Below are 50,595 nucleotides of genomic sequence, written 5' to 3' on the forward strand. Positions count from 1 at the left end.
TTTGATTTTTATTCCATTTTTTCATCCTTGACTTTTTCATAGATTTTTTGTGCAACGCTAGTGGTCATGGGCCGAGGGACAACCATTAGTGATTCCGGGAGTCGAAATCACATCTACAAAAGGTCATTGGAACGCTTTAGGAGTAAAAAAATGGGTTGATTATCGCCCAAACAGGAAAGATGGCGGATTAGAAACCGAGCAAGGGATAACTAACATTTTGAAAGAAGCAAACCAATCAGGTGCTCTTTGCTCAATGAATCACCCTTTTCTTGTTCCATGGCAGTGGCAAATGGAGCATACACCGCTTTCAGTGATTGATAGCATAGAAATATGGAATGATCCCACTTTCCGGGCGAATGTCCAGGCAACAGAAAAAGCTCTTCTATTCTGGTCTCATATCTGGAACGAAGGGTATACGATTACAGGAATTGGTGGTTCAGATTCTCACTTGCTGCCAGATGATAGCTATGAGCAGGACGGAGAGCCTTCCTTAATAGGAGATCCTGGAACATATGTATGGGCAGGATGTTTATCCGCTTCTGTGATTTTGGAAAATGTTAAAAAAGGACATGTCTATGTATCCCGTGGCCCTGTTATTGATTTCTCGGCTCAAGTGGGAGAGACCTATTATAAAATCGGTGAAGAATTAACAGCTGCGATGGACCAAAACGGAAATAAAGCGTTTTGTAAGATCACTTTACAATACGATACAGAAGATATGATGGTCCACTGGATTGAAGACGGGAAAAAGGTTCACGAAGAAAGAGGCCTTTCATCCAGCTATGAAGTAAACTGGGAAGATAAATCTTACCATTGGCTGCGGATAGAAATCCGCTCAATTGATGGGAATCTGTTGGCTTTTACGAATCCTGTTTATTACGGAAGAAAAGAGCCGGCCGTTCAGACATGGGGAGAGCTCATGCAACACTCAGGGGGATCTGATTTTGAAGATTAAAGGTATTTTATTTGACAAAGATGGTACTTTATTAAAATTCGGATCCATTTGGAATAAAGTAATTGATGACGTAATCGATCATTTACTTGAGATGATTGGTGAAACATGCAATTTAAATCTAAGGAAACAGTTATCTATTTCGATAGGTTTAAGAGACGGACAAGTTGATGAGAAGGGGCATTTAGCAAGCGGGACTTCTTTGGATATTGCCAATGCTTTTCAAGCAGTGCTCCCTAAGGATATACCATTCTTGCATCAGTGGCTCTCAAAGCATCTATTAGAAAAGACGAAAAAATCTATCGAGTATGTACAGCCTGTATGTGATCTATCTCTCACATTTTCAGCACTAAAGGAAAAAGGAATCGTAATAGGAATTGCTACAGCAGATGACTATGAAACTACTACTCTTTGTTTAGAACATTTAGGCATTAGAAACGAAGTGCAATTTCTGGGCACAGCTGATTTATATGAGAAAAAGCCAGGTTCTCAAGTGGTGGAAAAATTTTGCGAAAAGTTTGGGTTTAAGACAGAAGAAGTCGCTGTCGTCGGAGATACAGTGATTGATTTGCAAACAGCCAAAAACAGCAACGCAGGCTATGGAATAGCCGTACTTTCAGGTGTTGGTTCTGAAGGAGAACTGCAAAAACTCGCTGATTTTGTCATCCCGAATGTTGAGCACCTTATTAATAAAAATGATAAGTTCATTTGGGATTAAAGGGAAATGTTAGAGTAGACGATAGCTCTTTCACTGTGTAATATTCAGAAGAATTATGAGAAATTTGAATCAGGTTGCTTTTACTGATTCTCTTTTTTCGTTAATTAATTATAAAAACTCTTGAAATGATTTGTTTAGATATGTTGAACCTCTTGCTTTTAAAAAATAAGACTCCGCTTTGAGGTTTTTTTCCACTTAAACGGAGTCTACAATTAGTTAATCCAGCATTAACTGAACCCTTTTTCTGTACTTCCCTTCCGGAGGCCACACACACAGGTCAAATGGGAAATCAGAACCCGGCACGACGCGGTCCGCGCCGACTGTTTTCACTAAAAAGTCAAGGCTGTCCTGATTCCACAGTACGGTATCATACCAGAAACGACTCAAGTATTCGGATGGAGGCGCTTTCAATTTGTTGGAAACGAGTGGCCATTGTTCGTATCCTTTGTTGAGTCTGCCGATTTGATAGGGAAGAAAGCCTCCGCCGTGGGCAAACAGGATTTTTACATTCGGGTACTGATCGATTAGTCCGCTTAGCAAAATATCTGTCGCACACACAGTTGTTTCCCATGGTACTCCGATCAGATTGGGCATCATTCGTCTTTTTAAGCGGGGGTCATCACATAGCAACGGATGGATGAACAGGATCGCGTTCAATCGATTTGCTTCCTCAAAAAGCGGTGTGAAAAAGTCATCCGACAGCATATGACCGGCATGACCAGGCCCGATGATCGCCCCTTTCAGTCCGAGATTCATCGCTTGATGCAGTATTTGCGCTGCTTTCCCGGGCTCATTAAGCGGAACTGTTCCGAGTGCGGATATTCTTTCAGGTTCTGATTGTGACGACCAGCGAGCTAAAGCGTGATTATATACAATTGCAATATCAGTTGTGATTTCCACAGGGAAATCATACATAAACAGCTGGGGGACCGGCGAGACAAGTGAATGAACGACGCCTGCTTTTTCTTGCTCTGCCAGGAAAAGTTGATCGTCTATAAATAATTTCTTTAATTCGAACCCCCATTTTTCATTAACGACTAAAAACTCCTCTTTATTTCCAGCTTCCTTTACCCATTTTGCATTAACAATTTGCTGATTGTCCTTAAGCCAGGTTAGAACTTCTGCCGGGATAAAATGTGTGTGGAAATCATGCATGGCAACCCCGCCTCCTTTTCTGCAAATCTAACATCAATTAATTACTTCCAATATCCCATTCTCGTTGAAATTTCCCTGCCTGCACTGACGACCTTTTTGGCAATCCCCTGCACTTTATGCTGCTGGATTCTTTGCTTCGGCCCAACGACAGATATGGCGGCAATCACCCTGCCTTTATAATCGTAAACCGGTGCGGCAATTGAATTCACCCCTTCGAGAAACTCTTCGATGCTGTAAGCAAAACCGTTCTCCTTTATGTTTTTTAAGTGGGTGCGTAATTTTTGCGGATCTGTAATCGTGTTTTTCGTGAATGATTGCAAACCTTTTTTGATAACGGTTTCAATCGTATTCTCGTTTGAGTACGCAAGCAGCACTTTGCCTGAACTTGTGCAATATAGCGGATTTCTTCTGCCGACATGGGTTAAAAATCTTACCGGATGGTTGCATTCTACTTTTTGCAAGTAAATCACTTCTAAATTATCCATAACGGAAATGTGGGCAGTTTCGCCTATGCTTTCAACAAGTTTGTTCAAAATCGGCTGTGACTCGCGGTATACGTCCATGTTACTATTGACGATACCGCTTAACGAAAGAATTGACAGTCCCAAGCGATACTTTTTTGTTTCCGGGTCTTTATAAACAAAGCCTTCACTGGCGAGGGTTGCCATCGTCCTGCTGACCGTGCTTTTATTTAGGCCAAGGGCTGTTGATAGGTCACTTATTTTCTTTTCAGGCTCATCCATTGTGAAGCTCCGTAAAATACGGAGGGCATTTTTCACGGATGAAAGGTGGCTTTCCTCTTCTTTTTTCAGCGCCAACATAATTCCTCCTTCTAATCCAGTTTCATTATCCACAACAATTTTATTTCAGTTGCTATGTAGTCGAAAATATAACAAAAAAATTTCAGTTTGAAAAGAGAATATTTTAAAAATTTAAAAAACAATCTGCTGAAAAGCTTGAATTCATGCGGTGTTACGCTGGAAAAATTAAATTCAATAAAAATATCTCCTGTTTCATATAGAGCAACGATCGCATTGTAGGCGAAAAAAGGAAGCGTTATCATAATATTGTGAAAATAATCAAAATTATGGAGGCCTGACATCATGCAAGTAGAAACAAGAGTACGAGCTATTAATTGTTTGCATTTTATTAACGGAAGATTTGTAGAATCACAGAATCAAAAATCATTTGAAAATATTAATCCTGCTACAGAAGAAGTATTGGGAACGGTTGCCGAAGGCGGCAAAGCAGAAGTGGATTATGCAGTCGCAGCTGCGAGGAGAGCATTGAACGGTCCGTGGAAAAATACAACTCTAGTAGAGCGCTCAAAAATTCTTCGTCGCATTGGTGATCTGATCCTTGAAAGGCAGGAAGAACTCGCTCATTTGGAGTCGTTGGATACTGGCAAACCATTTTCGCTCGCAAATAAGATTGATGTTCCCCGAGCGGCTTTTAATTTTCATTTCTTCGCCGATTATATTACGTCGATTGGCACGGATGCGTACCAGCAGGACGACCAGGCAATCCACTATGCATACCGCCGTCCTGTTGGTGTCGTTGGAATCATCAAGCCGTGGAACCTGCCTTTATTGCTGCTTACCTGGAAATTAGCTCCGTGCTTAGGAATGGGGAACACTGCAGTCATTAAGCCAGCGGAATGGACACCGATGACCGCAACTGTACTCATGGAAATCTGTAAAGAGGCAGGCGTACCGGATGGAGTCGTCAATCTTGTCCACGGATTCGGGCCAAATTCTGCAGGCGGGGCGATTTCCGAACATCCTGATATTGACGCGATTTCATTCATCGGCGAACCGGGAACAGGTTCTGCGATCATGAAATCGGCGGCAGATTCTTTGAAAAAACTATCATATGAATTGGGTGGGAAAAATCCGAACATTATTTTTGCCGATTCCGATTTGGATGAAGTGATTGAAACAACGATCAAATCGAGTTTCATCAATCAAGGCGAAGTTTGCCTGTGCGGTTCCCGCATTTACGTAGAACGTCCTGCCTATGAAGACTTTCTTGAAAAGTTCACGGCCAAAGTAAAAGAGTTAAAAGTAGGCCAACCGCTTGATGATGATACAAATGTAGGTGCATTAATCAGCAAAGAACATTATGATCGTGTCAATAGTTATATCGATATCGCCCGCAATGACGGTGCGACCATCCTGACTGGTGGAAAGCGGCCGGAAGGATTCACAAAAGGGTATTTTCTTGAGCCGACAATTATTACCGGATTGGATCGGAATTCACGCTGTGTCCGTGAAGAGATTTTTGGGCCGGTTGTTACCGTAACGCCGTTTGATATGGAGGAAGAAGTAATCATGCAGGCGAATGATACACACTTCGGCCTCAGTGCGACAATCTGGACAAATGACTTGAAGCGTGCCCACCGCGTTGCGCACCAAATTGAAGCGGGGATTATTTGGGTCAATACATGGTTCTTGCGTGACTTGAGAACACCTTTTGGAGGTATGAAACATAGCGGCATTGGCAGGACCGGTGGTATGCACAGTATCGATTTTTACTCTGAACTATCCAACATCACCATTAAATTATAGGAGAGGGGAGTCAGATCATTGGCCAGTAAAACAAATCAATTTGCCGGTCAGCTGGCAGAAGCAGAAATAAACAAAACGGGAATCACTCCGCTCACTTCGCAGGATCCTGAGCTCACCATTACAGAAGCCTATCATATCCAACTTGAAAACATTCAAAAAAAAGTTGCACAAGGCAATCGGATTGTCGGTAAAAAAATTGGACTGACGTCCGTAGCGATGCAGAAGCTGCTTGGCGTTGATGAACCCGATTATGGACATTTATTGGACAGTATGGCGGTGGAACATCAAGGCACCATTTCGATTGAACAGGTGCTGCAGCCTAAAGTGGAGGCGGAAATCGCCTTTATTTTAAAAAAAGAACTAACAGGACCCAATGTCACAACCCTTGATGTCCTCCAGGCAACAGACTATATCGTTCCGGCTCTGGAAATTGTCGACAGCCGGATTAAAGATTGGAAGATTAAGCTTCCGGACACGATTGCTGATAATGCTTCATCCGGTTTCTATGTGCTTGGTGGCAAGCCAACCAAGATAGAAGCAATGGATCTTGAATTGATTGGCATGGTGTTGACGAAAAATGGTGATATCGTCAATACCGGTGTCGGAGCAGCTGCACTTGGGAACCCGGCCACTTGTGTAGCTTGGTTAGCAAATCGTTTAGCCGATTTTGACATTCCGCTTCGTGCGGGCGAAGTGATTTTATCAGGTGCGCTGTCCGCGGCAGTCGAAGCCAGGGCAGGAGATCGGTTTACAGCAAGGTTTGCCCATATTGGTGAAGTTACAGTGAATTTTTAAACAAAAGGAAAGGGGTGCCCTTATGAGCAGAGTAAAAGTGGCAGTGCTTGGATCGGGAAATATTGGAACCGATTTAATGTTAAAGCTCGGGAGGTCAGAGCTGCTTGAACTGACAACCGTTATCGGAATTGACCCTGATTCGGATGGATTGAAAAAGGCAAGGGAATTAGGATACGAAACAGTCGATACTGGGATTAAAGGATTTTTGGAAAGGCCGGATCTTGCCGAGATCGTTTTTGATGCGACCTCGGCGAAGGCGCATATCAGGCATGCGAAATTACTGAGGGAAGCGGGCAAGCAGGTACTTGATTTAACGCCTGCGGCAGTTGGTCCTTTTGTCGTGCCGTCCGTCAATATCAATGAACATTTGAACGCGGATAATATCAACTTGATTACCTGCGGGGGGCAGGCGACGATTCCGATCGTCCATGCCATAGATCGGGTCCAAGCGGTCGAATATGCCGAAATTGTTGCAACGATTTCGAGCAAAAGTGCCGGGCCCGGTACGAGGGCCAATATCGACGAATTCACGCAAACTACGGCCCGTGGCATTGAAAAAATTGGCGGCGCTAAAAAAGGCAAGGCGATCATCATTCTGAACCCGGCGGAGCCACCGATTATCATGAGAGACACCGTTCACGTGCTGGTCGAAGGTGTTGACGTGAATGAAGCGGCTATCAGCGCATCGATAAGGGAAATGGAAAAACAAGTACAGTCATATGTTCCTGGATACAGATTAAGGCAAGAGCCGATTTTTGATGGCAACCGAGTTACTGTTTTTATTGAAGTGGAAGGTGCCGGGGATTACCTTCCGAAGTATTCAGGCAACCTCGATATCATGACAGCTGCATCAGTAAAGGTTGCAGAGGAATGGGCGAAGCACAGGATTTCACAGGCAGTTCTTCAAGGAAGGGGATGAGCGGAAATATGGACTCAACGAGAGACGTAATCATTACCGAAGTTGCGTTAAGGGATGGCAGCCATGCGGTCGGCCACCAATTCACAGTCGATCAAGTTACAAAAGTGGCGAAAGCTCTGGATGAGGCAAATGTGCCTTATATCGAAGTCACCCATGGAGATGGTTTGGGCGGTTCTTCTTTACAATACGGCCTATCTTTGACCAACGAAATGGAGTTAATCGAAGCCGCAGCATCATCAGTTAAGAGGGCAAAAATTTCTGTATTGCTTTTGCCGGGAATCGGCACAATGCCTGAGTTAAAGGAAGCGGCCCGATTGGGGGCTAAAATGGCGCGGGTCGCCACGCATGTGACCGAAGCCGATGTCGCCCCGCAGCATATTGCGTTAGCTAAGGACCTCGGGCTTGAGACGGTCGGATTTTTAATGATGTCACATATGGCGCCAACAGCAAAGCTTGTTGAACAAGCGAAATTAATGGAGAGCTATGGAGCGGATACAGTCTATGTTGTGGACTCGGCCGGAGCCCTTTTGCCTCATGAAGTGAAGGAACGAATCAGGGCACTTAAAAATAGTTTATCGGTTCAGATCGGATTCCACGGACACAACAATCTGTCTTTAGCTATGGCAAACTCCCTGGCGGCGATCGAAGAAGGGGCAACGAGAATCGACGGCAGCATTCGCTGCCTGGGAGCCGGAGCCGGCAACACACAAACGGAAGTGTTGGTGACCGTTCTCGAAAAGCTGGGAATTAACACAGGAATTGATATTTACAAGATGATGGATATTGCCGAAGATTTAGTGGCACCAATTTTAGAAAAACCGCAGGAAATCACAAAAGACAGTCTCGTTCTTGGCTATGCAGGAGTCTATTCAAGCTTTTTATTGCATGCGCAACGGGCGGCGAAAAGGTTTGGCATTGACTCTCGTGATGTTTTAATCGAGCTCGGTAAACAAAATGTCGTCGGCGGCCAGGAAGACATGATCGTCGATGTTGCGGCAGAGATCTCGAGAAAAAAGCTTGGCGTTCGTGTGTAAAGAGGAGGAAAAAGTATGATCAATGCGGAATACAAGGATATAGCCAAATATTTAGAGGCAGCCGAAACAGACAAACGGGAAGTTGAAAAAGTTACCGCAAGACTGAAGCCCGATCTGACGGTGGAGGAAGGCTATCTCGTTCAAGAGGAAATCGTTAACATAAAATTAGAACAGGGAAAACGAATCATCGGTCCGAAAATGGGCTTAACAAGCGAAGCAAAAATGAAGCAAATGAATGTCAACGAACCGATCTATGGTTATGTATTTGATTACATGCTGATCGATAACGGCGGAAAGGTTCGTTTGAATGAGTTAATACATCCCAAAGTGGAAGCGGAAATTGCTTTTATGATTGGTGAAGATATTGAAGGGCCTGGTGTAACAGGAGCCGATGTCCTTGCTAAAACGGATTACGTCATACCAGCACTTGAAATTATCGACAGCCGCTATGAAAATTTTAATTTCACTTTGCCTGATGTCATCGCCGACAATGCGTCCACTTCAAGGGTCGTATTCGGAACATCGCCGAAGAAACCAGGGCAGTTTGAATTGGATTTAGTCGGAGCGGTCCTTTCAATCAATGGCGAATTAAAGGAGTTGGGAGCCGGCGCGGCCGTCCTCGGCCATCCTGCTGAATCGATTGCAATGCTTGCAAACATGCTGTCCCGAAAAGGAGAAAAAGTGCGCAAAGGCGATGTGATTTTATCAGGAGCGATAACAGGCGCTGTGATGCTGCAAAACGGTGACGTTGTCAGCGGAAAATTTGATGGACTAGGGGAAGTTTCTTTCACCGTCATCGAATAGATAAAGAAGGGGGAAGGATTGGATGCCGATTATTAATATTCAGATCCAGGAAGGGCGACCAAGAGAGAAAATCTCCGAAATCATTGAGAATGTGACAAACACTGTTTCCGAAACATTGGATGCGCCAAAAGAAAATATCAGGGTATTAGTAACCGAAATTCCCAAAACACACTGGGGAAAAGCTGGAAAGCCAATGTCAGAGCAATAGCTGACAACCTTCAAGGCTTCAATACAATATCAAAATGGCTGATTATGCCAACTGTGAAAAAATTAGCTTCATCTTTTTTTGTTGATTATTGTAAGCGTTTGCTTCTATCGATATTTATTTAAACGGGAGGTTATTATGACGATTGAGTTAAGCATGCTGGTGCCCCATGTTCCTAGTATTTGTCACGAAGACCAGGTTCCTGAGTTTCAAAAGGATATGGTTTCAGCCATGAAAGATGTTTCTAAAGAAATTTACAGGTTGAAGCCGGATGCGATTGTGCTTGTTTCTTGCCACTGGCCATCGACTTTCTTCCATTACGTTGACTGCACACCGGAGCATAATGGTATTTTAACAGCTATCGAAGCCCCCGACCTGATCAAGGATGTTCCTTATCATTACCCGGGCGATCCAGACCTTGCAGACGAATTGGTCAAAGCCGGGCAGGATGCCGGCCTTCAAGTCCAGGGAGTGAATGATCCTTATTATGTTTGGGATTACGGCAGTGTCGTACCATTGCGCTATCTTGTGCCACAGGAGGATATTCCCGTTATCAATTTATCGGTGACATTAGCTGCGAGTCTTGAGGAAACGTATAAATGGGGGCAAGTGATTGCCAAGGTTTTACGGAAAAGTGACAAAAAGATCGTTTTCGTTTCAAGCGGAGCCTTATCACATAATTTAGTTCGCGGGAGACATAACAAGCCGACCGTAGCCGAACATGCCCTCGATAAGCAGTTCGTTGAATTCGTGATGAACAAGGATTATCAAGCTGCGTATAACATGCTTCCAGAATATGCAAGGATGGCGAAAGTGGAATCAGGAGGGCGCCATCTTGCCATGTTATTCAGCATGGTTGAGGAAGGCTCCGAACCGGCTTATTTAGCGGATGGACAGTCGTCGGGAAGCTGGAATGCTCTCATTACTTTTGGAAATAAACAAGTCGCCCATAAGGAAGCGAATGTTGAGAGAGAGTATGTTAAGTAAAACGAAGGCATTAGCTGACAAAGTTATCCTAAAGCCTTTGGGTATGTATTGTTTTTTGAAAAAAGCTAAAAAAATCTCTTTTTGTTGCACATAGAGAAACAGAGACATTGTATAAGAATTTATCGTGTCATAACATGAATTAAAAATATAGAAGTTTACGATCGAACAGGGGTAAGAGGGAAGTACAAAACAATTTATAGTTTGAAAGCGCCAACAATAAACTGGAGGTGGAAAAAAATTTTTTCGGGGTGATGTAAAGTAGCAGACTGGGAACAAAGAAACACTCCCTGCAAGCTAAAGAAAAGGAGAGGATAGGTAATGTTAAGCAAAGAACAAAATGAAAGGTTGACTCAAGTTGGTCCTGGGAAGCCAACGGGAGAGCTGTTAAGAAGATATTGGCATCCGATTGCAGCAAGCTCGGACATCGAAAAAATTGGGACAATAAAGAAACTGAAGATTCTAGGAGAAGAGCTCGTATTGTTTCGTGATAAATCCAATACATTGGGACTGGTAGGCGACAAATGTGCCCACAGGGGAGTATCTCTTGAGTATGGTATTCCGGAAAAATGCGGGATTCGCTGTCAATATCACGGCTGGTTATATGATCGGGATGGACAGTGCACCGAACAACCGAATGAACCGGAAAACAGTACGTTTAAAAGCCGCATTAAAATTTCTGGATATAAAGTGGAAGAAATGGGCGGACTCGTATTTGCATATATGGGACCTGCCCCCGCTCCTGAACTACCAAAATGGGACCTGTTTGTTCAAGATAATGTCCTACGCACAATCGGTTACGCGGAGATTCCTTGCAACTGGCTGCAAATAATGGAGAATTCCATGGATCCTACTCACTTGGAATGGCTGCACGGCCATTACTTCCAGCATGTTTTTGAACAGCAGGGCCGGCCGCAGGATGAATGGAAAATAACGAAACACCATCTAAAAATAGGATTCAATGAATTTGAGTACGGAATTATTAAAAGACGTGTGTTAGAAGGACAAACCGAAGAAAATGAAGACTGGGCGGTTGGTCATCCGATTGTATTTCCAAATATGCTGCGTGTTGGCGATAGTGGGGCCCACTCCTTCCAAATCCGTGTTCCGATCGATGATGAACACACACTGCATTTTTGGTATACATGTTTTGTTCCAATGGAAGGGGTCAAAGTTCCGGACAATTACCCAATTTCGCTATACGAATGCCCTATCTTCGATGCGAACGGAAAATTTGTTAATGACTATATCGACGGACAGGACATGATGGCATGGGTTACTCAGGGCGCGATTGCGGACCGAACTACAGAGCGGCTCGGAACTTCCGATAAAGGTATTATTATGTTTCGGCAGATGCTGCAACGGGAATTGAAACAAATTGAAAATGGAGAAGATCCTAAATGTGTTATTCGTGATCCCCGGCAAAATGAAAATATTAAGCTACCACAAGAGGAAGATAAATTTAGTGAGGGCGGTTTATTGTCAGGAGTGGCCAAAGACTGGAATACACGATATGCCCCGAACCTTGATGAAATTATTGAACTTTGTAAAGGTGGAAAGGTTTCTTCTGGTCTTTAAGCAACGGGAAGTTCCTTCGTAGCTGGGGGGAACTTCTTCTCATTCTATTTGAAGGGGGATTCATAGATGGCTGAAAATAAAAACTATGAAATTAAGTTAAAGTACTGTCCGAATTGTGGGGAGTCACTTTTAAAATCAAAGAGCCTCTTAAATGAATACTGGATTTCCAGTGATATAGCTTATTTTTGTTGGTGCAGCGATTGTTCATGGAGAGGCGAAATTATCGAGATGGAGCGTGTCACTGCACCCGAGTTAGCCAGTCAATAAGGAAAGCAGGTGAGATAGATGTCTGATCCGCTATACGAACTTAGAGAAAAAGTAGCGCTCTCCTGTAGGATTTTAGCGATGGAAGGTCTGGTAGATGAAACACTGGGCCATGTTAGTGCGCGAATTCCAGATACAAATGAAATGTTTATCCGCTGCCGGGGAGAGCAGGAGGATGGGGTTAGATATACGACGGTCGAGGCAATAAGGCGAGTCAACTTTGACGGTCAGGGCGATGACCTTCAAGGGAAATATCAAATTCCAAAAGAACTGCCAATCCATGGCGAAATTATGAAGTCCCGGCCGGAAGTCGGGTGTGTGATCCACGCCCATCCACCTGCCGCTTTGATTTGCGGAATTTCGGATTTACCGCTGCGACCGATTTTTGGAGCCTTCAATATTCCTGCGATGCGGATGGCATTAGAGGGAATTCCGATTTTTCCGAGATCATATCTGGTAACACGGTCTGAACTAGCAACGCCGCTGATTGAAGAAATGGGAGAAAAAAATATTTGTTTAATGAAGGGCCATGGCATTACAGCAACAGGAGCAACAGTTGAAGAAGCTACTATCAATGCCTTGAACTTCAATACATTAGCAAAAGTAACGCTAGAAGTAAGCAAAACAGGCCGGGAAGCATCTGTGATCTCCGATGAGGATGTTGCCGAGCTGCCTGATTTAGGAACAAAGTTTAATGCGAAATGGGTTTGGCGATATTATGTGAGAAAATTAAGAGAGACTGAGAGAATAAAAGGTTGAAAGGAGATGTCAAATTGTCCTTGGAAAATGGAATTATTAATATTGGAATAGTAGGATTGGGCATTGCCGGGGCATCGATGGTCCCCGATATTTTAAGGCATCCAAAGGTCAGATTGACTGCTGCTGCAACGAGAAACAAAGAAAGACTTGAAAAAATCGCCTACGAATATAATGTGGAAACCTATTATACCATTGAGGATTTATGTAAAAGCACAAATGTTGATGCAGTTTACATTGCCACTCCTACCGAATTACATACCGAACATGTGCGCATTGCTGCGGAAGCGAAAAAGCATATCATCGTCGAAAAACCTTTATCGGTATCTTTAACCGATGCAGATAATATGATCGAAAATGCAGAAAGAAACGGTGTCCAGCTGATAGTAGGGCATTCCCACAGCTTTGAACCGCCCATTCAGAAAATGCGGGAGATTATAACCAGTGGTGAACTTGGAAGAGTCGTCATGATTCACAATTGGTATTTTAATGATTGGTTATATCGTCCAAGGACGCCTGAAGAATTAAAGACCGAACTTGGGGGCGGGGTCACCTACCGCCAGGGCTCGCACCAATTTGATATCATCCGCTTTTTAGGCGGGGGAATGATCAGGAGCATCCGAGCAGTAACTGGGATCTGGGACGATTCGCGGCCAACGGAAGGCAATCACTCCATTTTCCTTGAGTTTGAAAATGGTACTGCCGCAACTGCTGTCTATAATGGCTATGATCATTTTCATACAACGGAGCTAACCTTTGATATTGGAGAAGGAGGCCCGTTAACAAAATCAAATATCTACGCACAATCGCGCCGCCTCATAACAGAAACAAATTCGCCTGCTGATGAAGTGTCATTAAAAATAGCCTCTGGATATGGCGGAAGCCGCTCGAAAAACTATCAAGTCGCCGAAAAAAATCATCCGTTTTTTGGATTGACGATTGTCAGCTGTGAAAAGGGCGACATCCGGCAACACCCTGACGGCCTGCTTGTTTATGGAGAAAACGAAAAGTATGTCGTTCCTATTTCAAAAGAAGAGACAGGGCGCTTCAATGTCATCGACGAGCTCTGTACCGCTGTGATAGAAGGACAAAGGCCGGTACATGATGGATATTGGGCAAAAGCAAACTTGGAAGTGTGCATAAAAGCGATTCAATCATCAAAAGAACGCAAAGAATTGTATTTAGACTTTCAGGTGCCGGTAAAAGATAAAGTGAAAAATATTATTGGATAGATAATGAATCCGTTCTTGCTGATGACATTGATTTATTCATGAAAATCAAATCGATATATGATTTTATACCTTTTTGAAAGCAGACTTTCTTTTGTATAGTCTGATTTTTTTTAGCCAATTAATGTGTGTAAATTTTTTTTGCTTGTTGCACATAGCACAACAGGAAGGTTGTAGGTTCTATTTTTTTATATTATTTTGAATATATAAATATTTTGAATAATTAATTCGTAAAAAGAAAGCGAGGGAGGATTTTTGAAAAAGATATTAGGAAATTTATTTAGTACTGGAATGATTAGAGAGCCTGAAGGGTGGATCAGGAAACTTACCCTGTTATTGGTTTGCGCGATCACAATATTTCAATTTTATGTAGTCTTATTTTCAACCATGGATCCATTTCTGCACAATTCTATCTTCATCACATTTATGTTAGCGGTTACATTCATTGTTTTTTCCTTTAGTTCAGGCAAGTCGAGAAATAAAATTCCGCTCTATGACATCCTTATCTCTTTTACGTTAATGGGAATCGGCGTGTTTATGATCGTATATTCTGAACGCTTTCTCACCCGTTGGCCAATGGCGGACCCGTTAACTGTAATGGAAATGATTGTGGGTTCGATCATGCTGTTGATTGTCATTGAGGTAACAAGAAGAACTCTGGGAACCGGGATGCTCGTCATTGTAAGCGCTTTAATTATTTATGCTTTCTTTGGCCATCTCATCCCGGGTGTTTTTGGCCACCAGCAGTACACGTTGATGCAATTCGTCGACCAAATGGTGTTCACGGTAAACGGTGTTTATGGCTCAATTGCAACTGTAGCGGCAACGTATGTGTTTTTCTTTGTACTGTTCGGTAACTTGTTCAATGCTTCTGGTGGCGGGAATTTCTTTTATGCACTATCAAAAGCCGTGACCGGCCGGGTAGCGGGAGGCCCCGCCAAGGTAGCGGTGATTTCGAGCGGTTTGTACGGCTCCATTTCCGGAAGCCCGACAGCAGATGTCGCCACGACAGGATCGTTTACGATTCCTTCTATGAAAAAGGTTGGATATTCGGGAGTTTACGCTGGTGCGATTGAAGCAACTGCGGCGACTGGTGGAAGTATTCTTCCGCCAGTCATGGGGTCAGCAGCGTTTCTGATGGCAGAAATGACAGGCATTTCTTATGCATCAATAGCATGGGCTGCGCTGATACCGGGGCTCTTATACTATTTAGCGATTTTCGCACAAGTCCATTTCCAGGCGAAGAAGACAAAGATGGCCGGATACGATGATGAGACTTTACCAACCGTAAAAGGCGTCATGAAGTCGATGGGACAATTCATCATTCCGATTATCGTCCTCGTTGTTTTCCTTGAACAAGGATTCACACCGGTACTTGGAGCAATTGCTGCCTCCGTAGCAACGATCATTGTGAGTTATTTTAAAAAGGAAACCAGGTTAACCCCGAAGAAACTTTTTAACACGATGATAGAAACGACTACCCGAATATCTCCGTTGGTGGCCGTCTGTGCAGCTGCTGGAATCGTGGCAGGGGTAATTCAGGTGACGGGGCTTGGAGGGAAATTCTCAAGTCTGATCCATGCGGCTTCAGGCGGAAGTATATTTATGACGTTACTGGTAACCATGGTTGTTTGCGTCATCTTTGGAATGGGGATGCCTACTCCCGCTGCATATATTCTTACTGCGGTATTAGCGGCACCAATCATGATTGAAGTTGGGATTGATTTGCTGGAAGCCCATTTATTCATTTTATATTTTGCTTGCTTATCAGCCATTACACCGCCGGTCGCCGTTGCCGCATATGCGGCCGCCGCAATAGCCGATGCCAATCCAATAAAAATCGGCTTGCTGGCCTGCCGGTTGGGAGCTGTTGCGTTTATCATTCCATTTATGTTTATTTATGACCCGGCTCTCTTGTTGATTGGTTCCCCGGTTGAAATCATAATCGCTGTGATCAGCGCAATTATTGGGGTTCTTGCATTGGCGGCCGGATTTGAAGGATGGTTTGGTATACCGCTCAAAAAATATGAACAATTCATTGTGATTATCAGCGGTCTGCTTCTCATCTATCCACATTATGTCAGTAGCATCATTGGCTTGGCTGGCGTATGTTTCATGCTTGTGCCGAAATTCCCTGAGGTAGCGAAAGATTTTAAAAATAGCGGTCGAGTGAAAATTGACGGGGAAATAAGCCTCGATAAAAAACCAATTTCAAATTATTAAAAACGTTTCTTAAAAGCAGAAAGACAAGAATATGAAACATTGGGGGAAAAGGAATGAAAATAAGAACCTATCAGTCTATTTTTATTCTTCTATTTTTCGTGTTGTTTTTGGTAGGCTGTGGCGCTACACAAGATCCAGAAGCTAATTCTTCAAAGGCGAATGCTAGCGGCGGTGAGATGAAGGTAACTATTGCAGGAGGAGCCGCAGGGGGAGCCTGGAGCACTATTGGTGAAGGGATTGGAGAAACCTTTAAGCGGTCATATCCTGATTCATCGTTTACGTATCAGCCCGGACAGGATGGCGCCAATGTGATTACGGTAAATACCGGTCAGGCCGATTTTGGTATAGTCAGCTCTCCTTCTGTGAAATGGGCATATGAAGGAAAGCCTCCGTATCCATCGAAAATAGAAAATTTACGTACCGTAGCCTTTCTTCATAAGATGCCTTATCACTTTGTGGTAACTGAAAGTTCAAACATTCAATCAATCGATCAGATTGTTAAAGAAAAAATTCCTTTTGTAGTGGCTGTGGCTACCAAAGATTCGACGATGGAAATGACGAACCGTGTTGTCTTTGAAAGCTATGGAACCAGCTATAAAGAAATTGAAAAGAATGGAGGTAAGATTCAGTATATAGCAATACCCTATGACCAAATTAAAGATAACAAGATGGATGGAACTTTGACTCCCTTTCCCTTACCGACAGGGAGCCTGGTGGAATTGAATACTAACAAACCAATCAAGTTACTGCCTCTTTCTGATACAGCTATTAAATTGTTGGCAGAAAAAGTAGGGGCAAAACCTTTTACGATTATGGCTGGTGCCTATCCATTTGTCAAAGAAGATATCGCTACTGCGTCGGTTGATACTGTTTTAATTGCGAGCGCAGATGTACCTGAAGACGTTGTATATAAAATGACCAAAGCCATGTATGAACAATTGGATTACCTTTATACCGTTCATCAATCCTTTGAGGCTATAACAAAAGAAACGATAGCAGATGTTGCAGGAGCTCCATTACATCCGGGTGCTGAAAAATTCTATAAAGAAATCGGTATTCTGAAATAGAGTAAAACAATAGCGATTATAAGACCTTAAGACCAATTGATCGCTATCTATAGATCTACAAAGATGAGACCGAACTACCAATCGAAATTCATCCACACACATAATATAACATGGTAATTTTTGGAATGAAAAATTGGAAGATGGGGGATATTTTATGTCAGACATCTGGCAAGAAACAAATAAATTTTTTGTTGAACGTGGATTTGCTAGAAAAATAGGATTTGGAAAACGACCTGCTGTAATAGTAATTGATATTATTGGAGCATTTACAAATCCCGATTTACCGCTTGGCACAAATTTAGAGCAAGTTATTAATGAAACTAAGAAAGTATTGAATGTGTCTCGACAAGCAGATATTCCCATCTTCTTTAGTACCCTAAGCTATGACGATAAGGACCTGAAAGATGCGGGTGTATGGGCGCTTAAACAGGGGGGGTTAGTGACTTTACGGTCAGGTACACCTGAAGCAGAAGTAGAGCCACGTTTAGAACGAAGGTTAAGCGAGCCTTTAATTGTGAAAAAATATGCTTCAGTCTTTTTTGGAACAGATTTATTTACAAGGTTAAATACGTTAGGAATTGATACATTGATTTTAACAGGATGTACGACGAGTGGGTGTGTTCGAGCTACAGCTGTTGATGGACTCCAGTATGGCTTTCGGGTGATAGTAGCCGAAGAAGCTGTTGGGGATCGGGCTGATATGGCACATAAACAAAGTCTTTTTGACTTAAATGCAAAGTATGCTGATGTTGTTTCTGTAACAGAAGTGCTACATTTCCTTTCTAGTTTAAAAATACCAATAAATGAGGAGAAAAAGGTATGAAAAAGAGAATCTATCAAATTTTCACCATTATTTTGTCTATCACATTTTTGTTAGCAGGTTGTGGAGGAAGCTCCGAACAGACAAAATCATCTAAAGCAAATGCTTCGTCCGGAGGTGAGCTGAAAGTAACGATTGCCGGAGGCGCTGCGGGTGGCTTATGGAGTACAATCGGTGAAGGTCTCGGGGAAGCCTTGAAGCGAACACATAAGAGTGCGTCGTTCACATATCAGCCTGGGCAGGACGGTGCCAACATCATTACAGTAACCACCGGTCAGGCCGACTTCGGAATAGTCAGTTCTTCAGCAGCAAAATGGGCCTACAAAGGGGAAGGCCCATATCCATCCAAAGTGGATAAAGTGCGGACCGTCGCTTTTCTACATCAAATGCCATACCACTTTACGGTTAGTGAGGATTCGGGAATAAATTCAATTGAACAAATCGCGGAGGAAAAATTCCCGTTGATAGTGGCTGTTAATACGAAAGACTCGCCGATGGAGATTTCAAACCAGATTGTTTTTGAAAGCTATGGTATCAGCTATGAACAAATTGAAAAGAATGGTGGCAGTATCCAATACCTGGCGATCAGTAAAGCGAATGACCAGATTAAAGATAACAAAATGCATGGATCAATATCACCCCTGCCAACCCCTGCGGGGAATTTGATGGAGTTAAATTCTAGCAAGCCAATTAAATTACTTCCTCTTTCTGATGCGGCAATCAAAGCAATGGAAGAAAAAGTTGAGGCAAGACCATATACGATTAAGGCAGGCACGTATCCATTTGTAAAACAAGATATCCCTACTGCAGCCGTTGATACGATTTTAATTACAAGTGCGGATATTCCGGAAGACGTAGTATATAAAATGACGAAAGCGATGTATGAACAAATGGATTATTTGTATACCGTCCATCAATCCTTTGAGGCTGTAACTAAAGAGACGATAGCGGAAGTAACCGGGGCTCCATTGCATCCTGGTGCTGAAAAGTTCTATAAAGAAATCGGAATCTTGAAATAGAGTGAGAGGGATAGCAATAATAAGCTTCTATTATCGCTATCCTTTTTCTCTTTTGAATTAAAGGGGAGGAGCGAAGAAATGAATGGAGCTCAAGCTGTAATTGAAACACTAAAGCGTGAAGGGGTCAAATATGTTTTCGGTTTACCGGGAACAACGATCATGCATTTGATAGATGCTCTGTACGATGAAAAGGAAATTCGCTATATAACCGTCCGCCATGAACAGGTCGCCGCGTTTATGGCGGATGGCTATGCAAGAGCAACAGGAGAAATTGGTGTCTGCATGGCGTCAAGGGGTCCTGGTGCTGCCAATCTAACGATCGGAATCCATAATGCATATGCTGAGTCGGTACCTGTGCTGGCCTTGCTTGGCCAGGTATCGGATCAAATCTACTATCAGGATGCATTTGAAGAAATGGACCTTGTAAAATTTTTTGAACCAATCACGAAATGGGCGCTGGAAATTCACCAGACAGAGAGGATACCAGAATTGCTGCAGCGAGGGATCACAACAGCCTTATCAGGAAGGCCGAGGCCAGTTGCGGTTTCACTCCCGCTTGATGCGCAGATAAAGGAAGGGGAGTTTTCCTTTCGCACAGTGTTTCGCAGTAAACATCGTGTTGTTGACTTGCAAGGAGTCAAGCAGGCAGCTGAACTGTTAAAGAATGCGAAAAACCCGGTCATTATTGCGGGAGGCGGTGTAGTTCTGTCCGGCGGAACCAGAGATTTGGTTCAGCTGGCAGAACAGCTCGCGATTCCAGTGATTACTACCTGGAGAAAGCCAAATGTGTTTCCAAATGACCATCATCTTTATTTTGGGAATGTTGGGCCAGGGTGTCCTTCGGTTTGCTGGAAGCTGATTGATGAGGCAGATGTAGTGTTGGCTGTCGGAATGCATTTCTCTGAATTCTCAACGAATAGATGGACGGCGCTCAATGAACAGACACGACTGATTCATATTGATATTGATGAAGCAGAGCTGGGCAAGATTTATATACCGGAAGTGGCGCTATTGGGCGATGCAAGAGAAACTGTTCAAGAGATCATAAAGGAGTTAGCTGGTTATGATGAAATAGCAGAACATCGAGAATCATTTCAAAAAAATTTGCCTCAATATAAAGAAGAAACTAAGCTGCCAGAGCAAGTGCGTGATCGGCCAGTCCTTTCTACAGCTGTCATGGGATCAATAAACCGCATGCTAGAAAACTACGATGCAATTGTCGTTGAAGATGCTGCTACGTTTGGGCCGTGGCTGACAAGATACGGCCGTTTCAAGCCGGGTAATTTTTATGCAGCGGCCGGTGGATCGATGGGCTGGGGGTTCCCGGCATCAATGGGAATCAAGCTCGCAAATCCTGATAAAGTTGTCACCAATGTAACCGGGGACGGGGCATTTTGGATGGTCGCCCAGGATCTGGAGACGGCGGTGCGCGAAAATATCCCTGTCATTAATATTGTATTAAATAACTTTTGCTACGGGAATACGCGTGACCGGCAAAAAACAGCCCATCAAGGAAGGTACATTGGAATACGCTACAACAACATTGATTTTGCGCAGTTTGCCCGCCTATTAGGTGCTTATGGTGAAAGGGTGGAGTCAGCGGACGACTTGGACGGAGCGATCGAAAGAGCAATAGCATCAGGTAAACCAGCAATCATCGATATCATTCAGGACCAGTGGGAAGGACTGCCACCCGGAGCAATACCAGCCATTTCGAAGTAGGAGGGGAAACAGATGAACAAAGTGAAAGATCGGACAGTTAACAAGGACTGGATAGCGATAAAAGACCGGCTGCTACAACAACAATATCGCATGCTTATCGGCGGCGAATTAGTTTACTCAAAAGGTGGGGAAACATATGAAACGTTCAGCCCTTCTACTGGAGAACGGCTTGCATCGGCGCCATTTGCCCAAAAGGAAGATGTTTATTTAGCGGTTGAGTCAGCGAAAATAGCTTTTCAATCATGGAGAAAAATTTCTCCTTTACAACGTGCGAAAATATTGAAGCAACTGGTTGAAGAATTTAAGAAACGCGCAGATGAATATGCTGTGCTTGATGCAGTCGATGGTGGAAATCCGGTTTCTGCGATGGTTTCGGATGTTTTCCTTGCAGCAGATATGATGGAGTACGCAATCAACATGGCAACTGAATTGAAGGGTGAGACGATTCCCTCGTCCGGAGTCAACTGGCATTTAACGAGACGGGAACCTTACGGGGTGATTGGACGAATCATCCCGTATAATCATCCGATCATGTTTACGGCAGCGAAAATTGCCGCACCACTGATTGCCGGAAATACGGTCGTGTTAAAAGCACCAGATCAATGCCCGCTTTCGTCGCTTTTGTTTGGGGAACTTTGTCAAGAAATGCTTCCGCCCGGAGTAGTCAATATTGTAAGCGGTGACGGCGCAACAACAGGGGATGCACTGGTGCGCCATCCCGATGTAAAGCGGATTGCTTTAATCGGGAGTATAGAAACCGGAAAGGCAATTTTAAAATCTTCGGCGGATGTGGCAATCAAACACCTATCTTTGGAGCTGGGTGGAAAAAATGCAATGATTGTTTATCCTGATGCAGATGTGGACAAAGCGGTAGAAGGTGCAGTGCGCGGCATGAATTTTCTATGGTGCCAGGGCCAGTCATGCGGATCCACTTCGCGCTTATTTTTACATGAAGCGATTCATGATGAATTCATAGGGAAACTGATTCAACAAGTACAAAAGATAAAGATAGGACTCCCGATCGAGCCTGATACGGAAATGGGCTGCCTGGTCTCACAATCCCAATATGATAAGGTTATAGGTTATATTCATTCGGGAATAGTTGATGGTGCAGTGTTGAGAGCAGGGGGAGGTAAACCGGCAGGTGATAGATTTGTGGAAGGGTACTTTGTAGCGCCGACCATCTTCACCAATGTGACTGAGAAAATGAAAATTTTCAGAGAAGAAATCTTCGGCCCGGTTTTATCGGTTATCCGTTGGAATGATGAAGAAGATGTGATCCGGCAGGCAAACGCCCTTCCTTTCGGGCTGACTGCATCGATCTGGACGAACCACCTGCCGACGGCATTGGATACTGTGGACCGGATAGCAGCAGGCTTTGTTTGGGTGAATGGGAGCTCTCAGCATTTTACAGGGGTTCCATACCAAGGCTACAAGGATAGTGGAATTGGCTCTGAAGAAGGCCTGGACGAGATTCTCAGTTATACCCAGGTAAAGAGCGTTAATTTTATGATGGAATAAGGAATCGGAGGTAGAATATCGTGATAAATAAATTCGTAAACTCTCCGCATATCCTGTTGGTTTTCAGTGCTTTATTTTGGGGAGGAAATGCCGTTGCCGGCAAATATTTAGCGGCTTCGATTCCTCCCGTCACGATATCCTTTATCCGTTTAGCGATTTCAGGGTTCATAATATTCCCCTTGTTTTTCGTAATTTTACGAAAGGAATGGAAAACTGCGAGAACCCACTTGAAACAATTAACGCTGTTGGCTCTGACTGGGATAATCGGATTTAATCTTTTAAGTTATTGGGCACTCAATTTTACCTCTGCCATCAACGGAAGCTTGCTCAACAGCACCAGTCCTTTGTTCATTTTTCTATTATCCTACGTACTTACGAAGGAAAGGATAAAAATCAAGTACATCCTGTCTGTGTTGCTTTCAATAGGAGGAGTCATTTTTATCATTACACAAGGATCGCTAGATAGATTGATTTCTTTTCGGTTTAACCTCGGTGACCTGATTATGATACTGGCAGTGATAATGTGGGCCATTTATTCGCTTCTTTTAAAGAAAATTTCATTGGAAATCTCGCCTTTCGGCGTTTTTGGCTATAGCCTCGGTATTGGGTTTATGTTAATGATTCCTATTGTGTTTGTTGAACTATCGATAATTCCCCTCGGATATATAAGCTCACCGGAATGGGCTGCCCTGCTTTATTTAGGAATTTTCCCCTCCGTATGCTCGTTTTTGTTATGGAATCGTGCAGTGGTGTTGATTGGGGCGGCGAAGGCCTCTGTCTTTTTAAATCTAATCCCCGTGTTTGGATCGGTTGCGGCTTTTTTTATGCTAGGTGAAGTGATTACTGTTGCCCATGTGGTTGGCGGCAGCTTGGTATTTGCGGGTATTTATTTTTCTTCCTATACAAAAAAATCCTCATCAATACTACAGGAGAAAGAAGGGTAAAGAGCTTCAGGATGATTCTGCAGGAATTTATAAGGAAGAAGGGATGAACATATGGGTGAATTGCTGGCGATTGCTGCGATGCTCTTGTTTTCTACGAATATTATATTAACAAAGGTAGCTGCTGCGCGGCTGAATCTTCATTTTGGATTTTTAATTTCCGTTGGCATGAATATCATTTTTGGATTATTGTTATTTGCTGTTCAAATGCTTTTCTTTGAACAAGGCAATATTGATTGGAATACAAAAGGGTTTTTATTTTTTTTATCGGCTGGAGTCTTTAGTACATATTTGGGGCGCTGGTTTTTCTTTGAAACGATCGATAAATTGGGGCCAACAAGAGCAAGTGCCTTCCAGGTGAGCAATCCGTTATTTACCGCGCTTATCGCCTGGTTGTTTCTCGGCGAAAGGTTACACTTGATCGATGTATTGGCAATATGCATTGTTCTTCTAGGGCTGTTTCTTGTTTCATACGTTTCACAGAGAACGGTGAAAAGTCAACTTGCCGCCGGCAGAGAACAAATTGAGGTTCAATCGATCAGAAGTCTTTCACTCAAATGGATCCTGACATCGAGTATTTTGTTAGCTTTTTTTAGTTCCCTTTCATATGCAGTGGGCAATGTCGTCAGAGGAGTAGCCATCCAAAACTGGAATCAGCCGATACTTGGCGGAGTATTGGGCGCTATATTGGGTTTTTTGATGCATGCAGTTACCAATAAAAATACCCGCCATTTTTGGAGAGATTTAAAAACTTCGGATTCCAGGGGCGTTTTACTTTATACGATCAGTGGAATCATTACCATCACAGCTCAAATCGCAGTAATAGCTTCAATGCGCTATATCCCCATTTCGATCGCCAACCTTATTACATTATCAACGCCAGTTGTTGTAACACCGGTAAGTTACTTCATGTTCAAGAACCAGGAAGGCATCACTTACAGGACGATAATTGGGATCCTATTGGTCATGGGGGGGATATTTGTTATTTTGCTGTAGAGTATTTAGGTGCCTGACCCCCGCTGCGTTAATGCTTTAAAGCAGCGCGGGTCAGGCCCTTTTTTTAGTCCCTCCATTTCTTTATTTTTTTAACTAGTGTTGAATGGTCAATGCTCAGCTCTGCGGCTGCTTTTCTTAAAGAAGGATGCTTCTTTATCGTGTCATAGACGATTCGCTGTTCATAATTTTCGACTTTTTGTTTGAGTGTTAATGGCTTTTCAAAATCTGCCTGGCTATAAACATGCACGGGCAGATGATGTGGCTCGATGAGATTTGCTGGAATAGAAACAATCATATTTTCCATCAGATTCCGGAGTTCTCTTACGTTGCCGGGCCAATGGTAAGACTGAAGGATTTTTTTGGACTCTTCAGACAAGCGCTTTTCAATGCGGAACTGTTGGCAGAAATACGAAAAATAATGATCAACCAATAAAAGAATATCTTCCTGCCGTTCGACAAGAGGAGGAATATGAATTTCGACTACCTGGAGCCGATAATATAGATCTTCGCGAAAATCTCCTTTTTCAATAAGTTTATTTAAGTCTTTATTGGTGGCCGAAATGATTCGGATATCAAGTTTTCTTGGTGTTATTCCACCAAGTCTTAAAATTTGTTTTTCCTGGATGACTCTAAGCATCTTCACCTGGATCGTGAGCGGCATTTCACCAATTTCATCAAACATGACGGTTCCGCCATCGGCAAGTTCAAGCAGGCCGATTTTCCCATCCTTATTCGCCCCGGTAAATGCGCCTTTTTCATAACCGAATAGTTCCGATTCCAAAAGCTGCTCAGGAATAGCACCGCAATTCACTTTGATGAAAGGTTCATTTTTTCGAGTGCTGTAATGGTGTATCAAATTAGCGAACACCTCTTTTCCCCCCCCGGAGGGCCCGGATAAAAGAATGCTGGTTGGATAGGGAGCGACCTGTTTCACCTTGTCATGGACCTCGCTCATTTTTTCGCTTTGGAAGACGACATGTTGATCAGAGTCATGTATCTTCACGGAAAAGCGGTGATCATGATATTGTGAAAAGGTTTTGGCTCTTAATAATTCATGCTTGATATCGTTCAGTTGCGTAATATCTCTGACGCTCGTTACAACTAACTCAATTTCACCAGAATCATTCAGAACCGGGTTCCCGGTTACAATGACATCTTTTTTGCCGCCGATTTTTTGTATGATTGAGATTTTCTGCTTCTTTTCCAGCACGAGCAGGGACACAGACTGATCGATATAGCCGTTCAACATTAATTTCTTCATATGCCTGCCGATCAGGTCTTTACGGTCAAAGCCGGTCATATCCTCGTAAGCTTTATTGACATAAATCGTAATGCCTTCACTGTTCACGACATAAATTCCATCGGTTGAAAACTCCAAAACCGCTTCCCACTGTTTCAGCAAATTCCGGTATTGTTCAATTTCGGAGATATCCTGAATGACACTTATTCCGCCAATAAGATTGCCGTCTTCATATAAAGGAGTACGATTGACCATGCACTGCTTTCCGTTAATGACGATCTTTTCACCAATAAAGCTGTCGCCGTTTTTTAAAACTTTCATAATTTTTTGATTTGGAACAAGTTTTTCAATGCTTCGGCCTTCCCAACTTTGAGCCTCGAGTTGAAACAAAGCTCTCGCAGAGGAATTCATAAACCTGATGGTTCCGTGATCATCAACGACGAGGACACTATTATGCATCGATGAAAGAATGTTTTCCCACGGAATGGAATGAAGCAAGCTTTGCGTTTCCATTTAAACACCCCTCTGGTGAATATTTTCCAGAAAACAGTGAATATTATCACCACTTTAATTCTAGAAGATTATCAATGATTCCTTTATTTTTGGTGAATTTTTTCAACAGCCAGGGATGAACAATCACTTTAGTTTTCAGTAATGATCACATTGGCATAATTATTGCATTAATAAATGATGACAAATATTAAGGAGGGGATAACTTGAATGCGACGACAAAAGGGCTATTTATTAATGGAGAATGGATCGTAAAGGATCGTACATATCCGCTTTATTCTCCATACCGCGGCGCTTTACTTGCAAATATAAGCAAGGCTGATACTGCTGATGTAAATGTTGCGATTGAAGGGGCTTATGAGGCTTTTCAGCAAATGAAGGAGATGCCTGCACATCAAAGGTCTGCCATTCTATACCGCGTCGTTGAATTGATGCGTGAGCGAAAAGAGGAATTGGCTACTATCATTGCTCAGGAAGCAGGCAAACCAATCAAGACAGCACGCGGAGAAATTGACAGGACAATCGTTACGTACCAATTTGCCGCTGAAGAGGCGAAGCGGATTTACGGTGAGACCATTCCGATGGACGCTGCACCGGGTGGTGAAAATCGGCTGGGGATGACATGGCGGGAACCACTCGGGGTAGTAGCAGCAATCACACCTTTTAACTTCCCGTTTAACCTTGTAGCCCATAAACTCGGACCGGCCTTTGCAGCCGGGAACACGGTCGTTTTAAAGCCTGCTAATCAAACTCCTTTAAGCGCATTGAAAATGGCCGAAATTTTTGATGAAGCCGGCCTGCCAAAAGGTGCTCTGCAGATCGTGACTGGAAGTGGTGCCGAGATTGGGGATCCTCTGGTCACGGATAATCGGGTAAAAAAGGTAACTTTTACAGGCAGTGCGGAGGTTGGAAAAGACATCAAGGCGAAAGCTGGATTGAAAAAAGTAACGCTAGAGCTGGGTTCCAATTCGGCGGTCATTGTCCAGCCAAACGTTCCACTTGAACGGGTCATCTCAAGATGTGTGGAAGGTGCTTTTGTTTATTCAGGACAGGTATGTATTTCATTGCAACGGATTTATGTTCACGAAGATATTTATGAAGATTTTTGTAAGCGTTTTACTGAACAATCGAAAACTTTAAAAATCGGCGATCCTTTAGATGAGAATACGAATATCAGCGCGATGATCCACAGCAAGGAAATTGACCGGATTGAAACTTGGGTCAAGGAGGCAGAAGAAGGAGGTGCCAAAGTAGCGCTCGGAGGAAGCAGACAAAATACGGTATTTGAGCCAACAATCTTACTTGATGTCAACGGAAAAATGAAAGTTGCCTGCAAGGAAGTTTTTGCACCAGTTGTGTCGATCATGCCGTATAAAGATTTGGATGAAGCGATTGGTTTTGTCAATGATTCAGTCTATGGTTTGAATGTTGGAGTTTATTCCACAAATATCGATGAAGCGTTTTATGCCGCAAGAAAGATTGAGTCCGGTGCTATTATCATCAATGATATTCCGACGTTCAGGGTCGACCATATGCCGTACGGCGGTGTAAAGGAGAGCGGTTATGGGCGTGAAGGAATTAAGTACGCCGTTGAGGAAATGACGGAATTAAAATTTGTTTCTGTAAAAACATTTTTATAAGGGGGAATCTACGAATGTGCAACACTATTAAACAACATCCAAAGCTGTACGTAATGGATAATGGAAGAATGCAAATGGATAAGAACTGGTTGATTGCCATGCACAATCCGGCGACGCTCAAAAAACCGAACGCGCAAACTGAATTTGTCGAGTTTCCTATTTATACAGTGCTTATTGACCATCCTGCCGGAAAAATCCTATTCGACACTGCCTGCAATCCGGAGTCGATGGGGCCACAAGGACGATGGACTGAGGCGACCCAGCAGACGTTTCCATGGACGGCAAATGAGGAATGTTACCTGCACAACCGGCTCGAGCAATTGCGGGTCAGACCGGAAGACATTAAATTTGTAGTTGCCTCCCATCTCCATTTGGACCATGCTGGCTGCCTGGAAATGTTTACGAATGCTACCATTATCGTTCATGAAGATGAACTGAACGGTACGCTCCAATCGTATGCACGTAATCAAAAAGAAGGTGCCTACATTTGGGGGGATATTGATGCATGGATCAAGAACAACTTGCAATGGAGGACCGTGAAACGAGACGAGGACAATCTCGTTCTGGCAGACGGAGTGAAGGTTTTGAACTTTGGAAGCGGGCATGCGTGGGGAATGATCGGGCTTCACGTCCAGCTGCCGGAAATGGGTGGCATCATTCTGGCATCGGACGCCATTTACACAGCAGAAAGCTACGGACCGCCAATCAAGCCGCCGGGGATCATTTATGACTCACTCGGTTATGCAAAAACAGTGGAAAAGATACGCAGGATTTCGTCGGAAACTAAATCACAGGTATGGTTCGGGCACGATTCGGAACAATTCAGGAATTTTCGCAAATCAACAGAGGGTTATTACGAATAAGGAAGGAGGGCCTAATATGGCTTTTTCAAAGCTCGTATTTACACCATTAAGTTACACCGGATGGGGTTCTTTAGAGCAGCTCATTCCGGAGGTCGAAAAATACGGGGCCAAGCGCATTTTACTGGTGACAGATCCCGTACTTAAGCAAATAGGCTTGACTGACCGTATAACCGGTCCATTGAAGCAAAAAGGATTTGATGTTGATATTTATACTGATATCGAGCCGGAACCCCCTCTTGAAGTGGGCGAAAAACTCGTCAAATATACAAGGGAGGGGGGATTCGACCTCGTCATTGGACTGGGAGGCGGAAGTGCGCTCGACCTTGCCAAGCTTGCCGCTGTTCTATCGGAACATGAAGGTTTGGTAGCAGACTACCTAAATCTTTCAGGCACAAAGCAAGTTTCCAAAAAAGGGTTGTCGAAAATCCTGATTCCGACTACATCGGGTACCGGTTCAGAAGTGACAAATATAGCGGTTCTGTCTTTGGAAACCACGAAAGATGTGGTCACCCATGATTATTTGCTGGCAGATTCAGCGATTGTCGATCCGGAGTTGACGGTTACGATGCCAGCAAATGTAACGGCCGCAACGGGTGTTGACGCACTAACCCATGCAATTGAGGCATATGTGTCTGTCAACGGCAATCCCACAACGGACGGTTTGGCCCTCCAGGCGATTCGTTTGATTAGCCGCTCGATCAGGAAAGCGGTGGCCGACGGGCAAAATAAACAAGCACGCATCGATATGAGTGATGGAAGCTATATTGCCGGACTTGCCTTTTTCAATGCCGGGGTTGCAGGTGTCCACGCACTTGCGTATCCCCTCGGAGGCCAGTTCCATATTCCGCATGGCGAATCTAATGCTGTCCTTCTGCCATATGTGATGGGGTATATAAGAAGCAGCTGCACGAAACGGATGGCTGATATTCTGAACGCTTTAGGAGGAAATTCAGCTTATTTATCCGATGAAGAGGCTTCATACAAATGTGTAGAGGAGCTTGAAAAACTGGTAGCAGACGTAGGAATCCCGCAAATATTACAGGGATTTGGAATTCCGGAAAGTGCGCTTGAAAAATTGACCGAAGATGGAGTAAAGCAGAAGCGGCTATTGGCCAGGAGTCCTTTGCCTTTAGACAAGGAGGATATTTTCAAAATCTATCAGTCTGCATATGTCGGTAAAGTGACAGAGCCATCAAGTAATAAAATTTTACAATAAGTACTTTTTGAATGAACCTGTTTTGGTACAAAAGATACAGGGTCAGCAAAACGAATATTTATTAGGAAAAAACGCCCTCTTGGCGTTTTTTTGATTAAACCGATTCTTTGTCTCACGCGCTGTTATCTGTCCATATAGAGTACAAATTTATCACCATTAACAATCATGTATAATGGAAAAAGGGTCACGTTGGTTATAACGGTGCGCTCCAATTTTATGGTCGTTGCAAGGCAAGTTATCTGATGCCAGAAGAGGCTAATGATTCAGGTGTTTCACCGAGTACTAAAAGACTGATTTTTGCGTAACCGGTGTTACTGAATTCAGAAAAAGTTTTTTGTAATACTGGGAAATCATCGTCATCTTTTAATTTTTGCAACTCTTTCTTATACAAGCGCAGTACAGAGCCATATACATAATTTGGGACGGCTTGGCCAGGATCCTCACCCATAACTAAACTTCCCATGTAATGATATTTAAAATGCAATGCACGCGTAAGATTAACGATATCCAACAGTTTTCCAAAAAGGTTTGGATGGTCCTTTTTTAACTTCTCCAGGGCTTGTTTGGTGGTTGTTAGCTCATCAATACTGCATAAAGTTAGCATCAAATTCATCCTCCTATTTTTTGTCCCATGGTTTTTCCAGTGAAATATACTCAGCTAATTCTTTACTTTTTTGTCTTCTGAATTTACGCATTTCTGCTCTGTCTTTACCTGTGTTGAAGAGGAATTCTTCTTCTTCTGTTTCTGGTAAGACATGTGGAACTTCAACAGGCCGCTTATTATCATCTAAAGCTACAAATGTCAAAAATGCCGTAGCAGCGATCCGACGCTCGCCATTCATCATATCTTCGGCAATAACTTTGCAAAAAATCTCCATGGAGCTTTTTCCTGTGTATGTGACAAACGATTCCACACAGACTGAATCAGTTTGATGAATAGGGCATAAGAAATCGATTGAATCCGTGGATGCAGTTACACATTCTTTAACCCTGGAATGCCTGCGGGCTGATAAAGTTGCGGCATCATCGAGCTTTTTCATCAAGACGCCGCCAAACAATGTATTGTAGTTATTTAAGTCGCAAGATAATACTTGCGCGGTATTGACAATACGGCTTTCGCTCACTTTTTTTGCTTTCATTAAATAGCTTCCTTTCATCCGGATTCTAGCTGAATAAACACTATATCCACTTTGTTAAAAGGTTTTTCTTGCTTGTCAAAAGTTTACGCCGCATTGTTCGGTTAGTAAAATTGTTATATTTTATGATTAGTATAGATGTTATCTATGTAAACACTTACACGTATGCAATATGTATATAGATTAGTTGAATGAAAAAAACGGCTCTATAAAAAGAACCGTTTTTAGCAAAGAATATTTTTATTACACGTTTATCGATAACCGAGTTTAAGCTGAGCTTTCATGAACTGCAGCCATTCTTTCGCAGCAAAGGATAAATATTGATTTTTACCCCATATAATCGCCAGATTCCAACTGATTGATGGATTCACTACTTTGACTGACTTTACATTTTTATTTAGATCCTTGCAAACACTTTCCGGCAGCAGGGAAACTCCAAATTTGTTTGCGACCATTTCTTCAATAAAAAATCGTTGTGAGCTTTCCGAAATAACGTGTGGATTGAAGCCTGCATTGTTGCAAGAATAAACAATTCGGTCGTTTAGGACAAAGTCCTTATTAAACAATATGAACGATTCCTTCGCCAATTCAGCTAAATTTACTTCCTCTCGTTCTGCTAATGGATGCGATGGATGAAGGATAAGCCTTAGGTCTTCTTCCATAAAAGAGAAATGGTCAAAGATGTCGTTTTTAGTCGGAAGAACAATCACACCAACATCGAGAAGATTGTTTCCTACCGCTTCTTCGATTTTCTTTGAACCATCCTCAACCAATTGAAAAGTGATCTGAGGATATCTTTCGTGAAAAATGCCAACTATTTTAAGAAAATACTGGGCATCAAATATTGGTGGCAAACCGATGCGAATATGCCCCTTTTTTAGTCCTGTCAGATTGTCTAATTCTATTTCTAAATTCTTAAACGCTTTGTCAATTAATCGCGCTTGCTCCAAAATAATGCGTCCTGCATCAGTTAAGACCAATTGCTTTCGAGATCGGTCAAAAAGAGCAACTCCCAGCTCTATCTCCAGATTTTTAATCATTTTACTAATGGTTGGTTGCGTGATGAATAAATGATTCGCCGCACGTGAGAAACTATTAAAATTTGAAACCTCAATAAAATATTGTAAATGCTTGATATCCAATATCGTACACCTGCTTGTGAGAATTATGGGGATAAAAGCTGGAAAGATAGATTATTAATATATTATTTTATCATGAAGCCACAGTTTTCTATAGGTTGAAAAATTGAAGGAACTGTTTACCTTGTCGAACAATCAGGTGTCTTTTTAATATTTAATGCTAACCGCACAAAAAAGGGAGGTGAATGATCACCCCCCATCTTTGTAAATTTCTATGTTTTTATCGTAAAGTTTTTAATGCTCCACTCCATGCGATCACTTGGTCAAGCATAAGATTGACATTATTCAGGTGTAAATCAGCAGGTTTGAATTCAGCGAAGTTTTCAAAATCTGTAAATAAAGACAATGTTGGGTGTACACGAACGTCCGCAACAAGTAATTCTCCTAAGATTCCGCGTAAATGTTCAGCTGCACGTGCACCACCTGTGGAACCGTAGCTTACGATACCGGCTGCTTTATTGTGCCATTCATCCCGTGCTGAATCAAGTGCATTTTTTAATGCTCCTGTAATGCTGTGATTGTATTCTGGGACAATAAATACGAATCCATCCAAGTTTGCAAGCTTTTCTGGCCATGCTTTTAATCCAGGTTCTTCACCAGTACCTTCGCCTACAAATGGTAATTTGAAGTCCGCAATATCTACGATTTCATAATTTGCATCGCCACGTTTGTCAGCAATCTCCTTTACCCAGTTGCCAACTTGAGGGCTGACACGTCCTTGACGTGTGCTTCCTAAAATAATTCCGATATTTAATTTTTCCATTGCTATTTCCTCCTTGGTGGTTGATGTACCAATTAATTTGCTCAAAAACCCCACGCCATACACCTCTTTATAATTCAACATTTCTTTGAAACTCAAAATATTATAATTATCTCGAATTAAAATATTTTGAATTCGAGATAATATTATACCACTAAAATTACTTTGTCAAAAAATTAAATTAAAACCTTTTAAAAAGCAGGTAACTCTTACGGACGTGTGGCAGTTTTTATTTACTGAGGTTGGTGACTGTACATGAAAGTATTTGAAGAATAAATCTATATTTTGGGAAAATAAATCATAAGGCATTTATCAAAAACGAAAAAATCCATGCCAACAGTTTAAGATAGTGAAACAAGTAAAAATTATTATTTTGAGACGGGAAACAGTTGGTTAGGCTTGGAATTGTTGTATAGGCTCTATAATGTATAAATTAAGCTTTTTAACGGACAGGCTTGAAAAAAAGTATGAAGGACCTGCCAGATTGGAACGCAAAGTGCTCCATAACGCAGGTCCGCGTAAAATAGGAATGTTTATGAGAGAGCAAATTCTTTTACTTGCTCCTCAGGCATAAAACCTACCAAGCGATTTGTTTCTTTTCCGTTTTTAATTTGAACAAGGGTTGGAATGCTCATGATACCAAACCTGCTAGCCAGATCAGGTGCTTGATCCACATCAACATAAAAGAAATCCACGTCTGTTTCCTGTTCAGCAACCGCAGAGACCACCGGCCTCAATTGTCGGCAGCCCGGTCACCAATCCGCCCCAAACTCCAGAATAACTGGTTTGTCCGCATTTTCCACAAGTGCTTCGTAATCAGCGTTTTGTATTGCCTTGACCATCATGATTCACCTCTTCTTTAATCTGAAATCGTTGATCAAACTGTAATATAACCAAGAACATCTAAGAGCAGCCCAATTCAGCTGACATTATCAAAGTACCCATTCGTTTGTGGGAATCAAACGTCAACGATTCCCTTTCTAATTATTGACTTGTTTGCTACCTTACATACAAAAGAAGTTGGCAAATCAAATGCGAATCGACACGACTCAATGTCAAACATGCGATTAAGAGTTCACAATCTGACAAACACCGGCAAATGGAAGAAACTATCCGGCATACAGCCACTCACCAGGGAATAGAGGAGCAAAAAGGTAGTAAGGAGTGATTATGTATGTACGGGACCTTAGAATTAAAACTCATCATTGCTTAGCTTTTCCAAGATCCTATTCATTTTTTTCCAATTAAGTTGTGTTATGATTCTATATAACACCGATAGGGGAAGGATGAATAAGATGTCTTTGGAAAGTGTAAAAGCCCATTTTACTCAGTGGAATCGTGAAGATAATGTGATGGAGTTTGAAACATCGAGCGCTACGGTTGAGCAGGCAGCTGACACAATTGGTGTCATTCCTGCTCGTATTGCAAAAACATTATCCTTCAGGGGACAAGAAGAGAAACCCATCTTGATCGTCGCTGCCGGAGATGCAAAAATCGATAACAAGAAATTTCGTCATGCATTTGGCTTCAAAGCACGTATGCTCACGCCTGATGAAGTATTGGATCAAACCGGACACGCGATCGGCGGGGTTTGTCCGTTTGGTTTGAAAAATGAACTGGATGTCTACTTGGATGTCTCAATGAAACGCTTCAAGACTCTTTTTCCGGCCTGCGGCAGCACCAATTCTGCGATAGAACTGACTATTGATGAGTTGTTTCAATATTCATTTGCAAAGGAATGGGTAGATGTTTGTAAAGGTTGGGATGAAGCTGAGTTAAGGGAACAGGTAGCTCTGTAATCAAATATGATTGCCGAGTTACTGATGGAGGCGGTTCCGCAAGACACCTTAACTACAACTTCACTGTGTTTCCACCTTTACCGGACGATATGTCAGGATTTGACCTCGTTTTTAGAGAATATAGCACTCCCTTTAAGGACAAACCTACAGGACTTGGAAAGATGGTCACTTTGCATATTGACTGCGGCTTCGAGTTTTCCCAAACAGTCAAGGGAACTGCTGAGGTGTTTTACTTTGAAGGAACACAGCAGTTTCACAGGGGGCTGAAATATGTTAATGATTTTTTCGTCGAAGATGATGATATCATTGAACTCCTGGTAAAGCATGAAGGGAAGAAGCTGAAACTTACGGCTACAATTCTCTAGGAACTTGCATCCGGTTTTTATACCTTTAAGTTTAGAAAGTGCCAATACTCATGACAAGGAGGGGAAGCGCAATGGGAATTGTTGTTGTTGAAATTTGTGATGGCAGTCTGATTACGGAAATTCCCCTGGAAGAAATTTTGGAAACAGGATACCCGGAAGTTGCGGTAATTGAAAACAGCTGCCTTTCCTTCTGCGGAATGTGTGCCAAAAGGCCGTATGCAATCGTAAACGGCAAGCGGATATTTGCAAAAACTGCCGAGGAATGCCTGGAGCTGATTAAACAGCACATTGAGGCAGAATTGGCTGTTTATGCATAAATAAAGGACGATGAAATGAAATACATTACCGTATTGAAGGATTGCTTGTTGTTTCCGAAAAAGGCAGCTGTAGTGCGGTTGAACAAATTAGATATGAAAAGTACGATTCTTTACTTTTTCATACTCATGATCGTTATGCTGCTTCCTGTGGAAACGGACTTGCTTTTTCATGCAAATCAGGGAAATCAAAGTCTTTATATCACCCAGGTGCTTATCTTATATCCGTTTTTTATGTTTTTTTACGGATTAGCGGGACTCACCTTTCTGGCAGGGTGCGGCCTGGTACTTAGCAGACTTTTGCAAAGAAAGTTAAAATTTCAGCTGCTTTGGAAAATGACCATATTTGCTTTAACAAAGCCAATGATTGCCGCGGCCCTTGCCCATTTTTTTATTGGGTCTAATCCCGCTGTTGCATTTATTGTTTTTATCATGCTGTGTGTTAACATGGTCAGAATGATCAGTGTTTATCCGAAAAGCATGGAGAGAAGCGGCGGCAAATGGAGATAGATAAATTTTTAAAACAAAAATAAAAAAAAGATCATCAAGAAAAAGGAGTGGCAGATTTGGCAGAACAAATTTTACAAAGAAATGTTAAAGATCATTGGTATGTGAAATATGAGCAAGTTGGTTTTCCTTCTATCCAAAAGGGATGGATCCTGCCTGTCGACCGCTGGGCAGACTTTGATCCGTTTGTTTTAATGGCCGAGGACTGGTTTAAGCGCGGAACGTTTTCCGATCACCCGCACAGAGGGTTCCAGACTGTTACATATGTAGTGGATGGGCGACTGGAGCATATTGATAATGCCGGCGGGCGAGACATTCTTGAGCCAGGTGATGTGCAGTATATGAATGCCGGCTGGGCAGCAAGGCATGCGGAAGAAGGCGTGGATAACGATATTGCGCATACCTTGCAGCTGTGGCTAAACCTGCCGAAGCACCTGAAGAATACGGAAACGACCTACCAGAATATTTACAGCGAGGATGCACCCACGGTAAACTTCGAGGGTGGTTCTGTAAAAGTATTCTCAGGGGATATTGCCGGTGTAAAGGGCCCGCTGAATTCCCTTGTCCCAATCACTCTGTCTGAAATTTCCCTGGATAACGGGGTAACCTATGTCCACAAGCTGCCTGAAACTCACAATGCTTTCGTTTATGTGCTATCAGGAGATATGGACTTTGGGGGCAACCAGGTGAATTTAAAAAAACATGGCGTTGGCACGTTAACCTTTAACGATGGCGGGAATGAGAATAATACAAGCGAGCTTGTCATTAAATCAAACAGCAGGCGTTCCAAGGTGCTTGTCTATTCCGGCACCCCGATTAAGGAAGAGATCGTTCCGTACGGCCCGTTTGTTATGAACACCATGGAAGAAATCAAGCAGGCTTATCGCGACTTCCGGCTTGGAAAGTTTGGGCCACCGGCTGTTTAAGGACTCCTGCTAGTTTAGCATGCAGCAAGGAAAAGTCCCTGTTTGTGATGCAAAATGAGGTTTGAGGAAAAATTCGGACCGCCACTAAATATTTTTGACAAGGATGAGATTACGTGGATGTACTGGAAGCAATCAAGACGCGGCGAAGCTTTGGGCTTGTAAAGGATGAGGCTGTACCGGAAGCGGACATTGAGCGAATTTTAGAAGCTGGTACTTGGGCTCCAAACCACCACCGGACAGAGCCATGGCGATTTTTTGTTATGACGGGTGAGGGCCGCAAACAGCTGGGGGATGTTCTCCTCAAAATTACCCGGAATAACGGTGAAACAGATTCGAAAAAGCTGGAGAAAGTCCAAGAGAAGCCATTTCGGGCTCCTGCAATCATCGCGGTAGCTGTTGAGCCAAGCGACAACCCAAAAGCGATTGACGTCGAAGAATATGGAGCGGTATACGCCTGCATTCAAAACATGCTGCTGGCGGCACATAGCCTTGGTCTTGCCGGGGTATGGAGAACGGGAAAGCCAACATATGACCCGCTGATGAAACAGTTTTTTGGCCTGTCTGAGAAAGGCGAAGTCCTTGGATTCCTTTATCTTGGCTATCCGTTAGCGAGCCCGCCCGAAGGTAAGCGCAAACCATTTATGCCAGTCACAAAGTGGATCAAATAGGCTGCGAGGGACCGGGGTTCCCAGTCTAGCCATTATCGGCGTTATTATAAAAACCCGCACTGCAGTCTCGATTTAATTAAACATGCGTGAAAAGTTGCTGCATCAACTACCAGCTGTGGCAATGAACCCGATGTGCATGAAAGAGCACGGCTAAAACGGCTTTCAATATTTAAAACTAGCCGCGTAAAAAAACGAGGAGCATACCGCAGTATGCTCCTCAGTTTATTTTAAATAAAAATTTGCAGTGGCTGTCGCCATCTGTCTGGCAGCAGGTTCTATTGATCTGTTCCGTGCCGAGGATGTTTTTAAACAGCTCGGTCTCACAGCGGCAAGCGACCTTGAAATCCCTTGCGACAGAGAAGATTGGGCAGTTATATTCGGTCAATTCGAAGGTGTTTTCATCAACTTGGGCCAGCTCAGCCATATAGCCTTTTTCGTTTTGAATGTCAGCCAGTTCGTTAAGCTTCTCAAATGCAGTGGTTTTATCCCCGATCCTGCTGCTGTATTCGCGGGTGAGGCGGTCCTCCCTTTTTTTAAATAAAAGCTCAACTGACTCTTCGCCATGGATTTCTTTTATGTCATGAAGGAATTCAACACTAATGCCTTCATAATTTTTGGGGAAATGTCCTTGGGCCTTACTGGATAGCATGTACGATTGGAGCGGCCTTCCCTTCGGCTGCTTGATTGCCTTTGAGGCAATCAGGGCCTCCTTTTCAAGGCTGATGAGGTGCTTTCGTACTGCCATATGGGTAATTTGGAGACGATCCGTTAAATCATTGACCGTCAAGGATTCTTCCTTTTTGAGCAAATCAAGAATTTTCTCTTTCGTGCTCTTTGGAATAGGATTCATATTATTACCTCCGTTGTGGAGAGAAAATTTAAGATTACATATTAATTATACCATAAAGTATAAATTATTGACATCGCAGACAAACCATTTGATTTTCAGGATGGCATCTTATATTATTTAACTGTACTTATTATACCAATAGGTATAAAAATATAATTCTTAGGGGGATTACATAATAACAATTTATTCACTGCCAGCTTTAAATTATGATTTCAACGCATTGGAGCCTCATATTGACAAGACGACAATGGAAATCCACTATGGCAAACACCATCAAACATATGTAAACAATCTGAATGCTGCGCTTGAAGGCAAGCCTGAACTCCAGGGAAAATCTCTTGAAGAACTGCTTGCGAACCTTGATGCTGTTCCGGAGGCGGTTAGAACTGTTGTAAGGAACAATGGCGGCGGGCACCTGAACCACAGCCTGTTCTGGGAAGTGATTGCTCCTGCTAAAGAAAACAATGCGTCTTCAGGCAAACTGCAAGCAGCGATCAACGAAGCATTCGGCAGCTTTGACAACTTCAAAAAAGAATTCTCTGCAGCTGCCGCAACACGTTTTGGTTCTGGATGGGCATGGCTGGTTGCCGGTGAGAACGGCAAGCTTGAAGTAACAAGCACGCCAAACCAGGACAACCCGGTTATGGAAGGGAAGACTGCCATACTTGGCCTCGACGTTTGGGAGCATGCCTACTATCTGAACTACCAAAACAGAAGACCTGATTATATTGCAAGCTTCTTTAACATCATCAACTGGGATGCTGTAACAGAAAAGTTCGAGACTGCACAAAAATAATTGATTTTTTGAATGAGGTGCCTTTTTGGCACCTTATTCATTAGTGGAATGAAAAAGGAGCAGCCTTATGAGTACACATAATGAATTCGATATTACCATCATTGGCGGCGGGCCGGCCGGTTTATTTTCGGCTTTCTATGCCGGCATGCGGAGTATGTCTGTTAAAATAATCGACAGTCTTGGCCAGCTGGGCGGGCAGGTAGCCGAGCTTTATCCTGATAAATATATTTACGATATTGGCGGTTTTTCGAGAGTACTTGGAAAAGAGTTTATCCATAACCTGATTGACCAGGCCCGGTATGCTTCACCAGAAATATGCTTAAATGAGACGGTTTTGGAGGTTCAGAAACAAGAAGATGGCAGCTTCCGGTTAACGACCAATAAGGGAGAGCATTTTACAAAATCCATTCTTATCACTGGTGGAATAGGGGCCTTTGAACCGAGAAGATTAACCGCCCTGGGTGCTGATTTTTATGAAGGAAAAAATCTTCATTACTCCGTTAAAAATTTACATGACTTTAGGGATTCCAAAGTACTGGTATGCGGAGGTGGAGATTCTGCCCTTGACTGGTCATTGATGCTTGATGAAATTGCTGAAAAAGTGACGCTCTGCCATCGCAGAGAAGGCTTTAAAGCGCATGAAAGCAGTGTCGGGAATCTATACAAGTCAGGTGTCCGAAGTAAAAATACCGTATGTGGTAAAAGAGCTGGCCGGAGACAGTGAAAGGATTGAAAAGGTTGTCCTGGCTGACAAAGATGGAAACGAAGAAATAATTGAAGTAGACCACGTGATTGTGAATTACGGCAGCATCTCTTCGCTTGGCCCCATCAAGAGCTGGGGGCTGGAGATGGAGAAAAACTCCATTATCGTCAATTCCAAAATGGAAACGAATATTAAAGGGATTTATGCTGCAGGAGATATTGCGACTTATGAAGGCAAAGTAAAATTAATTGCGGTAGGCCTCGGTGAAGCACCGATTGCGATCAATAATGCGAAAAAAATATGTTGATCCGTCTTCAAGGGTCCAGCCGCTTCACAGCACAGTGTATTCAAATAGGAGGACAAGCAAATGAAACTTGTTGGGGTCTCAGGCTCGCTGATCGGTTCAAAAACATCAAAGGCCGTCCATGAAGTACTGTGGGCAGCTAAATCCATCGATTCATCCATCGATATCGAATTGGTTGATTTGAAAGATTATGAAGTAGAATTTGTAAAAGGTACACCGCTTAGCTATTACAACGAGGATACGGTGAAGGTAGTGAACACGGTTTTGTCTGCCGACTTCCTTGTCATCGGGACACCGATTTACCAGGCCTCCATTCCTGGAGCTTTAAAAAATCTGTTCGACCATCTTCCAATGGAAGCTTTTAAGTCAAAAGTGACCGGCATGGTGACAACGGGGGGCACCGACAAGCACTACCTCGTCATGGAATACCAGCTAAAACCAATCCTCACATACTTGAAAGGCGTAGTGCCGCTGGGAAATGTGTTCGTCCACAATTCCGATTTTGATGAACATAGTGAAATCGTCACTGCGGATGTGAACAGCCGCATTAAACAATTGGCTGAAGAAATGATTTTTCTGCAAAAAACCCTTTCCAATAGAGGATGAAAAAGAGAGCTGCGAAGCTGCAGCTCTCATCTATTTAAGACGTTCAGTTTCATTTTTGAAAGAATTCTTTTGACTTCGTAGATTTCATCCGCCGTTATGCCACAGGTAACCAGCCTGTTAAACTCTTCAGTCACTGGAATGATGGTGTCGCCCAGCTCTTTTCCTTCAAAGGTGCAGTTTTTTTATGTTATTCATAAGCGTTAAATCCGTTTGGTGAATAAAAATGCAGATATAGTCCGTCAGAGATAATATCACGCGTAGCCCCCCTATTATTTTAATGCCCGAATTAGATTGAAAATGGCGGGTGCTTGTCAATAACCACTTGCAAAATTGCCATAGATGGAGTTCATAAAATAAACCTGTAATATGTCCAATGCCAATGCGTAAATACAATGATTATCATATTTCATGTTTCCTTCAGTACACATGGATTGATGAGATTAGTTTGCAACGTCAGTAGAAAAGCTGACTGTTATATGTTATATTTCATTACGTTTGGTTTTTACCCAATTAAAATGGATAAGACTAACCGAGAAGCTAACTACGTACAAGACATAATGGAGATGATTAAATGAGTAAAGCAAAAGGTAAGGGCGGAACAGGCAGAGGAACAGGTAAGAAGGGGTGGACTCGCTGGCAAGCTAGTTCAAACAAAGCAAAGAGTGCCAAACCCTATAAAAGCAAAGGTGTTAAAAATCGTGAGGATACAAAGACGACCAGCGATCATATTGACGGTTTGGATAAACAGTGATTGCTTACTAACCAATAAATTACTCTCGTGGCTACTTAAAGATACGGCTATGTTTTAGCAGCTTTCATTATTGAAACTCACAGGGTTCAATTGCTTTACACTTAATAAAGTTTTATCTTCAAGATCGACTGCTGAACCATAGTATGAAGAGTTATAATTTCACAACTCTTTTGAGGGGCAAATTTTAATTAAGGTTATTGCAAACAAATGTAATATATGGTAATATACATAAGAACATTAGTTCTGTTATGGGTTAAAAATTAATAAAAAAGAGGTGTCCAGTATGATTTTAGGGCTTCATCCTTATTTAGTTTTGAATGGTAATGGGCAAGAAGCTGTAAAGTTTTATGAAAATGCTTTAGATGCGAAAGTCTTGGGACTTCAAACTTTTGGAGATATGCCTGAAAATCCAGACTACCCCACTCCAATTGAAGCAAAAGACCTTGTATTAAATGCACATTTGAAAGTTGGTAATACAGATCTAATGCTTTCTGATACATTTCCAGGTCAACCATATCAACTTGGATCACAAGTCACGATAGCGATTACCATAACCGAAGTAGAAAAATCAAAAGAAGTATTCGAAAAACTACAAGAAGGTGGCCAAGTAATTATGCCGCTTCAAGAAACATTCTGGAGCCCATCATATGGCCAAGTAACAGACAAATTCGGTGTAACCTGGCAAATTTCTACACAGGTTGTTGATAACAAATAGCTTGAGTATCAATTTTGCTATCCCAATATTTCAATAAAGTGAGAGCTGCTTGCTTCGGCAGCTCTTTTAATCAATTCACATTCTCAAAATCAACGGCAGGATTGGCACTATAACGGAAAGAAACAATGCAGAGGTAGTCATTGCCACGCTGCCCATTGCCCCTTCTTCTTCACCCCAAAGCAGTGAACGGTTTGCCCCAAGCATTTGTGCTGATGTGCCCATGGCCAATCCTTTGGCGGCTTTGCTGCGTATTCCCAATCGCTTTAATAATTTTGGACCAATGGTTAAGGAAACGAGACCTGAAAAAATCACAAAGAATACCGTAGTTGTGGTATAACCTCCCAGCTCATTTGATAAGGTTAGAGCGATTGGAAGTGTGACAGATCGGGGGATTAAAGACGCCAGTAACTGTTGCTTTAAATGGAATATTTGCGCCAACCCAATGACAGAGATGATCCCCAGCACCGTACCGCAAACAACTCCTGAACAGATTTTATTAAAGTTCTTTTTTAGGAACGACCATTGTTTGTATAGCGGAACAGCTAGAGAGACGACCGCAAGTTCCAAAAGCTTATTAAAAACGAGGCTTCCTTGCTGATAAGTGTCCCCACGGATATGACAGGCAAACAATAAAATAATCAAGATCACAGGTGCAGTGTATAACGGATTTAGCCAATCTTTTTTATATTTACGATACAATTGGAAGCCTAATAGGTAGCATAATAGGGTGAAGACAATGCATAACAATCCGGTAAAAGTAATCATTGTCCATTTCTCCTTTTTGTTTTTTCATACCATTCTACGAAGAAAGCTGTGCCCAATAAACAGCACATGCTGCTCACAACTAGAATAAGGACGATGTTCCAACGCATGATTTGTTGCAAACTTGGGGATAAAAAGAGATTGACAATGGGTGGAATAAACAGTAGTGTCAGATGCTTTAACTGAAATGAAGCTGCGCTTTCTACCCAATCGAGTCGAATAATACCGGTTAACAGGAAAACGAACAGTAATATCATGCCCACGACACTACCCGGTAACTGAATGCGAAAGACAGCGACTATACTATAGCCAAGCAGCAAGAATCCTGAAATAACCAAAAGCTGAAGAAGCCAACTTAGCCTCACGTTCTGCCCTCCATCCTGTAAAAAGATATGTTAATAGCTTAAAGCACTTGAAGATTCATTTCCTTAAAATTGTTATAAAATCTAACATGGTTTTTAAAAATATCATGCAATTATTGAAAGGAAATCTTACAACTGAATATAGAACATTGGTTATAACGCTTGGCGGGAACTTGTTCATTGGGTGTGTTTAGGATGTATTTTAAGGGAACGATAGTCATTCTCTTGGAAAGCTGTGAATCAAACACCAACTCGTTCCCGCTAAGGATGCGATTTATCGCTTTTTAAAGGTGCCAACATTTAATTGGCATAAATTTCTATCGTCCCTTTCATTGGAAGTGATTCAGCGTTTTCAAAAACTAACTTCATCAAAAAGGGTGTCAGTTTTTATCCTAGATGACTCCGTTTATTCACGTAATTGCAGTAAAAACGTGGAATTACTATCACGCATTAATGACCTTATGATTCATATGTTCGTCAAAGGTTTCTCATTTAATGTTTCTTTAAGCACAAGATAATTTAACCAGTCAATTAGCACAATGGTTTGAATCTCTACCCAGCTATATTAAGGGCTCATTAAGTTTTTCTATGTGCGAAAGTTGAGTGAGTAAAAAAACATAAAGGTGCAATTTTTTTATTCTCTCCTTCCTGATTTATTTAGATAAGTCCCATGTGCCTGATACAGTATACATAAAAACACCTTAATCGTATTGTGAATGTTATACGACTAAGGTGTTTTTTTAACTATGTTGTGTCTGCGCTATGTCTCTTACTTATTTCATGTTGGTTCTGCAAGAGTTCCTTGTAATCAACTGTGTATCTACAAACACTTTTATTTTATCGGTTTCATTGTTTTCAATTACTGTGATAAGTCTTTCAACAGCTAGACGAGCAATTTTATCTTTTTTCACATTGATAGTGGTTAATTCGGGAGTAACGACTTGCGACTCAAAGATATTGTCAAAACCAATGATCGAAACATCCTCTGGAACTTTAACTCCTAACTCTGTAAAGGATTTCATTACGCTGATGGCCATATAATCAGCTTCACAAAATAAGGCCGTTGGTAGTTGATGAATTCGGTGTTTAATGCTGTCTTTAAATGTTTCTTGGGATGAGATCACTGTGGGTGATAGTGAAAAGTAGTCATCCGCAGCAATGTTCAATCCATTTTCAGCAATTGCCTGCATGAAACCCTTTTTTCTCATATCAAAGTTATACATTCTTGTATTGGATTGAACATACCCTATTTTTTCATGACCAAGTTCGACTAAATATTTACCTGCCTCATATGCTCCATAAACATTATTCATCACAACGAAGTTAACGTCTAAGGTTTCGAAACAAGTATCTAAAACAACTAACTTGGGCTGAATCGTAGAAATTAACTTTATTTGGTCATGGGTTAAGTTGGTCCCTAGTAATAGTATTCCTGCAGATTTTTGTTCTTTTTCCAATCTTGTGATCTCCTCATGAAGGTTCTCTATTTTCACTGAAGAAACCATTAGGGAATAACCGTTGGCCCCAATTTGCCTGTCGATGTTGTTAATTAACTCCATAAAAAAAGGAAGTGTTTCATACTGATCAGTAACTATTCCTTCATTAATACAAGCTACAAACCTTAAAACTTTTGTGTTTTTTTGAAAGTATTGATCAGCTTTAACTATAGGCCTCGGGATATAGCCATGCTCCTCGGCGATTCTTAATATTTTTTTACGAGTATCTTCACTCACTCCATTTTTACCATTCAATGCTAAAGAAACAGCAGATCTGGAAACCTGTGCTATTTTTGCAATATCATCTATCTTCATAAAAATTGTACACCTACTTATCAGAATGAATATATTTAAGAACTATTAAATATTATAGCATATAACTAATTTGTTTAGTGAAAGTTTAGTTATAAAGCTACATTTTGTAAAACCCCAATAAATTGAATAAGAATGGTGAAAGTAAATAAATAATTGCAGGAAAACAATAATAGTTTCAAAAAAGCACAACTAAATATTTTTATATAAAATGTTGACGTATACTACGGCGGTTGCTATGATACAATCAAGAACCCAGGATTAAACTAAAAAAATTTAGTGATATTCTCAAAAAACACTTATGTATCCGCTTCATTTATATATTTTTAGAATATTAGCTTATATACGTGCTGTGAAGAGGAGATGATGATACTCATTTCAATTTTTATTTTCCATAACAGAGGTTGTTTGAAGAACTGTAAATGATTAATAAGTTTGTTTCGGTGTGTGGATTTCTAAATTAGGAGTGTGTTCAAGTGGAAAAGTTCAGATTGGGTTATGCACCTACAAGGAGATTTGTCTTTAGCAAAGAGGACGCATTAAAATATAAAAATTTAATTAGAGAAAAAATCGAAGGCTTCGGGCTCGATATTGAAATTATTGATTTGGAAGGTATTAATGATGAGGGTCTTTTGCACAATCGGCTTGAAGAACCCGCAATTATCAAACGATTTAGGGATGCAGAAGTGGATGCGTTATTTTTTCCACATTGTAATTTTGGAACAGAAGACATTGTTGCACGTGTAGCTAAAGCGATTGGAAAACCTGTTTTGCTTTGGGGTCCGCGAGATGAAGCGCCACTTGAAGATGGAATGCGCCTACGAGATACTCAATGCGGTATTTTTGCAACAGGGAAAGTATTAAGAAGATTTAACGTCAAATTCTCTTATATCACGAACTGCAGACTAGATGACCCAATCTTTGAAAGAGGTTTTAAGAACTTCATAGGTGCAGCGAATGTGGTTAAACATTTTTCTAATCTGCGAATCTTGCAAATTTCCACACGACCATCAGATTTTTGGTCAGTAATATGTAATGAAGGTGAATTGCTAGAGACGTTTGGAATACAAATACATCCGATTACCCTTGAGGAATTGAAAAAAGCAACGTTGAAAATTGAGCAAACAGAATCCACAGAGCTAGTCGAGGCAATTCAGTACATAAAGGAGAAACTTGACTGGAGTGCAGTAACTGAAAATGACGTTCGACGAATTGCTTCATTAAAAGTGGCTATGAAACAGTTGGCAGCAGATACGAGAAGCACTGCGATTGCTATCCAATGCTGGTCTACCCTTCAGGATATTATCGGTATTATGCCATGCTTGGCAAACGCTATCCTAACAGATGAACAAATCCCTGTAACATGTGAAACTGATATTCATGGGGCAATAACTTCAATTATGGTTCAAGCAGCCACATTGAACTCAGTACCAACTTTCTTTGCCGATATAACAATCCGCCATCCTGAAAATCCAAATGGTGAACTATTATTCCATTGCGGAAACTTTCCTGTATCTCTAAGTGAAGAAGATAGACCGAAACTAAATAAACACTTCCTGTTTGATGATCATTCTCCAGGAACCCATGAAGGCAAAATTAAGGGCGGGGAAATGACTCTTGCACGATTTGATGGTGATCATGGTGAATATTCTATTTTCTTGGGAAAAGCGAAAGGGATTGAAGGACCATTCACTAGAGGTTCTTATGTATGGGTGGAAGTAAATGATTGGCCGCTATGGGAGGAAAAGCTCGTAAAAGGTCCTTATATACACCATTCCGTGGGGATTCACGCAAACGTAATTCCTGTCCTTTTTGAAGCGTGTGAATATATTCCTGGGCTGACACCAGATCCGGTCGACCCAACCGTAGAAGAAATCAAAGCATGGCTGCGTGGTAGTGATCTTAATAAATAATAGAATAAGATTTTGACAGAAATAATCACGACCATGAAATTGCATTGTAAAAGATTTAAGAAGTTTTCTCAAGATCTTGCGAAAAAATCGACAATTAGGCTAATAAGGAGGGTAAAATCATGGATGAAATTACTCGATTAAAAAGAAAAGCTGCAGAGATTCGAATGGAACTTTTGACAATGATTTATGAAGCTCGTACCGGTCATACGGGTGGCTCTTTATCCAACACTGATATATTGACAGTTCTTTATTATAAAATCATGAACATTGACCCGAAAAATCCAAAGTGGGAAGACCGTGATCGTTATGTGCAAAGCAAGGGTCATTCGGTTGAATCTTACTGGGCTATATTGGCAGATAGAGGTTTTTTTCCAAAGGAAGAGTTAAAAACTTTCTCTCAGTTCAAATCTAGACTGATCGGCCACCCAAACAATAAAGTACCTGGTGTAGAAATGAATACTGGAGCGTTGGGGCATGGACTGCCTATAGCTGTTGGTATGGCGCTGGCGGCTAAGATGGATGGTAAATCGTATAAGGTTTACACCCTCATGGGGGACGGAGAGCAAGCCGAGGGTTCTGTCTGGGAAGGTGCAATGTCCGCTTCACAATATAAGCTTGATAATCTGGTAGCTGTCATTGACCGGAACAGGCTTCAAATAACCGGTAGTACCGAGGATGTTATGGGGCTTGAACCGTTGGCAGACAAATGGAGAAGCTTCGGATGGGAAGTTGTTGAAGTAGATGGTAACGATATTTCGCAATTAGTAGAAGTATTCACGAATACCCCCAAGGTTGCAGGCAAGCCAACGATAATTATTGCAAACACAGTGAAAGGAAAAGGGATATCGTTTGCTGAGAATGTAGGGGCATGGCATCATCGCGTACCGACCAAAGAGGAGTATGAGTTAGCTATGCAAGAACTTTCTAAACAACTGGAGGTCTTAGTATGAGAAATGTCGTTCTAAAAGCTAAAACCGGCAATAAGATTGCCAATCGGCAAGTCATTAGTGACACGTTATTGCAATTGGGAAAAGCGGATCGAGATATTCTTGTTCTTACCAGTGATTCAAGAGGCTCCGCCTCCATGGTCCAATTCGGTAAAGAATTGCCGCATCAAATTGTTGAAGTGGGCATTGCTGAACAAAACATCGTTGGAATAGCTGCAGGATTAGCACACTCCAACAAAAAACCATTTGTTGCTTCTCCTGCTTGTTTCTTAAGCATGAGAAGTATTGAACAAGTAAAAGTTGATGTAGCCTATTCGCAAACAAACGTAAAATTAATTGGTATTAGTGGCGGGGTTAGTTATGGAGCATTAGGCATGTCACATCACTCTTTACAGGATATAGCCGTAACCCGTGCAATACCGGGCTTGGATGTAATGCTGCCTGCTGATCGACATGAAGCCAAAAAAATGATTGAAGCATTAGTCGAGTATGACCGACCTGTATATGTTCGAATTGGACGTAATCCAGTAGAGGATTCATATCAGTCAGAGGATTATGATTTTCAAATTGGAAGGGCAGTTACCATGAGAGATGGTAATGATCTAACTATCATTGCAAGTGGTGAAACTGTCCGTGTTGCGCTGGATTCCGCAGAAGCCTTAGACCAAGAGGGGATTAGCTGCCGAGTGATTAATATGCACACAATTAAGCCGCTGGATGAGGATACAATCATCAAAGCAGCAAAGGAAACGGGCAGAATTATTACTATAGAAGAGCATAGTATCCACGGTGGACTGGGAGCTGCTGTTGCTGAAGTTGTGATACAACATCATCCAGTGCGAATGAAAATCCTAGGTATCCCAGATGAACCTGCAGTTACAGGAAATACAGCCCAAGTCTTTGATTATTACGGGTTAAGTGTTGAGAATGTTAAAAAAATTGCTAATCTGTTACTTGCTAATTGAGCAGATTGAGGTGGCCGATGGAGACAACAGTTCATATCTTAGCCATTGATCAAAGCACATCCGGAACAAAGGTTTTGCTCGTCAATTCAGACGGTGTGATTACACATCAAAAAAACTTAACTCATAATCAATATTATCCACAGCCTGGTTGGGCTGAACATGACCCGATTGAAATCTATGACAATGTAAAATCATTAATAACCGAAGTTTGTGTATCTGCCGACGTTCTATCCAATTTGTTAAAGGTCGTAGCTATTACAAATCAGAGGGAAACAATCGTTGTATGGGATAAAGAAACGGGCCTTCCAGTGCATAATGCCATAGTATGGCAATGCCGTCGTACATCTGATATGTGTAAAGAATTGAAAGACAAAGGATTTGAAACTATCATCCGGGCCAAAACTGGTTTAACTCTTGATCCCTATTTTTCGGCTTCTAAGGTCAAATGGCTAATGGACCATATTGAAGGTGTAAAACAAAAGGCACAAGATGGCAAATTATTACTTGGAACCATTGACAGTTGGCTCATATGGAAACTGACGAAAGGAAAGGTTCATTCAACCGATTACACGAATGCAAGCCGGACCCTGTTATTTAATATTCATTCTCTTCAGTGGGATGATGAACTGCTTGAAATATTCCAAATTCCAAGATCCATGCTTCCGGAAGTAAAAGATTCCAATGCGATTTTTGGCATGACAGAAGATGAAGACTTACCATTTTCACACATACCAATTTCAGGGGTAATTGGTGATTCACAAGGAGCTTTATTTGGTCAAAAGTGTTTTGAACAGGGTATGGCTAAAGCGACATATGGTACAGGAACCTCTGTTTTAATGCACACTGAAAATCTGATTCAGGCAGATAACGGATTAGTTACTTCAATTGCATGGGCGATTAATGGAGAAGTTAGTTATGCCCTTGAAGGAATCATTCATAGCACAGGCGATACAATTAAATGGATGAAGGAAGACCTAAAGTTAATTGATGATCTCAATGGGATAGAAAATTTAGCGGGATCCATTCCTGATAATCAAGGAGTGTACCTTATACCTGCATTTGTTGGCCTAGGTGTGCCCTATTGGAACCCATATGCTAGAGCGGCGGTTATGGGGATAAGTCGAAACACAGGCAGAGCACATTTTGTTCGGGCTGCATTAGAAAGTATTGCATACCAGGTAAAGGATGCGGTTGAACTGATGCAATCAGAATCTAATATCTATATGAAACAGCTAAAAGTTGACGGAGGAGCAACCAAAAATAACTTTCTTATGCAGTTTCAATCAGATATGTTGGGAATCGACTTAGTCGTTTCAAATGTGTCTGAATTATCAGCACTAGGTGCAGCATACATGGCGGGTTTGGGTGTTCACATTTGGAATTCCACAGCAGAGATAAACAATCTTAATAAGGAAATAGAATTGTACAGACCAAAAATGAGTAATGACGTGAAGAATCAAAATTACAAAGGATGGAAGCAGGCAGTAAATAGCGTCCTCGTGCAAACAAAAAACGCCTAATTACTAGGCTGTGGTGAAAAAATTACAGAAGGAGCATTCACTTGCTAATTATATCTAGTGTATGCTCTTTACTTGTCTAAATATTGAGAGGGAATATCTACTGCTTGAATCGCGATTCGCATTTGAACTTAGAGGGTAACTAATAGTTCATCCAATGCAGCATTTTTTAATAAGGTTTAGTATGAGTAAAATGTTTGTAGGAGAATTATTTCCCTTCTCATCCAGATAATGGCGTAGCCGT

Annotated in this window: 49 protein-coding genes and 2 pseudogenes; 39 read left to right on the forward strand and 12 right to left on the reverse strand. The window is 42.0% G+C overall.

All coding sequences use genetic code 11. The features are described from left to right. Positions 1 to 85: 85 nt before the first annotated feature. Together CU635_RS09375 and CU635_RS09380 are read left to right on the forward strand one after the other, a co-directional pair. Positions 86 to 955 (forward strand): annotated as a pseudogene (locus CU635_RS09375) (CehA/McbA family metallohydrolase); the annotation flags it as partial. Beyond that, positions 945 to 1,670, forward strand: coding sequence for an HAD family hydrolase (locus tag CU635_RS09380; protein WP_180956534.1), 726 nt, complete (start codon positions 945 to 947; stop codon positions 1,668 to 1,670). The pseudogene CU635_RS09375 and the gene CU635_RS09380, both read left to right, overlap by 11 nt. 216 nt (positions 1,671 to 1,886) lie before the next feature. Here CU635_RS09380 and CU635_RS09385 read toward each other — a convergent pair whose 3' ends face one another. Both CU635_RS09385 and CU635_RS09390 read right to left on the reverse strand, forming a co-directional pair. Beyond that, positions 1,887 to 2,825: an amidohydrolase family protein gene (locus tag CU635_RS09385; protein ID WP_101577110.1), complete on the reverse strand. Its 939-nt coding sequence runs from the start codon at positions 2,823 to 2,825 to the stop codon at positions 1,887 to 1,889. A gap of 41 nt (positions 2,826 to 2,866) precedes the next feature. Continuing rightward, a complete protein-coding gene (locus CU635_RS09390) occupies positions 2,867 to 3,646 on the reverse strand; it encodes an IclR family transcriptional regulator (RefSeq protein ID WP_101577111.1) in 780 nt (259 codons plus the stop codon). A 282-nt stretch (positions 3,647 to 3,928) separates the two neighbouring features. Between CU635_RS09390 and CU635_RS09400 the strand changes: the two genes are divergently transcribed. From CU635_RS09400 to CU635_RS09490, 19 genes are all read left to right on the forward strand, one after another. Further along, entirely contained in the window at positions 3,929 to 5,392 is a 1,464-nt protein-coding gene (locus tag CU635_RS09400; RefSeq protein WP_101577113.1) for an aldehyde dehydrogenase, read from the forward strand. A gap of 18 nt (positions 5,393 to 5,410) precedes the next feature. Beyond that, positions 5,411 to 6,187, forward strand: coding sequence for a 2-keto-4-pentenoate hydratase (locus tag CU635_RS09405; protein ID WP_101577114.1), 777 nt, complete (start codon positions 5,411 to 5,413; stop codon positions 6,185 to 6,187). A gap of 22 nt (positions 6,188 to 6,209) precedes the next feature. Continuing rightward, positions 6,210 to 7,106 carry an acetaldehyde dehydrogenase (acetylating) gene (locus tag CU635_RS09410; protein ID WP_101577115.1) on the forward strand — a complete coding sequence of 299 codons (897 nt, stop codon included), beginning with the start codon at positions 6,210 to 6,212 and terminating at the stop codon, positions 7,104 to 7,106. Positions 7,107 to 7,114: 8 nt separating this feature from the next. Then, the gene (gene dmpG, locus CU635_RS09415; protein ID WP_101577156.1) at positions 7,115 to 8,140 is read left to right on the forward strand and encodes a 4-hydroxy-2-oxovalerate aldolase; all 1,026 of its coding nucleotides are present in this window, start codon (positions 7,115 to 7,117) and stop codon (positions 8,138 to 8,140) included. Between the two features lie 15 nt (positions 8,141 to 8,155). Further along, entirely contained in the window at positions 8,156 to 8,944 is a 789-nt protein-coding gene (locus CU635_RS09420; protein WP_101577116.1) for a 2-keto-4-pentenoate hydratase, read from the forward strand. 22 nt (positions 8,945 to 8,966) lie between these two features. Beyond that, on the forward strand, positions 8,967 to 9,152 hold the full coding sequence (locus CU635_RS09425) for a 4-oxalocrotonate tautomerase (protein ID WP_101577117.1): 186 nt from the start codon (positions 8,967 to 8,969) through the stop codon (positions 9,150 to 9,152). A 135-nt stretch (positions 9,153 to 9,287) separates the two neighbouring features. Continuing rightward, positions 9,288 to 10,136, forward strand: coding sequence for a DODA-type extradiol aromatic ring-opening family dioxygenase (locus tag CU635_RS09430; RefSeq protein ID WP_101577118.1), 849 nt, complete (start codon positions 9,288 to 9,290; stop codon positions 10,134 to 10,136). Positions 10,137 to 10,454: 318 nt separating this feature from the next. After that, entirely contained in the window at positions 10,455 to 11,711 is a 1,257-nt protein-coding gene (locus CU635_RS09435) for an aromatic ring-hydroxylating dioxygenase subunit alpha (protein WP_101577119.1), read from the forward strand. 66 nt (positions 11,712 to 11,777) lie between these two features. Continuing rightward, positions 11,778 to 11,978 carry a hypothetical protein gene (locus CU635_RS09440; protein WP_101577120.1) on the forward strand — a complete coding sequence of 67 codons (201 nt, stop codon included), beginning with the start codon at positions 11,778 to 11,780 and terminating at the stop codon, positions 11,976 to 11,978. 18 nt (positions 11,979 to 11,996) lie between these two features. Then, entirely contained in the window at positions 11,997 to 12,734 is a 738-nt protein-coding gene (phtC, locus tag CU635_RS09445) for a 3,4-dihydroxyphthalate decarboxylase (RefSeq protein ID WP_101577121.1), read from the forward strand. A gap of 14 nt (positions 12,735 to 12,748) precedes the next feature. Then, complete coding sequence (locus CU635_RS09450) at positions 12,749 to 13,963, forward strand: Gfo/Idh/MocA family protein (protein WP_245917398.1); 1,215 nt, start codon at positions 12,749 to 12,751, stop codon at positions 13,961 to 13,963. 252 nt (positions 13,964 to 14,215) lie between these two features. Next, positions 14,216 to 16,183: a TRAP transporter permease gene (locus tag CU635_RS09455; protein ID WP_101577122.1), complete on the forward strand. Its 1,968-nt coding sequence runs from the start codon at positions 14,216 to 14,218 to the stop codon at positions 16,181 to 16,183. A gap of 53 nt (positions 16,184 to 16,236) precedes the next feature. Beyond that, entirely contained in the window at positions 16,237 to 17,250 is a 1,014-nt protein-coding gene (locus CU635_RS09460) for a TAXI family TRAP transporter solute-binding subunit (protein ID WP_101577123.1), read from the forward strand. A gap of 154 nt (positions 17,251 to 17,404) precedes the next feature. Next, on the forward strand, positions 17,405 to 18,073 hold the full coding sequence (locus CU635_RS09465; RefSeq protein ID WP_101577124.1) for an isochorismatase family protein: 669 nt from the start codon (positions 17,405 to 17,407) through the stop codon (positions 18,071 to 18,073). Then, on the forward strand, positions 18,070 to 19,089 hold the full coding sequence (locus tag CU635_RS09470) for a TAXI family TRAP transporter solute-binding subunit (protein WP_101577125.1): 1,020 nt from the start codon (positions 18,070 to 18,072) through the stop codon (positions 19,087 to 19,089). Before CU635_RS09465 ends, CU635_RS09470 begins: the two co-directional genes overlap by 4 nt. Positions 19,090 to 19,167: 78 nt before the next feature. Further along, complete coding sequence (locus CU635_RS09475) at positions 19,168 to 20,811, forward strand: thiamine pyrophosphate-binding protein (protein WP_101577126.1); 1,644 nt, start codon at positions 19,168 to 19,170, stop codon at positions 20,809 to 20,811. A 12-nt stretch (positions 20,812 to 20,823) separates the two neighbouring features. Further along, complete coding sequence (locus CU635_RS09480; protein ID WP_219620136.1) at positions 20,824 to 22,332, forward strand: aldehyde dehydrogenase family protein; 1,509 nt, start codon at positions 20,824 to 20,826, stop codon at positions 22,330 to 22,332. Between the two features lie 20 nt (positions 22,333 to 22,352). Next, positions 22,353 to 23,276, forward strand: a complete 924-nt coding sequence (locus CU635_RS09485; protein ID WP_101577127.1) for a DMT family transporter — start codon at positions 22,353 to 22,355, stop codon at positions 23,274 to 23,276. 51 nt (positions 23,277 to 23,327) lie between these two features. Further along, positions 23,328 to 24,269 (forward strand): DMT family transporter, encoded by a 942-nt coding sequence (locus CU635_RS09490; RefSeq protein ID WP_101577128.1) that lies wholly within the window; start codon positions 23,328 to 23,330, stop codon positions 24,267 to 24,269. Positions 24,270 to 24,333: 64 nt separating this feature from the next. Here CU635_RS09490 and CU635_RS09495 read toward each other — a convergent pair whose 3' ends face one another. Then, entirely contained in the window at positions 24,334 to 26,022 is a 1,689-nt protein-coding gene (locus tag CU635_RS09495) for a sigma 54-interacting transcriptional regulator (protein WP_101577129.1), read from the reverse strand. Positions 26,023 to 26,225: 203 nt separating this feature from the next. Between CU635_RS09495 and CU635_RS09500 the strand changes: the two genes are divergently transcribed. From CU635_RS09500 to CU635_RS09510, 3 genes are read left to right on the forward strand one after another with little or no spacing between them, the layout of a single operon-like run. Beyond that, positions 26,226 to 27,659: an aldehyde dehydrogenase family protein gene (locus tag CU635_RS09500; RefSeq protein WP_101577130.1), complete on the forward strand. Its 1,434-nt coding sequence runs from the start codon at positions 26,226 to 26,228 to the stop codon at positions 27,657 to 27,659. Positions 27,660 to 27,673: 14 nt separating this feature from the next. Next, positions 27,674 to 28,522 (forward strand): AhlS family quorum-quenching N-acyl homoserine lactonase, encoded by an 849-nt coding sequence (gene ahlS / locus CU635_RS09505; protein ID WP_101577131.1) that lies wholly within the window; start codon positions 27,674 to 27,676, stop codon positions 28,520 to 28,522. 16 nt (positions 28,523 to 28,538) lie between these two features. Continuing rightward, positions 28,539 to 29,738 carry an iron-containing alcohol dehydrogenase gene (locus CU635_RS09510; protein WP_101577132.1) on the forward strand — a complete coding sequence of 400 codons (1,200 nt, stop codon included), beginning with the start codon at positions 28,539 to 28,541 and terminating at the stop codon, positions 29,736 to 29,738. A 235-nt stretch (positions 29,739 to 29,973) separates the two neighbouring features. Here CU635_RS09510 and CU635_RS09515 read toward each other — a convergent pair whose 3' ends face one another. From CU635_RS09515 to CU635_RS09535, 5 genes are all read right to left on the reverse strand, one after another. Further along, a complete protein-coding gene (locus CU635_RS09515) occupies positions 29,974 to 30,342 on the reverse strand; it encodes a hypothetical protein (protein ID WP_101577133.1) in 369 nt (122 codons plus the stop codon). Positions 30,343 to 30,355: 13 nt separating this feature from the next. Beyond that, the gene (locus tag CU635_RS09520; protein ID WP_101577134.1) at positions 30,356 to 30,877 is read right to left on the reverse strand and encodes an acyl-CoA thioesterase; all 522 of its coding nucleotides are present in this window, start codon (positions 30,875 to 30,877) and stop codon (positions 30,356 to 30,358) included. 248 nt (positions 30,878 to 31,125) lie between these two features. Then, positions 31,126 to 32,016, reverse strand: coding sequence for a cidABC operon transcriptional activator CidR (gene cidR, locus CU635_RS09525; protein ID WP_101577135.1), 891 nt, complete (start codon positions 32,014 to 32,016; stop codon positions 31,126 to 31,128). 217 nt (positions 32,017 to 32,233) lie between these two features. Continuing rightward, entirely contained in the window at positions 32,234 to 32,776 is a 543-nt protein-coding gene (locus CU635_RS09530) for an NADPH-dependent FMN reductase (protein ID WP_180955476.1), read from the reverse strand. A 530-nt stretch (positions 32,777 to 33,306) separates the two neighbouring features. Beyond that, positions 33,307 to 33,510, reverse strand: a complete 204-nt coding sequence (locus CU635_RS09535) for a thioredoxin family protein (RefSeq protein WP_101577137.1) — start codon at positions 33,508 to 33,510, stop codon at positions 33,307 to 33,309. Positions 33,511 to 34,068: 558 nt separating this feature from the next. On the opposite strand from CU635_RS09535, the gene CU635_RS09540 reads away from it, so the two are divergent. The 6 genes from CU635_RS09540 (at position 34,069) to CU635_RS09565 (ending at position 37,352) form a co-directional block, all read left to right on the forward strand. After that, positions 34,069 to 34,572 carry a YbaK/EbsC family protein gene (locus tag CU635_RS09540; protein ID WP_101577138.1) on the forward strand — a complete coding sequence of 168 codons (504 nt, stop codon included), beginning with the start codon at positions 34,069 to 34,071 and terminating at the stop codon, positions 34,570 to 34,572. Positions 34,573 to 34,661: 89 nt separating this feature from the next. Further along, complete coding sequence (locus tag CU635_RS09545; RefSeq protein WP_142382820.1) at positions 34,662 to 34,937, forward strand: hypothetical protein; 276 nt, start codon at positions 34,662 to 34,664, stop codon at positions 34,935 to 34,937. A 71-nt stretch (positions 34,938 to 35,008) separates the two neighbouring features. Continuing rightward, positions 35,009 to 35,254 (forward strand): YuzB family protein, encoded by a 246-nt coding sequence (locus tag CU635_RS09550; RefSeq protein ID WP_101577140.1) that lies wholly within the window; start codon positions 35,009 to 35,011, stop codon positions 35,252 to 35,254. A gap of 15 nt (positions 35,255 to 35,269) precedes the next feature. Continuing rightward, positions 35,270 to 35,761 (forward strand): DUF1189 family protein, encoded by a 492-nt coding sequence (locus CU635_RS09555; protein ID WP_101577141.1) that lies wholly within the window; start codon positions 35,270 to 35,272, stop codon positions 35,759 to 35,761. 56 nt (positions 35,762 to 35,817) lie between these two features. Next, positions 35,818 to 36,684 (forward strand): pirin family protein, encoded by an 867-nt coding sequence (locus tag CU635_RS09560; protein WP_101577142.1) that lies wholly within the window; start codon positions 35,818 to 35,820, stop codon positions 36,682 to 36,684. A 113-nt stretch (positions 36,685 to 36,797) separates the two neighbouring features. Beyond that, positions 36,798 to 37,352, forward strand: a complete 555-nt coding sequence (locus tag CU635_RS09565; protein ID WP_101577143.1) for a nitroreductase family protein — start codon at positions 36,798 to 36,800, stop codon at positions 37,350 to 37,352. Between the two features lie 217 nt (positions 37,353 to 37,569). Here the strand turns inward: CU635_RS09565 and CU635_RS09570 are convergent, their stop codons facing one another. Further along, a complete protein-coding gene (locus tag CU635_RS09570; protein ID WP_101577144.1) occupies positions 37,570 to 38,202 on the reverse strand; it encodes a helix-turn-helix transcriptional regulator in 633 nt (210 codons plus the stop codon). Between the two features lie 175 nt (positions 38,203 to 38,377). On the opposite strand from CU635_RS09570, the gene CU635_RS09575 reads away from it, so the two are divergent. From CU635_RS09575 to CU635_RS09600, 5 genes and pseudogenes are all read left to right on the forward strand, one after another. Next, on the forward strand, positions 38,378 to 38,998 hold the full coding sequence (locus CU635_RS09575; protein ID WP_101577145.1) for a superoxide dismutase: 621 nt from the start codon (positions 38,378 to 38,380) through the stop codon (positions 38,996 to 38,998). Positions 38,999 to 39,065: 67 nt separating this feature from the next. Next, a pseudogene (locus tag CU635_RS09580) lies at positions 39,066 to 40,072 on the forward strand (NAD(P)/FAD-dependent oxidoreductase). Next, on the forward strand, positions 40,069 to 40,611 hold the full coding sequence (locus CU635_RS09585; RefSeq protein ID WP_101577146.1) for an NADPH-dependent FMN reductase: 543 nt from the start codon (positions 40,069 to 40,071) through the stop codon (positions 40,609 to 40,611). The pseudogene CU635_RS09580 and the gene CU635_RS09585 overlap by 4 nt, the downstream one beginning before the upstream one ends. Before the next feature lie 571 nt (positions 40,612 to 41,182). Further along, positions 41,183 to 41,362, forward strand: a complete 180-nt coding sequence (locus CU635_RS09595) for a DUF3934 family protein (protein ID WP_101577147.1) — start codon at positions 41,183 to 41,185, stop codon at positions 41,360 to 41,362. A 283-nt stretch (positions 41,363 to 41,645) separates the two neighbouring features. Beyond that, the gene (locus CU635_RS09600) at positions 41,646 to 42,077 is read left to right on the forward strand and encodes a VOC family protein (RefSeq protein ID WP_101577148.1); all 432 of its coding nucleotides are present in this window, start codon (positions 41,646 to 41,648) and stop codon (positions 42,075 to 42,077) included. A gap of 75 nt (positions 42,078 to 42,152) precedes the next feature. On the opposite strand, the gene CU635_RS09605 is transcribed toward CU635_RS09600, so the two are convergent. From CU635_RS09605 to CU635_RS09615, 3 genes are all read right to left on the reverse strand, one after another. Beyond that, a complete protein-coding gene (locus CU635_RS09605) occupies positions 42,153 to 42,842 on the reverse strand; it encodes an LrgB family protein (RefSeq protein ID WP_101577149.1) in 690 nt (229 codons plus the stop codon). Next, positions 42,839 to 43,204 (reverse strand): CidA/LrgA family protein, encoded by a 366-nt coding sequence (locus CU635_RS09610; protein WP_101577150.1) that lies wholly within the window; start codon positions 43,202 to 43,204, stop codon positions 42,839 to 42,841. The genes CU635_RS09605 and CU635_RS09610 overlap by 4 nt, the downstream gene beginning before the upstream one ends. A 770-nt stretch (positions 43,205 to 43,974) precedes the next feature. Continuing rightward, the gene (locus CU635_RS09615) at positions 43,975 to 45,012 is read right to left on the reverse strand and encodes a LacI family DNA-binding transcriptional regulator (protein ID WP_101577151.1); all 1,038 of its coding nucleotides are present in this window, start codon (positions 45,010 to 45,012) and stop codon (positions 43,975 to 43,977) included. A 473-nt stretch (positions 45,013 to 45,485) separates the two neighbouring features. Here CU635_RS09615 and CU635_RS09620 point away from each other — a divergent pair, with 473 nt between their 5' ends. The 4 genes from CU635_RS09620 to glpK all read left to right on the forward strand — a co-directional run bounded on the left by CU635_RS09620 (position 45,486) and on the right by glpK (position 50,354). Beyond that, the gene (locus tag CU635_RS09620) at positions 45,486 to 46,922 is read left to right on the forward strand and encodes an L-fucose/L-arabinose isomerase family protein (protein ID WP_101577152.1); all 1,437 of its coding nucleotides are present in this window, start codon (positions 45,486 to 45,488) and stop codon (positions 46,920 to 46,922) included. A 119-nt stretch (positions 46,923 to 47,041) separates the two neighbouring features. Further along, positions 47,042 to 47,872: a transketolase gene (locus CU635_RS09625; RefSeq protein ID WP_101577153.1), complete on the forward strand. Its 831-nt coding sequence runs from the start codon at positions 47,042 to 47,044 to the stop codon at positions 47,870 to 47,872. Further along, the gene (locus CU635_RS09630) at positions 47,869 to 48,834 is read left to right on the forward strand and encodes a transketolase family protein (RefSeq protein ID WP_101577154.1); all 966 of its coding nucleotides are present in this window, start codon (positions 47,869 to 47,871) and stop codon (positions 48,832 to 48,834) included. The genes CU635_RS09625 and CU635_RS09630 overlap by 4 nt, the downstream gene beginning before the upstream one ends. Before the next feature lie 17 nt (positions 48,835 to 48,851). Next, positions 48,852 to 50,354: a glycerol kinase GlpK gene (gene glpK, locus CU635_RS09635; RefSeq protein ID WP_101577155.1), complete on the forward strand. Its 1,503-nt coding sequence runs from the start codon at positions 48,852 to 48,854 to the stop codon at positions 50,352 to 50,354. Positions 50,355 to 50,595 lie beyond the last annotated feature (241 nt).

It is taken from the genome of Bacillus canaveralius (assembly GCF_002860125.1).
GTDB lineage: Bacteria > Bacillota > Bacilli > Bacillales > Cytobacillaceae > Bacillus_BJ > Bacillus_BJ canaveralius.

Coding starts and splice junctions, on each gene's coding strand:
- CU635_RS09385 (WP_101577110.1), bottom strand. CDS start 2,825: ATGCATGATTTCCACACACATTTTATCCCGGCAGAAGTTCTAACCTGG.
- CU635_RS09390 (WP_101577111.1), bottom strand. CDS start 3,646: ATGTTGGCGCTGAAAAAAGAAGAGGAAAGCCACCTTTCATCCGTGAAA.
- CU635_RS09400 (WP_101577113.1), top strand. CDS start 3,929: ATGCAAGTAGAAACAAGAGTACGAGCTATTAATTGTTTGCATTTTATT.
- CU635_RS09410 (WP_101577115.1), top strand. CDS start 6,210: ATGAGCAGAGTAAAAGTGGCAGTGCTTGGATCGGGAAATATTGGAACC.
- dmpG (WP_101577156.1), top strand. CDS start 7,115: ATGGACTCAACGAGAGACGTAATCATTACCGAAGTTGCGTTAAGGGAT.
- CU635_RS09420 (WP_101577116.1), top strand. CDS start 8,156: ATGATCAATGCGGAATACAAGGATATAGCCAAATATTTAGAGGCAGCC.
- CU635_RS09425 (WP_101577117.1), top strand. CDS start 8,967: ATGCCGATTATTAATATTCAGATCCAGGAAGGGCGACCAAGAGAGAAA.
- CU635_RS09430 (WP_101577118.1), top strand. CDS start 9,288: ATGACGATTGAGTTAAGCATGCTGGTGCCCCATGTTCCTAGTATTTGT.
- CU635_RS09435 (WP_101577119.1), top strand. CDS start 10,455: ATGTTAAGCAAAGAACAAAATGAAAGGTTGACTCAAGTTGGTCCTGGG.
- CU635_RS09440 (WP_101577120.1), top strand. CDS start 11,778: ATGGCTGAAAATAAAAACTATGAAATTAAGTTAAAGTACTGTCCGAAT.
- phtC (WP_101577121.1), top strand. CDS start 11,997: ATGTCTGATCCGCTATACGAACTTAGAGAAAAAGTAGCGCTCTCCTGT.
- CU635_RS09460 (WP_101577123.1), top strand. CDS start 16,237: ATGAAAATAAGAACCTATCAGTCTATTTTTATTCTTCTATTTTTCGTG.
- CU635_RS09465 (WP_101577124.1), top strand. CDS start 17,405: ATGTCAGACATCTGGCAAGAAACAAATAAATTTTTTGTTGAACGTGGA.
- CU635_RS09470 (WP_101577125.1), top strand. CDS start 18,070: ATGAAAAAGAGAATCTATCAAATTTTCACCATTATTTTGTCTATCACA.
- CU635_RS09475 (WP_101577126.1), top strand. CDS start 19,168: ATGAATGGAGCTCAAGCTGTAATTGAAACACTAAAGCGTGAAGGGGTC.
- CU635_RS09480 (WP_219620136.1), top strand. CDS start 20,824: ATGAACAAAGTGAAAGATCGGACAGTTAACAAGGACTGGATAGCGATA.
- CU635_RS09490 (WP_101577128.1), top strand. CDS start 23,328: ATGGGTGAATTGCTGGCGATTGCTGCGATGCTCTTGTTTTCTACGAAT.
- CU635_RS09495 (WP_101577129.1), bottom strand. CDS start 26,022: ATGGAAACGCAAAGCTTGCTTCATTCCATTCCGTGGGAAAACATTCTT.
- ahlS (WP_101577131.1), top strand. CDS start 27,674: ATGTGCAACACTATTAAACAACATCCAAAGCTGTACGTAATGGATAAT.
- CU635_RS09510 (WP_101577132.1), top strand. CDS start 28,539: ATGGCTTTTTCAAAGCTCGTATTTACACCATTAAGTTACACCGGATGG.
- CU635_RS09515 (WP_101577133.1), bottom strand. CDS start 30,342: ATGCTAACTTTATGCAGTATTGATGAGCTAACAACCACCAAACAAGCC.
- CU635_RS09520 (WP_101577134.1), bottom strand. CDS start 30,877: ATGAAAGCAAAAAAAGTGAGCGAAAGCCGTATTGTCAATACCGCGCAA.
- CU635_RS09530 (WP_180955476.1), bottom strand. CDS start 32,776: ATGGAAAAATTAAATATCGGAATTATTTTAGGAAGCACACGTCAAGGA.
- CU635_RS09540 (WP_101577138.1), top strand. CDS start 34,069: ATGTCTTTGGAAAGTGTAAAAGCCCATTTTACTCAGTGGAATCGTGAA.
- CU635_RS09545 (WP_142382820.1), top strand. CDS start 34,662: ATGTCAGGATTTGACCTCGTTTTTAGAGAATATAGCACTCCCTTTAAG.
- CU635_RS09550 (WP_101577140.1), top strand. CDS start 35,009: ATGGGAATTGTTGTTGTTGAAATTTGTGATGGCAGTCTGATTACGGAA.
- CU635_RS09555 (WP_101577141.1), top strand. CDS start 35,270: ATGAAATACATTACCGTATTGAAGGATTGCTTGTTGTTTCCGAAAAAG.
- CU635_RS09570 (WP_101577144.1), bottom strand. CDS start 38,202: ATGAATCCTATTCCAAAGAGCACGAAAGAGAAAATTCTTGATTTGCTC.
- CU635_RS09585 (WP_101577146.1), top strand. CDS start 40,069: ATGAAACTTGTTGGGGTCTCAGGCTCGCTGATCGGTTCAAAAACATCA.
- CU635_RS09595 (WP_101577147.1), top strand. CDS start 41,183: ATGAGTAAAGCAAAAGGTAAGGGCGGAACAGGCAGAGGAACAGGTAAG.
- CU635_RS09600 (WP_101577148.1), top strand. CDS start 41,646: ATGATTTTAGGGCTTCATCCTTATTTAGTTTTGAATGGTAATGGGCAA.
- CU635_RS09605 (WP_101577149.1), bottom strand. CDS start 42,842: ATGATTACTTTTACCGGATTGTTATGCATTGTCTTCACCCTATTATGC.
- CU635_RS09615 (WP_101577151.1), bottom strand. CDS start 45,012: ATGAAGATAGATGATATTGCAAAAATAGCACAGGTTTCCAGATCTGCT.
- CU635_RS09625 (WP_101577153.1), top strand. CDS start 47,042: ATGGATGAAATTACTCGATTAAAAAGAAAAGCTGCAGAGATTCGAATG.
- CU635_RS09630 (WP_101577154.1), top strand. CDS start 47,869: ATGAGAAATGTCGTTCTAAAAGCTAAAACCGGCAATAAGATTGCCAAT.
- glpK (WP_101577155.1), top strand. CDS start 48,852: ATGGAGACAACAGTTCATATCTTAGCCATTGATCAAAGCACATCCGGA.